The 45,062-nt window shown below is 61.3% G+C and carries 40 protein-coding genes and 1 pseudogene; 15 read left to right on the top strand and 26 right to left on the bottom strand.

Translation table 11 applies throughout. The features are described 5' to 3' along the window. Positions 1-102: 102 nt before the first annotated feature. Both DW180_RS08970 and DW180_RS08965 read right to left on the bottom strand, forming a co-directional pair. Positions 103-531 carry a hydrogenase maturation nickel metallochaperone HypA gene (locus DW180_RS08970; RefSeq protein ID WP_117583629.1) on the bottom strand — a complete coding sequence of 143 codons (429 nt, stop codon included), beginning with the start codon at positions 529-531 and terminating at the stop codon, positions 103-105. A 96-nt stretch (positions 532-627) separates the two neighbouring features. Beyond that, positions 628-3,405: an FAD-dependent oxidoreductase gene (locus tag DW180_RS08965; RefSeq protein ID WP_199569965.1), complete on the bottom strand. Its 2,778-nt coding sequence runs from the start codon at positions 3,403-3,405 to the stop codon at positions 628-630. Positions 3,406-3,595: 190 nt separating this feature from the next. Between DW180_RS08965 and DW180_RS08960 the strand changes: the two genes are divergently transcribed. The 3 genes from DW180_RS08960 (at position 3,596) to DW180_RS08950 (ending at position 7,069) form a co-directional block, all read left to right on the top strand. Continuing rightward, positions 3,596-4,258, top strand: a complete 663-nt coding sequence (locus DW180_RS08960; RefSeq protein WP_118238436.1) for a TetR/AcrR family transcriptional regulator — start codon at positions 3,596-3,598, stop codon at positions 4,256-4,258. A 63-nt stretch (positions 4,259-4,321) separates the two neighbouring features. Next, a complete protein-coding gene (locus DW180_RS08955) occupies positions 4,322-5,329 on the top strand; it encodes a DUF5692 family protein (RefSeq protein ID WP_117806530.1) in 1,008 nt (335 codons plus the stop codon). Between the two features lie 237 nt (positions 5,330-5,566). Then, on the top strand, positions 5,567-7,069 hold the full coding sequence (locus tag DW180_RS08950) for a hypothetical protein (protein ID WP_118238435.1): 1,503 nt from the start codon (positions 5,567-5,569) through the stop codon (positions 7,067-7,069). A gap of 44 nt (positions 7,070-7,113) precedes the next feature. Here the strand turns inward: DW180_RS08950 and DW180_RS08945 are convergent, their stop codons facing one another. From DW180_RS08945 to DW180_RS08930, 4 genes are all read right to left on the bottom strand, one after another. Beyond that, complete coding sequence (locus DW180_RS08945) at positions 7,114-8,466, bottom strand: ATP-binding protein (protein ID WP_118238434.1); 1,353 nt, start codon at positions 8,464-8,466, stop codon at positions 7,114-7,116. Between the two features lie 158 nt (positions 8,467-8,624). Next, entirely contained in the window at positions 8,625-8,810 is a 186-nt protein-coding gene (locus DW180_RS08940; RefSeq protein WP_233502909.1) for a hypothetical protein, read from the bottom strand. 131 nt (positions 8,811-8,941) lie between these two features. Beyond that, on the bottom strand, positions 8,942-11,569 hold the full coding sequence (clpB, locus tag DW180_RS08935) for an ATP-dependent chaperone ClpB (protein ID WP_118238433.1): 2,628 nt from the start codon (positions 11,567-11,569) through the stop codon (positions 8,942-8,944). 281 nt (positions 11,570-11,850) lie between these two features. After that, entirely contained in the window at positions 11,851-12,522 is a 672-nt protein-coding gene (locus DW180_RS08930) for a hypothetical protein (RefSeq protein WP_147357387.1), read from the bottom strand. A 234-nt stretch (positions 12,523-12,756) separates the two neighbouring features. Here DW180_RS08930 and DW180_RS08925 point away from each other — a divergent pair, with 234 nt between their 5' ends. After that, positions 12,757-13,425, top strand: a complete 669-nt coding sequence (locus tag DW180_RS08925; protein ID WP_118238431.1) for a hypothetical protein — start codon at positions 12,757-12,759, stop codon at positions 13,423-13,425. A 269-nt stretch (positions 13,426-13,694) separates the two neighbouring features. On the opposite strand, the gene DW180_RS08920 is transcribed toward DW180_RS08925, so the two are convergent. The 5 genes from DW180_RS08920 to dnaK all read right to left on the bottom strand — a co-directional run bounded on the left by DW180_RS08920 (position 13,695) and on the right by dnaK (position 20,581). Continuing rightward, complete coding sequence (locus DW180_RS08920; RefSeq protein ID WP_118238430.1) at positions 13,695-15,995, bottom strand: hydratase; 2,301 nt, start codon at positions 15,993-15,995, stop codon at positions 13,695-13,697. Positions 15,996-16,281: 286 nt separating this feature from the next. After that, complete coding sequence (locus DW180_RS08915; RefSeq protein WP_089573643.1) at positions 16,282-16,698, bottom strand: heat shock protein transcriptional repressor HspR; 417 nt, start codon at positions 16,696-16,698, stop codon at positions 16,282-16,284. A 72-nt stretch (positions 16,699-16,770) separates the two neighbouring features. Further along, positions 16,771-17,736, bottom strand: coding sequence for a DnaJ C-terminal domain-containing protein (locus DW180_RS08910; protein ID WP_117770265.1), 966 nt, complete (start codon positions 17,734-17,736; stop codon positions 16,771-16,773). 107 nt (positions 17,737-17,843) lie between these two features. Beyond that, positions 17,844-18,686, bottom strand: a complete 843-nt coding sequence (locus DW180_RS08905) for a nucleotide exchange factor GrpE (RefSeq protein WP_117770264.1) — start codon at positions 18,684-18,686, stop codon at positions 17,844-17,846. 2 nt (positions 18,687-18,688) lie between these two features. Further along, positions 18,689-20,581, bottom strand: a complete 1,893-nt coding sequence (dnaK, locus tag DW180_RS08900; protein ID WP_117770263.1) for a molecular chaperone DnaK — start codon at positions 20,579-20,581, stop codon at positions 18,689-18,691. Between the two features lie 658 nt (positions 20,582-21,239). On the opposite strand from dnaK, the gene DW180_RS08895 reads away from it, so the two are divergent. Next, positions 21,240-21,425 carry a DUF362 domain-containing protein gene (locus DW180_RS08895; RefSeq protein ID WP_006235216.1) on the top strand — a complete coding sequence of 62 codons (186 nt, stop codon included), beginning with the start codon at positions 21,240-21,242 and terminating at the stop codon, positions 21,423-21,425. A 237-nt stretch (positions 21,426-21,662) separates the two neighbouring features. On the opposite strand, the gene DW180_RS08890 is transcribed toward DW180_RS08895, so the two are convergent. The 8 genes and pseudogenes from DW180_RS08890 to DW180_RS08860 form a co-directional block, all read right to left on the bottom strand. Continuing rightward, positions 21,663-22,208 (bottom strand): transcription repressor NadR, encoded by a 546-nt coding sequence (locus DW180_RS08890; RefSeq protein WP_117759114.1) that lies wholly within the window; start codon positions 22,206-22,208, stop codon positions 21,663-21,665. Further along, positions 22,208-23,068: a carboxylating nicotinate-nucleotide diphosphorylase gene (gene nadC / locus DW180_RS08885; protein WP_117759116.1), complete on the bottom strand. Its 861-nt coding sequence runs from the start codon at positions 23,066-23,068 to the stop codon at positions 22,208-22,210. Before nadC ends, DW180_RS08890 begins: the two co-directional genes overlap by 1 nt. Positions 23,069-23,071: 3 nt before the next feature. Then, complete coding sequence (locus DW180_RS08880) at positions 23,072-24,448, bottom strand: L-aspartate oxidase (RefSeq protein WP_233508910.1); 1,377 nt, start codon at positions 24,446-24,448, stop codon at positions 23,072-23,074. A gap of 56 nt (positions 24,449-24,504) precedes the next feature. After that, positions 24,505-25,530: a quinolinate synthase NadA gene (nadA, locus tag DW180_RS08875; RefSeq protein WP_117759118.1), complete on the bottom strand. Its 1,026-nt coding sequence runs from the start codon at positions 25,528-25,530 to the stop codon at positions 24,505-24,507. A gap of 236 nt (positions 25,531-25,766) precedes the next feature. Beyond that, the gene (locus DW180_RS10545; protein WP_233545241.1) at positions 25,767-25,925 is read right to left on the bottom strand and encodes a hypothetical protein; all 159 of its coding nucleotides are present in this window, start codon (positions 25,923-25,925) and stop codon (positions 25,767-25,769) included. A gap of 599 nt (positions 25,926-26,524) precedes the next feature. Next, the gene (locus DW180_RS08865; protein ID WP_158570976.1) at positions 26,525-27,577 is read right to left on the bottom strand and encodes an IS3 family transposase; all 1,053 of its coding nucleotides are present in this window, start codon (positions 27,575-27,577) and stop codon (positions 26,525-26,527) included. Continuing rightward, a pseudogene (locus DW180_RS10540) lies at positions 27,478-27,705 on the bottom strand (transposase); the annotation flags it as partial. The gene DW180_RS08865 and the pseudogene DW180_RS10540, both read right to left, overlap by 100 nt. An 82-nt stretch (positions 27,706-27,787) precedes the next feature. Continuing rightward, on the bottom strand, positions 27,788-28,894 hold the full coding sequence (locus DW180_RS08860; RefSeq protein ID WP_233545240.1) for a hypothetical protein: 1,107 nt from the start codon (positions 28,892-28,894) through the stop codon (positions 27,788-27,790). A 187-nt stretch (positions 28,895-29,081) separates the two neighbouring features. Here DW180_RS08860 and DW180_RS08855 point away from each other — a divergent pair, with 187 nt between their 5' ends. Beyond that, positions 29,082-29,609, top strand: coding sequence for a sensor histidine kinase (locus tag DW180_RS08855; RefSeq protein WP_118238427.1), 528 nt, complete (start codon positions 29,082-29,084; stop codon positions 29,607-29,609). Between the two features lie 18 nt (positions 29,610-29,627). Here the strand turns inward: DW180_RS08855 and DW180_RS08850 are convergent, their stop codons facing one another. Next, positions 29,628-30,203: a hypothetical protein gene (locus tag DW180_RS08850; protein WP_118238426.1), complete on the bottom strand. Its 576-nt coding sequence runs from the start codon at positions 30,201-30,203 to the stop codon at positions 29,628-29,630. 136 nt (positions 30,204-30,339) lie between these two features. On the opposite strand from DW180_RS08850, the gene trxA reads away from it, so the two are divergent. From trxA to hypE, 7 genes are all read left to right on the top strand, one after another. Continuing rightward, positions 30,340-30,660 carry a thioredoxin gene (gene trxA, locus DW180_RS08845; RefSeq protein WP_117735375.1) on the top strand — a complete coding sequence of 107 codons (321 nt, stop codon included), beginning with the start codon at positions 30,340-30,342 and terminating at the stop codon, positions 30,658-30,660. A 221-nt stretch (positions 30,661-30,881) separates the two neighbouring features. Then, positions 30,882-31,130: a hypothetical protein gene (locus DW180_RS08840; RefSeq protein ID WP_006235225.1), complete on the top strand. Its 249-nt coding sequence runs from the start codon at positions 30,882-30,884 to the stop codon at positions 31,128-31,130. 1 nt (position 31,131) lies between these two features. Further along, positions 31,132-31,644, top strand: coding sequence for a nickel-responsive transcriptional regulator NikR (gene nikR / locus DW180_RS08835; protein ID WP_199408792.1), 513 nt, complete (start codon positions 31,132-31,134; stop codon positions 31,642-31,644). A 118-nt stretch (positions 31,645-31,762) separates the two neighbouring features. Beyond that, on the top strand, positions 31,763-34,216 hold the full coding sequence (gene hypF / locus DW180_RS08830) for a carbamoyltransferase HypF (RefSeq protein ID WP_118238425.1): 2,454 nt from the start codon (positions 31,763-31,765) through the stop codon (positions 34,214-34,216). A gap of 131 nt (positions 34,217-34,347) precedes the next feature. Then, positions 34,348-34,608, top strand: coding sequence for a HypC/HybG/HupF family hydrogenase formation chaperone (locus DW180_RS08825; RefSeq protein ID WP_055250830.1), 261 nt, complete (start codon positions 34,348-34,350; stop codon positions 34,606-34,608). Then, on the top strand, positions 34,608-35,723 hold the full coding sequence (gene hypD, locus DW180_RS08820) for a hydrogenase formation protein HypD (RefSeq protein ID WP_118238424.1): 1,116 nt from the start codon (positions 34,608-34,610) through the stop codon (positions 35,721-35,723). Before DW180_RS08825 ends, hypD begins: the two co-directional genes overlap by 1 nt. Positions 35,724-35,804: 81 nt before the next feature. Beyond that, complete coding sequence (hypE, locus tag DW180_RS08815) at positions 35,805-36,839, top strand: hydrogenase expression/formation protein HypE (protein WP_118238423.1); 1,035 nt, start codon at positions 35,805-35,807, stop codon at positions 36,837-36,839. A 235-nt stretch (positions 36,840-37,074) separates the two neighbouring features. Here the strand turns inward: hypE and DW180_RS08810 are convergent, their stop codons facing one another. The 6 genes from DW180_RS08810 to DW180_RS08785 all read right to left on the bottom strand — a co-directional run bounded on the left by DW180_RS08810 (position 37,075) and on the right by DW180_RS08785 (position 41,595). Continuing rightward, positions 37,075-37,515: a hypothetical protein gene (locus DW180_RS08810; RefSeq protein ID WP_117803553.1), complete on the bottom strand. Its 441-nt coding sequence runs from the start codon at positions 37,513-37,515 to the stop codon at positions 37,075-37,077. Positions 37,516-37,624: 109 nt separating this feature from the next. Further along, the gene (locus DW180_RS08805; RefSeq protein WP_118238422.1) at positions 37,625-37,891 is read right to left on the bottom strand and encodes an HPr family phosphocarrier protein; all 267 of its coding nucleotides are present in this window, start codon (positions 37,889-37,891) and stop codon (positions 37,625-37,627) included. Positions 37,892-37,900: 9 nt separating this feature from the next. Then, complete coding sequence (locus DW180_RS08800; RefSeq protein WP_117803551.1) at positions 37,901-39,439, bottom strand: glycoside hydrolase family 1 protein; 1,539 nt, start codon at positions 39,437-39,439, stop codon at positions 37,901-37,903. A 72-nt stretch (positions 39,440-39,511) separates the two neighbouring features. After that, entirely contained in the window at positions 39,512-39,838 is a 327-nt protein-coding gene (locus tag DW180_RS08795; protein ID WP_199569964.1) for a PTS lactose/cellobiose transporter subunit IIA, read from the bottom strand. Between the two features lie 96 nt (positions 39,839-39,934). Then, positions 39,935-41,254, bottom strand: a complete 1,320-nt coding sequence (locus DW180_RS08790) for a PTS sugar transporter subunit IIC (RefSeq protein WP_118238421.1) — start codon at positions 41,252-41,254, stop codon at positions 39,935-39,937. Between the two features lie 11 nt (positions 41,255-41,265). Further along, the gene (locus DW180_RS08785) at positions 41,266-41,595 is read right to left on the bottom strand and encodes a PTS sugar transporter subunit IIB (RefSeq protein ID WP_117803548.1); all 330 of its coding nucleotides are present in this window, start codon (positions 41,593-41,595) and stop codon (positions 41,266-41,268) included. Between the two features lie 302 nt (positions 41,596-41,897). Here DW180_RS08785 and DW180_RS08780 point away from each other — a divergent pair, with 302 nt between their 5' ends. Together DW180_RS08780 and DW180_RS08775 are read left to right on the top strand one after the other, a co-directional pair. Beyond that, positions 41,898-43,868: a PTS sugar transporter subunit IIA gene (locus DW180_RS08780; protein WP_118238420.1), complete on the top strand. Its 1,971-nt coding sequence runs from the start codon at positions 41,898-41,900 to the stop codon at positions 43,866-43,868. Positions 43,869-44,050: 182 nt separating this feature from the next. Continuing rightward, positions 44,051-44,719 carry an HAD family hydrolase gene (locus tag DW180_RS08775; RefSeq protein WP_233545239.1) on the top strand — a complete coding sequence of 223 codons (669 nt, stop codon included), beginning with the start codon at positions 44,051-44,053 and terminating at the stop codon, positions 44,717-44,719. The last annotated feature ends 343 nt before the right edge of the window (positions 44,720-45,062 follow it).

Raw genomic sequence — 45,062 nt, 5'->3', positions numbered from 1 at the left:
AGGAAGCGGCTCAGGGCGATATACGCCGTGATGCGCGACCGGGTGCCCTACCGGGAGTAGCCCCGACGGTTGACAAAACTATAGGAACACCCAACGACTAAGTTAGGCGATGTGGAGGGGGTTGGCGGCGTCGACGGCATCGGGGGCATCGGATAGGCCGTCGGGGGCAGCGTCTGTCGGGTCCTCGTCGGGGGTCTCGATCTGCTTGATCATGACCTCCTGGCCCTGCAGCAGATAGGTCTCGCCGCTACCGCAATGGGGGCAGGTCTTGCCGTGCTCGACCGTCGCGTAGTCGCAGCCGCACGCCTCGCAATGCGTCACGGCCTCGACAGGCTCCACAATAAGCTCCGCGCCCTGCGTGATAGGCTTTTTATCTGCCGCCCAGCGCCAAGCATCAAGCAGCAGATCGGGAACGACGCCCGAGACCTCGCCCAGGAGCAGCGTCACGCTCGAAACGCGACTCACGCCATTGGCGCGCGCCACGTTCTCAACATCGCGAATAATGTGATAAACGATTCCCAATTCATGCAAGGTAGAAACCTTTCAACAACGGTTGATGCGATGCAAACTCAAAGCAAGGGGACGGCGAAATCTAGTCTGCGCCGTCCCCTTACCCGCCATGGTTACCTATTTACGACCGAACTTGATTTTGATTGCACGCTTTAAAGCATACTTGCCAAGGCTCGGGAGCTTTTGCTCGTATTTGACCATCGTGGAGCACTCGGGGCGATCGCGATCCAGATGGATGGCATCGAACGCGCACTTGGTGGTGCACAGGCCGCAGCCGATGCACTTGTTGGGGTCGACGATTGAGGCACCGCAGCCAAGGCAACGGGCGGTCTCGGCGCGCACCTGCTCTTCGGTAAAGGTCTCGACGTACTCGCTGAAGGGCGCGGCCTTCTCGCGCTCGTGGTCCACGTGGGCAACCTCACGGCTCGCGTTGTCATAGCTCTCGATCACGACATCGTCGCGGTCGAGCGCGGCGTAGCGGCGCTGGTTGCGGCCGATGGTGAGCGTGGAGCCCGGCTGCACAAAGCGGTGGATGGACACCGCAGCCTCGTGACCGGCGGCGATAGCGTCGATGGCGAAGCTGGGACCGGTGTAGACGTCACCACCCACAAAGATGTCGGGTTCGGCGGTCTGGTAGGTCTGGGGATCGGCAAGGGCACCCTGACCACGGCCAAGCTCCACCTTGGAGCCAGCCAGCAGGTCGCCCCACACGATGGACTGGCCGATGGACATGACGACACGGTCAGCATCGACACGGCGTAGATCGTTCTCGTCGTACTCGGGCGCAAAACGGCCTTCGTCGTCAAAGACACGCGTGCAGCGCTTGAAGGTGATACCGCACACACGACCGGCCTCGTCCAGGTGGACCTCCTTGGGACCCCAACCGCAGCTGATGTGCGCGCCGTCCTCGATGGCCTCGCGACGCTCTTCCTCGCTGGCGGGCATCTGTGCCTCGCTCTCCAGGCAGAACATCTCAACGTGCTCGGAACCCAGACGGCAGGCGTTGCGGGCAACGTCGATGGCCACGTTGCCGCCGCCCACCACGATGGTGCGGCCGGGCAGCGCGTCAATCTTGCCGCTGTTGACCTCGCGCAAAAAGTCGACGGCCACGGTCACACCCTCGGCGTCCTCGCCCGGAATGTCGGCAAGGCGGCCGCCCTGGCAGCCAATAGCCACGTAGAAGGCCTTAAAACCCTGCGTGCGCAGCTCATCGAGCGTCACGTCACGGCCGACTTCCACGCCATAGCGGAACTCGGCACCCATCAGGCGAATGATCTCGACCTCGGCCTCGATAACATCCTTCTGCAGCTTAAAGCTGGGAATGCCGTAGGTGAGCATGCCACCCGGGCGCTCGTTTTTCTCGAACACGACGGGCTTGTAGCCCTTCTCGGCAAGATAGAAAGCGCAGGACAGACCGGCCGGGCCGGCACCGATGATGGCAATCTTCTGGTCGAAGCCGCCAGCGCGCGTCGGCGTCACCACGGGCGGGACGTAGCGGGTCGCAGCGTCCAGATCGCGCTGGGCGATAAACTTCTTGACTTCGTCGATAGCCACGGCGGCGTCCACACGACCGCGGGTGCAGGCATCCTCACAGCGGCGGTTGCACACACGGCCGCAGATAGCGGGCAGCGGGTTCTCGCGCTTGATGAGTGCCAGTGCCTCGTCATAGCGGCCCTGCGCCGCGAGCTTCAGATAGCCCTGAACGGCAACGTGCGCGGGGCAGGCCGTCTTGCAGGGCGCCGTGCCGGACTCATGCGTCTCGATGCGGTTGTCGTTGCGGTAGTTGGGCGACCACTTGGTGTGGTCCCACTTGGTGGCATCGGGCAGCTCCTGGCGCGGATACTCGGGCACCTTGCCGCCGGCCTTTTTGCTGCAGAGCTTCTGGCCGAGCTTGGCGGCACCGGCCGGGCACACCTCAACGCAGCGACCGCAGGCTACGCACTTGTCCTTCTCGACCTTGGCGACATAGGCCGAGCGCGACAGGTTGGGCGTGTTGAACAGCTGCGAGGTGCGCAGGGCGTAGCACACGTTGACGTTGCAGTTACAGATGGCGAAGATCTTGTTCTCGCCGTCGATGTTGGTGATCTGGTGCACAAAGCCGTTGTCCTCGGCCTGGCGCAAGATGTCGTAGACCTCCTCGCGCGTCACATAGTGGCCGCGGTCGGTCTCGACCACATAGTCGGCCATATCGCCCACGGCAATGCACCAGTCGGCGGGGTCGTCGGCGCAGCCCTCGCCCATCACACGACGGCTCGCGCGGCAGCTGCAGGTGCTGGCGGCATACTTACCCTCGTATTTGTCGAGCCAATGCTCGATATGCTCGATCGGCACCGACGTGCTCGCGGCATCGATGGCCTTCTCAACCGGAATGACATGCATGCCGATGCCGGCACCACCGGGCGGCACCATCGGCGTGGCCTTGGACAGCGGTCCCTTGGACGCCTGCTCAAAGAACTTGGCATAGACCGGGTGCTCCTCGAGCTGGCTCACGCGCATGTTGAGGAACTCGGCGGAACCCGGCACCAGCATGGGCAGCACCCACTGCTTGGCGCGCTCGGGATTTTCCCAGTTGTACTCGAGCAGACCCGTGTAGCTCATGTCGTCGAGCATCTTCTCGATATCGGCCTCGGGCATGCCGGTGAGCTTGACCATCTCGGGCAGCGTATAGGGACGGCGCATCTTCATCTTGCAGAGCACTTCGGCCTGCTCGTCGGTTGCGGCCTCGGCAAACGACCAGTACTCGTAGCCCAGCAGCTCGTCGCGATGCAGCAGGCGGTTGGTGCAGTGCTCACACAGCTTGACAATGGCCTCGCGCGGATGCTCCGGCAGCGGCGGCACGAACTCCGCGCCGATATCGGGCTCGGTGTAGCTAATCCCCGGTCCGTTGAGAATCATGGTTGTCCCTTCTCTTGCCGCAGCCCGACGAGGCCGCAGCGCCCCTCTTTTTTTGCAGGCCGGGCATGCCCCCCATGCCGTTCACCCGCCATTGTTGACATTGTGTCAAAAACAGTATTGACGAACCGTCAACAATATTCAAGACTGTTAGGTGAACGGTCGGGCTCAAACGGACGAAAGGCGGCAAAACATGGGCAACAACACAGCAGATACCTCTGTGGCCGACGCCGTCCCCGCGCCCGACAGCGCGGCAAAGCGCTTGACGGGCGACGAACGCCGTCGCGAGATCCTCGATGCCGTGCGCACCGTAAGCTCCGAGCTGGGCGTGTCCCACTTATCGGTATCGGCCGTGACCAAGCGAGCCGGCTGCACGCGCTCGCTGTTCTACCACTACTTTGCCGATATGGACGCCGCCGTCACCGCCGTCATGGACGAGGCAATCGACGGTTTTATCTCCGAGCTCGAGCAGTGGAATGCCAGCCGCATCGTCGGTGATATCGAGGGCGCACTCGACACCGTCGCCCCGCTCTTTAAGCGCCTGGTCGCCAGCGGCCACGAGCTGCCGAGTACGCTCACCTCGAGCAGCGGCGCGCTCTACGGCGGCTTTTTGCACAACGTGGTCCAGCGCGTGGCACAGTATATCTGCGACACCACCGTGGTGGATTTTGTCGCCCATCACGAGCTGCGCATCGACCATGTCTACGAGACGTTCTACACCCTCATCATGGGACTGTTGATGTATATCCGCACGCACCCCGATGTGCCCGACGAGACGGTCAAGGAAATCATCGCCTCGACACTCCACATCGAGGGCTATACCGCCAAGTATCCGGAGCGCAAGCCCCAGAACTGACGACATTTGTCCAAACTGCCCGCGATCGGAAGAGGGGCCGCGGGCGTGTGAAAGGAGAGCAGCATGCTGTTCGATGTTTGGGGTAGCGATACCCTTATCCACTGGGCCGGCTGGGCCATGGTCTTTATTGGCCTGATCGTGCTCAACGAGGTCGGCCGCCGCACCAAGCTGGGCGCGGCCATCATCTTTGGCGTGGCTCCGCTGGCCATGACCATCTACTGCGTCGCCATCGCCATCGGCGTTTCGCAGGGCGCCGAGTGGGCGCTCACCAACCCCACCCATGTGTACCAGAACAGCTGGTTCCACTACGCCAAGGTCTACGCGGCGTTGGCCGGTTGCTGGGGCTTCATCGCCATTAAGTATCAGTGGGGCAAGATCGGCAAGGCACACTGGTTCCGCGCGTGGCCGTTTGTGATCGTCGCCATCAACATCATGATCGCCGTCGTGTCCGACTTTGAGAGCGCCTATCACTTCTTTGTCCTGGGCCAGTCCACTTGGGTCACCTCCGAAGGTGCTACGCAGCTTGCCGGCTGGAACAACGTGTTCAACGGCATCGCCGGTATCATCAACATCTTCTGCATGACCGGTTGGTGGAGCGTCTACGCCTCCGAGGACAAGACCGACATGCTGTGGCCCGACATGACCTGGGTCTACATCATCGCCTACGATATCTGGAACTTCTGCTACACCTACAACTGCCTGCCCACCCACTCCTGGTTCTGCGGCTTTGCGCTGCTGCTGGCGCCCACCGTCGCCGCCTTTATCTGGAACAAGGGCGGCTGGATCCAGAATCGCGCCTTTACGCTTGCCATTTGGTGCATGTTTGCCCAGGTGTTCCCCTACTTCCAGGAGGAGTCCATCTTTGTGACCCACTCCACGCTCGACCCCGGCGCCGCTACCGCGGTCTCGATCGCCGCACTGGTCGCCAACGTCGCCGCGATCATCTACATCGCCTACCGCGCCAAGAAGCTCGGCCGCAATCCCTACAAGCAGGATGTCTTTGAGGGCACCAGCGATTGGGAGAAGGCCACCGCCCGCCGCGCCAAGGTGGATTACGCGCACGCCGAGTAACATGTTGGTCGCTGTTGGCGCTTGGGCATAGGCCCGCCCGCCAGGATTTTCAATCCAATGTCTCGCAGAGCCCCCGGAAAGCGTTTCGCTCGCTTTTCGGGGGCTTTTGTCGTTGCGTCCCTATTCATCTATTCAAAAACATGCGCATATATAAAATCGGATTTCAAATCATGCGGCGGCTCTATGGGGTCCCGTTTTTGGGTACAGTGTTGTCCCGATATTGAGCTTGGGGGATATATGAAAGATGAGACGACAGGCCAAGAGGACGCGGCCCAAGATGCAGAAGCGTGTGCCGAGGCCCTGGAGAGCCTAGACCAGATCGCGCTGGCCGAGATTGCATTTGACGATTCGAGCATTGATGTGCAGGATGAGCCGGAAATCGAGGCGCAGCCCGATGATCAGGATGCAAAAGACGATGGCGCCGCGCCCACCGAAGACGAGGCGGGGCACGAGGAATCCGAATGTGAGGCCGACGACCAGACCGAATCCGATACGAGCGAGGAAACCATCTTGCTCGACAGCTTACCGACCGAGGATTCGCTGACCCGCGAGCTCCCCGGCCTAGGTTCTGCTCCTGTCGTGGACGAGACCATCGCCATGGGCGATATTCCCCTACCGTCCGTTCCTTCGGCACGCGAAGCCGAGGTTCGTCATCGCAAGATGTCGCCCAAGCGCCGCAACCTGATGGTTGCCGGCGTTGTGGCCGTCGCGCTCGTCGCCGGCGGCGCAGGCTACGCAGCCTGGAACGGATACCGGCAAGAGCAGGCTGCCATCACCGCCGCCAATGCCCACACGATGATGTCGGTGCAGATTGGCATACATGCCGCGGGACTCGACTGTTCCGCCGGCTCCAAGATTCCCGTACAAGTGAGTGGCCAGGATTCTGACGGATCCTCCGTGAGCGAAACACTCTATGTTGACGAGCACGGCCGTGGCATCAAACTGCTACCCGGTGACTACACGCTCTCCATCGCCGCCTCCCCCATCACGTCCGACGGTACCGTCTATACCGTGCCGACCACCAAGGCGCAGGTCACGATCAAGAGCGATGGGCAGGATTTGAGTGCCCAGGCCACCTTTAAGCTCAAGGTGCCTTCGGCCGACACGGTGACTGACGACCAGATCGATGCCGCCGCCAAGTATGCCGAAGAAGGCGGCGCGAGCTCTGCCGCCGCGGCAAAGATACTCCAGCAGGCGGCAATTACGCGCCGCGATGCCGCCGCCAACGCCGTAAGCGCAAGCGAGGCACAGTCCGCCCGTGATGCCGACGCCCGTCACAAGGCAACCGACCTCTACCAGCTCGATATCCCCGTCGAATGGTACGGCAAGGTCGAGACTTGGCAAAATGGCAGCACGCTGTGCATCTATCTTGCCGGCGACACGAACACGCCGATTGTGACGCTCGTCGCGGTGCGCGAGGGCGAGAGCTTTACGCCCGATGAGGGCGATACGGTTTTGGGTGCGGCCAACCTAGGCAACGGTTATACCGTCTACGCCAGCGGCCCCGTCTATCCGTACGTGGTGCCCCAGACCATCAACGGACGGACGCAGAATCCCGTGTCAACCTACCCCATGGACACGGCCATTGAGCTTGTCGAGCTTACGACCGGCAACCGCTACACCTATAGCCAGATCAAGAACGTACTGGTCGGCAAAGAGGGCAAAGCCGACGCCGCGACCAAACTCGAGACCGCCTACCTCGCCCAGATTCTGATGCCGAGCATCAAAGCCCAGGACTAGCGGACCATGACACCTGAGTCCTGGCCTCGCAAATCCATAGACGATTAGGAAAGGAGCCACTTCCATGCGGGCACAGCATGTACCACGCCGTGTTTGCATGGAATATCGGCCTGCTCATCCATGGTAACGATTGCCGACTCGCCAAGATCAAACTGGGCCATCGCGGCATCGAGCGCGGCAATTTCGCGCTCGCGCGTTTTCTCGCTTGTCATATCCACACTTACCTGAATCAGGCCGTAAGCCTGCATGAGCAGTGCATCCCCAGCCACAAAGTCCACCTCATGGCTCTTGCTCTTCTCTTTGATCAGCAGGCGGCAGACCGATCCGATCCTCACCGCGGGAGTCCTTCTTCTTAGCGCGTTGAACACTGCGGTCTCGAGCCTCTGGCCCTGGTCCAATGCCGATGCGGGAGAGAATGCTCCAAACATCGCGGGATCGACAGCGTAGACCTTAGACGCAGACCGCATGTTATTTGCCAGTGAACGCGTGAACTCCGGCACGGAGAACAGCAGGTAGGCATCCTCATAATACTCAAGTAAGTCGCTGAGCGAATTACGACTGACGGGTATCTGCCTGCTCTTGAACTCGTTGTACACTTTGTTCACCGACAGCTCTCGTCCCGAAGATGCCATACACCGCGTTAGGAACAGCGATGCCAGGCGAGGGTTCTTGACGTCGTAACGCTCAACGACGTCCATAGCGACCGTTCGCGAAGCATATTCCTGTAGCAGCTGAATCGCGTCTGCGGGCGTCTGCTCAAGCGTCGCGATGAATCCCCCTCGTTCAAGATATCCGATCAGATGATGTCGAAGCAGCGCTGCATCGCTTGGGGAAAAGGTCGCATCTGGCTCGAAAACGCTCCCCGTCTTATATCGAACGTATTCCGAAAAACTCAACGGAAAAAGCTCTCGTATAAGAGAACGACCCCTGAACTCGCTCTTAAGTTCTGAGGACAGCATCTTAGAAGAAGATCCCGTCACGTAAACGGTCGCCTTCTCCGTATCGACCACGCGTCGCAGAAACGCACCCCATTCGGGTATTTCCTGGATCTCGTCAAAGAAAAGGTAGGCGCCCTCGCCTCGAGCAGCAGGATATAGTGCATAGAATGTATCGAGCACGTCCGCCAGCAGCGATGGCTCATACGGGCGCAAGCGCTCGTCCTCAAAATTAAAGTAAAGCATCCGGTCAAGCTCGACGCCCCGGCCCCGAAGCCGCTGCATCTCCTGATACAGGCGATACGTCTTTCCACAACGGCGGGCCCCCACAACCACATTTACGATGTTGTCGCGCTTTGGCTCCTGTGGGTTTCCCAGATCAAGGTCTCGCTCAAAGACCTGTGGAACCCCCTGCTGTTCAAAGTCCTTTATTTTCTGGGCGATCAAGTCGTTGAATGCCATGATTCTCCAATCTTGCTCTCTAGCTAATCAAAATTATACCGATTCTTGATTAGCTAGAGAGCAAGATTACGTGCAACTTGATTAATAGAAAATCAAGTTTTGCTGTTACCGAGCATCAAGGTCCAAGACTAGCAGCCCGCGACACCCAAATTAGCTACTTAACGCCAGGGGTCAGCTTCGAACATTGGCTCGCGCTCGGGGCGGCGATCGCTGTAGGGATCGTAGCCGTCGTCGTCCTCGTTCTCGGCGCGGATGTAGGGATCGCGCGGCTTGGGTGCCGGCTTAGGCGCAGGCTTGGGTGCGGCATCGGTCGCCGGCGCGCTTGTCTTGATCTCGTCTTTCATCTGCATAGCTCCTTGCATCGCATCCGTTCAGCATCATCGATTGTCGCACGAAAAAGGGCGGCGGACCCCATTGGATCCGCCGCCCTTGGCGTTTAGAGACGGCTGGTAGATTTTAAGGCATGCCCAAAAGCCTACTCGGCGTCGGGGACCTCGTAAGTGGCCGCCGGCGTGTTGTCGCACACGACGGTAAAAGCACCGTCCTTGTCGACATCGACCGTCACCTGATCTCCCTCGCGCACCGTGCCGTCGATGATGGCGGCGGCGATGGCGTCCACGACCTCGCGCTGGACCAGGCGCTTGAGCGGACGGGCACCGAACACGGGGTCCAAGCCACCCACGGCGAGCATCTGCTTGGCCGCCGGGGTGATGGCAAGCGTCATGCGCTCCTTGGCCAGACGCGCGCGGACGTCGGCGAGCTGGATGTCGACGATCTTCTCGATCTGCGCCATGCCGAGCGGATGGAACACCACGATATCGTCGATACGGTTGAGGAACTCGGGGCGGAAGGTCTGAGCCATGGCGGCGTCGACCTGATGGCGCATCTCCTCCTCGTCCTTACCGGACAGATCGGCGATGGCCTTGGAGCCCACGTTAGACGTCATGATGATGATCGTGTTCTTGAAGGACACCTGGCGACCCTGGCCATCGGTCAGACGGCCGTCATCAAGCACCTGCAGCAGCACGTTAAAGACATCCGGATGAGCCTTCTCCATCTCGTCGAGCAAAATCACGGAGTACGGACGACGGCGCACGGCCTCGGTAAGCTGGCCGCCCTCGTCGTAACCCACGTATCCCGGAGGCGCACCGATCAGACGTTGGACGCTGAACTTCTCCATGTACTCGGACATGTCGATACGCACGAGCGCACGCTCGTCATCGAACAGGCACTCGGCAAGCGCCTTGGCGAGCTCGGTCTTGCCCACGCCGGTGGGGCCCAGGAAGAAGAAGCTGCCGATGGGCTTGTCCGGATCGGAGAGGCCCGCACGGCTGCGACGCACGGCCGCGGCGACAGCGGAGACCGCCTCGTCCTGGCCGATGACGCGCTTATGCAGCTCGCCCTCCAAGCCCTTCAGCTTGTCGAGCTCGCCCTGCATCATCTTGGAGACGGGCACGCCGGTCCAAGCGCTCACGACCTCAGCGATCTCATCGGAGGTCACCTGCTCGTTGAGGCCCTCGCCGTCCTGCTGCTTTTGCGCCTCGAGCGCAGCCTCGGAATCCTGAATCTGCTGCTGCAGGCCCGGAATCACGGAGTAGCGCAGCTCGGACGCACGGCCCAGGTCGCCGTTGCGCGTCGCACGCTCCTCTTCGCTCTTGGCCTCGTCGAGCTGTCCCTTGAGCTCCTGCACGTGGTCGATGGCGTTCTTCTGGTTGAGCCAGCCGGCCTTTTGCACGTTGAGCTTTTCTTGGACCTCGGCAATCTCTTGGCGCAGGGCCTCCAGACGCTCCTTGGAGGCGTCGTCGGTCTCCTTCATGAGCGCCTGCTCCTCGATCTGCAGCTGGGTGAGCTGACGCGTGGTGGCATCGATCTCGACCGGCATGCTGTCGAGCTCCATGCGCAGGCGGCTTGCCGCCTCATCAACCAGGTCGATGGCCTTATCGGGCAGGAAGCGGTCGGCGATGTAGCGATCGGAGAGGTCGGCGGCCGCCACGAGCGCGCTATCGGTGATATGCACGCCGTGGAAGATCTCGTACTTCTCCTTGAGGCCACGCAGGATCGAGATGGTGTCCTCGACGGTGGGCTCGGAGACCATCACGGTCTGGAAACGACGGGCGAGTGCCGCGTCCTTCTCGATGTACTTGCGATACTCGTCGAGCGTAGTCGCGCCGATTGCGTGCAAGTCGCCACGGGCAAGCGCCGGCTTCAGGATGTTGCCGGCGTCCATGGAGCCCTCGGTGGCACCCGCGCCCACGATGGTGTGGAGCTCATCGATGAACAGGATGACCTTGCCTTCGGACTTTTGGACTTCCTTGAGCACGGCCTTCAAGCGGTCCTCGAACTCGCCGCGGTACTTGGCGCCGGCGACCAGCGCGCTCATGTCGAGCTCGATGAGGTCGCGGTCGCGCAGGGTGCTCGGTACGTCGCCGGCCACGATTCGCTGAGCAATGCCCTCGACGATGGCCGTCTTGCCGACGCCCGGCTCGCCGATAAGCACGGGGTTGTTCTTGGTGCGGCGGGACAGAACCTGAATAGTACGACGGATCTCGTCGGTACGGCCGATGACCGGGTCGAGCTTGCCGGCGCGAGCCAGATCGCAGATGTTGCGACCGTACTGCTCCAACGCCTCAAACTGCGTCTTGTCCTCGGCAGACGTCACGCGGTCATCGCCGCGCAGTTCCTCGTAGACTTGCTCGATGCGCTCCTTGGTCACGCCGGCGCCACGCAGCACGCGACCCGCCTCACCCTTGTCCTCGGCAAGTGCCATCAGCAGATGCTCGGTCACCACAAAGCTGTCGCCCATCTTGGTGGCCTTTTTCTCGGCCTTCTCGATCACGCGAACGAGCTCGTTGGACAGGCCCATCTGCTGACCCTCGCCCGACACCTTGGGCGCATGGTCGATGGCATCTTGTGTGGAGCGTGCGAGCTGAGCCGGGTCGGCACCGATGCGCTCGATGATCACGGAGATATTGCGCTCGCCGGCACCGAGCAGGGCAGACAGCAGGTGGATCGGCTCCACCGCGCCGGCCTGTGCATCGGCAGCCGTGCTCATGGCGGTCTGCAGCGCCTCGCGCGACGTCATTGCTAGCTTATCGATTCTCATGGAATCACCTCTCTTGGGGCGGCCGCCCTACGGGGCGGCTTCACGTTGTTCGAGAAGTATTGTTGCCAGCTTTACGCGATCTTATACACAAATCTAAGTCTCTATATATAAGATTTTCTGAGTGAATTACGGATAGGGTACTGAGATGTCAGCCCGCCGCTGCCCAGGCGCGCTACCGTCTCGATCTGTAACATCTAGCAGCCATTTTTGATCCTAGATGTTACAGATCGAGACAGACCGAAAACCACCACAAAGAGGCACCTTTGTGGTGGTCGCGGTCTCTACTCCTTCGCCGAACCCGTACTTCCCGATTCGACGGTCCAGGGCATCTCATCCTCGAACAGCCATGTACGGGCAGACCCACTATCGCGTGCAGTCTGCGGGTCAGGCAAGCAGGTCTGTTTATAGGCATCTTGGATACACTGACCCATAAAATCGTTGAGCTCGGTCTGGTTGCCCTCCATGACATAGGCGACATCGCCGTCCATGATGTAGATGCCCGGACCCTCATTGCCCTCGTAGCCCGGATCGTACGAGACATCACATAACTTTGCGCCGTTTGCAGTGTCCAGCTCGATGGACGAGTGGCATCCGCCAACCATGTCGTTCGCTTTTGCCCGATAGGACGCATATCCGTACCAACGCTTAAATGTTTTGCCCTTGAGTAGCTCGGACGCCCTATCGATCAGGCTTGTATCCGTGGTATAGCGCATGGCCCCAAGCTGAATACGCGGATAATTGCTAATACCCAGCACAGCCGGCTGCTCATCAAAATCAACGGTAATGGTCTCGGGCTTGTCGTCGCCGGTCAGAAGTTCGACAGATTGAGTCACAGGCTTGACCACCGGCTCCGTCACCGCAGCAGGTAGAAATGCCATACCGACAGCGCCCGCGCCAACCACAGCGATCGCAAGCGCCAAGACAATCAATCCAATACGGGCAGAACGGCTCACGGCAAAACACCCCACAATGCAAACCTTCGCCACCTGCACTAATGATACCGCCAGCTAACACTATTACCAAAAGGAGCTGCGCGCTCCTCACCACCACAAAGGGGACAGGCACCTTTGTGGTGGTTTTAGACGCTAACGGTCGACCATCTCGCGCCATGAGATTAAACTTGAATTGTTCTCTGAACATATCCATTTCTGCCTATCCTCAACAGATCTTTGTCTCGAGGAGCGCATATGAAGCCGTCTCATTCCACCGGTCGCAACGTCATTACCATTTTCGCCATACCCATCGCGATGTTCTTCTTTATCGTCGTCACGCCCTTTTCCCTTGGTATCACCTCGCCCTTCGATTTATGCGGAATGGTCGACGCCGGCTCGCGTGCCACCTCGCTCTCCTTTATCTGTCGCGGCGTGTTTTACGAAGATGGAATTCCCACCGGAATTTGGCAGTCAAAGTTGCCACTGCTCGGTCAGATCGACGGATGCTCCCCCTATTTCTGCCTTGGACCTCAGGCGCTAAACTATCTAATCGACGACCAGCCACTCGACTCCATCACCCTCGCCTACGACTACGCACCAAACACCGATGAGCGCCACATGAACCAAGTCCTCGACAAGATGCTTGGACAGTGCGGGCTCACCGAGGAGGCCGGTCGAACCATCTATAGCAACCAGAAATTAAAGCGAACAGAACTCCGCCGTGTCGGAAAAATCAAAGGGCGAAACGGGGCCGCCTACTGGGATGCCTGGGCAACACGCGACAAGGGCGAATTCGGACACAGCACCTATATGGTCACTGTCTGCACCAAAGACGGAATTAAGGACAATGTTGACGATTTCGCGTCATCCAAACTCGGCATCCCCAAAACAACCAAACCCGCCAACCCGGATGAAATCCTGTAGGGACATTTATTGAACTGTCCCTCAACGAGCGCGGCAATATCGAGCTCGCCCCACCACCACAAAGGCGCCTGTCCCCTTTGTGGCGGTTTTCGACAAAAAGAAGCCGCCCCATTAAGAGAAGCGGCTTCAAGCAAGTCTTTTTTAGCGTCCCTCAAGACCCAACGAGAACGCAGAAATGTAGCCCGGGGCTTACCCTTTCCCGAACGCGACCCTCGCGAAGCGCGTGAGCGAGCGGGAAAGGGTAAGCCCCGGGCGGACAATTAAGTGCGTTACTCGGCAGCGGCCTTGAACTTGTTGTAGTTGATCAGGCAGCCGGCCTTAACGATGGCACGCTCCTCCGCTGTCATATCGGCAATATAGAGCTCGATCTGCTCGACCGCACCGTCGGCGCGCACCACATAAGCGGCGATGTCCTTTAGGTCACCATCGAGCGCGGCACGGATACCCGGCACGAAAACGTAGTCGCCCACCTCAAAGTTGGGCTCCGTCTCCATCTGGAAGGGCACCATGCCCCAGTTCATCACGTTGGAGCGATAGCGCTTGGTGGCGTACTCGTGAACGATGTTGGCCAGGCCGCCGATCACGCGCTGGCAGCTCGCGGCCTGCTCACGGGCAGAACCGTCACCGGGCTTCTTGGCATAGAGCATGGAGCCGTACTCGGTCGCCTTGGCATCGGCCGCGACACCCGCGCCGGCCAACGCCTCAAACACGCCGGCAAGCTCGGCATCGAGTGCCGCCAGGTCGCCTGCGGCCTCGCCGGCCACGCGGCGCTTCTCCACGGCGTCGACCTCCTTGGAGCGGCCCACGTAGGCCGGGTCGCGACGGCTCAGCGTAAACTCGGCCAGGCCCAGCGGGTTGGAGCGGAAGGAGCTCGTCTCGCCCGAGGGAATGAGCTCGTCGGTCGTAGTGACCGGGTCCATGATCTTGGAGCACACCTTGAGCAAGATGTCGTCGCCGAGCGGCTCCATCGCGGGCCACGGCTTGATGTTGGGGCCTTCGACCAGCTCGTCGGCAGGCTCCGCCTTGCCAAAGCCCCAGTACACGCGCTTTTTGTACGGCGCATCGTCAAAGGTGTACTCGCAGGCCTCATCCCAAGTCTCCTCGGGCAGGTCGGTCGCCGGCGTCAGGACGCCGCCGTTGGCAGCCGTCGCCGCAATGGAGCGGGCGTCCATCAGGGCCACGGCGCTCAGCTGGCCGTTGCCCGGCTTGGAACCCTCGCGGTTGGGGAAGTTGCGCGTGGTGTGGCGGATCGAAAGGCCGTTGTTGGCGGGCGTGTCGCCGGCACCGAAGCACGGGCCGCAGAACGCCGTGCGCACGATCGCGCCGGCCTCCATAAGGTCGTAGATATAGCCGCGGCGTGTAAGCTCGAGTGCCACGGGCTGGCTCGTGGGATAGACCGACAGCGAGAACTCGCCGCAGCCGGTGTTGGCGCCCTTGAGCACGCGGGCAGCCTGGACTACGGAGTCGTAGTTGCCGCCCGAGCAGCCGGCGATAACGCCCTGCTGCACGTGCAGCTTGCCGTCGACGATCTTGTCGAGCAGACTAAAGTGTGTCTTGCCCTCGCCGATCTTGGCGGCCTCGAGCTCAACCTCGTGCAGGATGTCCTCGAGGTTCTCGTTGAGCTCGTCGATCTCAAAGCCGTTGGAAGGATGGAACGGCAGCGCGATCATAGGCTTGATGCTCGACAGGTCGACCTCGACGCAGCCGTCGTAGTAGGCGACATCGGCGGGCTTGAGCTCGCGGTAGTCGTCGCCACGGCCGTGCATGGTCAAAAACGCGTGCGTGTCGTCGTCGGTTGCCCAGATGGAGGAAAGGCAGGTGGTCTCGGTGGTCATGACGTCGACGCCGTTGCGGTAGTCGGTCGTCATGCTCGCGATGCCGGGGCCCACGAACTCCATGACCTTGTTCTTGACATAGCCCTTGGCAAAGACGGCGCGGATAATGGCGAGCGCCACATCGTGCGGGCCGACGCCGGGGCGCGGGGCGCCCGTGAGGTAGATGGCCACGACGCCGGGATAGGCGACATCGTAGGTGTCGCGCAGCAGCTGCTTTGCCAACTCGCCGCCGCCCTCGCCCACGGCCATGGTACCCAGGGCACCATAGCGGGTGTGCGAGTCGGAACCTAGGATCATCTTGCCGCAGCCGGCGAAGTTCTCACGCATAAAGGAGTGGATGACGGCGATGTGCGGCGGAACGAAGATGCCGCCGTACTTCTTGGCAGCCGAGAGGCCAAAGACGTGGTCGTCCTCGTTGATGGTGCCGCCCACGGCGCACAGCGAGTTATGGCAGTTGGTGAGCACGTAAGGCAGCGGAAACTGCTCCATGCCCGAGGCGCGCGCCGTCTGGATGATGCCGACAAAGGTGATGTCGTGGCTCGCCATGGCATCGAAGCGAATCTTGAGCGCCTCGGGGTCGCCGGACGTATTGTGTGCCTGGAGGATCGAATACGCGATGGTTCCGCGTTTGGCATCCTCGGGCGCCTGCGTAATGCCACGCTCAGCAGCCTCGGCCACAGGCACAACCTCGCTACCGCCGCGCAGGTAGATGCCGTCCTCGTACAGCTTGACCATACTGTCTCCCACTCTGCCCAAAAGATTTGGGCGCATAGCATACATTCGTTCAATATCGTGCCATAGAACGGTTGCCAGCGGGTTACGAATCTGTACGTTCACTTTATCTCAGTAAAGCAAAGAACGAGTTGGGTGCCGGGGGCAGACTTAGACGCCGAAATGACGAGAGTGGATAATCTCCCACTTTGAGCCTGCAAACAGGCCAAAAACGGGAGATTATCCACTCTCATTCTGCGGGCACTCATTTAAGTCTGTCCCCAATGAGTGCCCGGCAGCGTCGGCGGAGCTATAGGTCGCTACCCGTACCTAGCAGCTTGCGCATGACTTGCTCGGGGTTGACCGAGCCGTCGCGCGGGGCCAGGGCGGTGATCTTCTTCTGCATCTTGTACTCGTGCAGCTCGTCCTCGAGCTGGCGCACGCGTGCGCGGAGTTTTTCGTTCTCGCGCTCGCGCTCCTCGGCACGCTCCTTCATATCGAGGATGCGCACCACGCCGGCAAGGTTGATGCCCTCGTCAGTCAGCTGGTTGATGAGCTCCAGGCGCTCGATATCGGCACGCGAATACAGACGCGTGTTGCCGCCCGAGCGCTGGGGGTTCACCAGGCCCTTGGACTCGTAGACGCGCAGAGTCTGCGGATGCATGCCGGTCAACTCGGCCGCCACGCTGATCATGTACAGCGGTTTATTCCTATTGTCCTCGGCCATGCTACCTGACCCCTTTCCGTCTCGTTATCGTCCATCATAAGCCCGCGGGCGCGGGTGTGCGCCACGACCGCCCTAGTACGTCGCCTTGTAACGATTGACCTTCTCGCGATAGTCGCGCGTGTCGGCCTCGCGCAGCTTGGTCATGGCATCGCGCTCATCGTCGGACAGGTTCGTGGGAACCTGCACCTTGATCTCGACGAGCAGCGCGCCCGTGCGGCCACGGTGCTTAACATCGGGCGCGCCCATCTCCTTAAAGCGGAACTTCTTGCCCGTCTGGGTACCCGCGGGCACTTTCAAACGGACCGTCGCACCGCCGGGCGTGGGCACGTCCACCGTGCAGCCGAGCGCCGCCTCGTAGACCGAGACCGGTACCTCCATGGTCACGTCGGCGCCTTTGCGCCTAAACAGCGGATGCTCCTCCACATGCGTGGTCACGACCAGGTCGCCGCGCTCGCCGCCGGCAACGCCATACTCGCCGCGACGTTTGTAACGCAGCTTGCCGCCGTCGACCGCGCCTGCAGGCACCGAGACCGTAATGGTCTGCTGCTCGCCTGTCGAGGGAATGCGGTAGGTGACCTTGTGCGTCACACCGCGAAACGCGTCCTCGGCCGTCACATCGACGGTCAGCGACAGGTCGCCGCCCTTGCGAGCGCGGCTGCGGCCAGCGCCGGCACCGGCAGCGCCCGCAGCCCCGGCAAAGCCCGAGCCCCAATCGCTGCCCCAGGCGCCGTTGCCGCTAAAGATGCTGTCGAAGATGTCGCCCCAGCCGCTGGCACCAGCGCCGGCACCGTAGCCGCCGCCATACGCGCCGCCCGCGCCCGGCATGCCGCCAAACATGAGCATCTGGTCGTACTCTTTGCGCTTCTTCTCGTCCGAAAGCGTCTCGTAGGCCTCGCTAATCTCCTTGAACTTGGCCTCGTCGCCTCCGGCATCGGGGTGATATTTTTGCGCGAGCTTGCGAAACGCGCTCTTGATCTCTTTGTCGGAGGCGCTCTTGGATACGCCCAGGATGTCATAGAAGGTTTTGCCTGCAGCCATCGTAGCTCCTCTCCTGTTTCATCCGCCGCCCAGCGGGCGGCGGCTCATGCTTTCATATGGCACTAGGCCAGAAAGGGCCCCGGGTGTTGCCCCGGGGCCCTTCTCAATTACTCCTCGGTGCTCTCGGCCGTATCGGCCGTAGCATCCTCGGGCGCCGCTTCGGGCTCCGGTGCGGGGCGCTTCTCGCCACCGTAGGTCACCGTCACCATCGCGGAACGCAGGATGCGATCCGCCATGCGGTAGCCCTTCTGGTACACGTCGTTGACAGTCTCGTCGTACTGCGATGCGTCCTCGACACGCCCCACGGCCTGGTGCTCGAGCGGATCGAACGCCTCGCCCTTGGGGTCGATGGGCTCAACGCCCTCGTGCGCAAACACATCGAGCAGCTTGGCATGCACCGCATCGACGCCATCGACGAACTGCTTAAAGTCGTCGGAAAGCTCCTGGCTACGGGCATGGTCGATCGCGCGCTCGATATCGTCAATCACCGGCAACAGCGCGGTAACAAGCTTCTCGGTCGCGCGCTCGCGCTCGGCGATACGCTCATTGGCGGTGCGGCGACGGAAGTTCTCCCAGTCGGCCTGCAGACGGGCGGTACGCTCGGTGGCGTCCTTTGCCTTGTCCTCGGCGGCCTTCTGAGCCTCTGCCGCAGCATCGAGCTCATTGCGCACGTCGGCAAGCTCTTTCTGAGCCTGCTCGAACTTGAGCTTAAAGTCGTTGTCGGCGGCTTCCTCACCGGCGCGGATAGCGGCTTCCACCATCTCGTCCTCGGTCATCGTCGCCTCCTTGTTGGAATCCTCTACCTGGTTCTCGGCAGCCTCGGCGGCCGGGGCCTCGTTGGCCACGGTATCGTCAACGGCCTCTACGGGAATCTTCACGTCCTTCTCCTCAGAGTCAACGGGGGCGGCGCCAGCGGCGGCCGCCTCCGTGCGAGCTTTACGGGCGGACATGATTATTTGTCCTCGTCGTCCACAACCTCGTAGTCGGCGTCGACAACGTCATCGTCGGCAGGCTGGGCGCCAGCGGCACCGTCGGTCTGCTGCTGAGCGTCGGCGTAGACAACCTGGGCCAGCTCGTAGGCCACGGACTGCAGGGACTCGCCGGCGGCCTTGATAGCCTCGACGTCAGAACCCTCGAGCGCCTTCTTGGCGTCGGCGATAGCGGCCTCGGCCTTGGACTTCACGTCGGCGGAAACCTTGTCGCCCAGCTCGTTGAGGGTCTGCTCGGTGGAGTAGCACAGGCTATCGGTCTGGTTACGGACCTCGACCTCTTCCTTCTGCTTCTTGTCCTCCTCGGCATGAGCCTCGGCGTCCTTGACCATACGATCGACTTCGTCGTCGGACAGGGCGGTGGAGCCGGAGATGGTGATCTGCTGCTCCTTGCCGGTGCCCTTGTCCTTAGCGGAGACCTTGACGATGCCGTTGGCGTCGATGTCGAAGGTGACCTCGATCTGCGGCACGCCGCGACGGGCAGCCGGGATACCGGTCAGCTGGAACTTACCGAGCGACTTGTTGTCGCGGGCAAGCTCGCGCTCGCCCTGGAGCACGTTGATCTCGACGCTGGTCTGGTTGTCGGCAGCGGTGGAGTAGACCTCGGTCTTGGAGGTCGGGATCGTGGTGTTGCGGTCGATCATCTTGGTCATGATGCCGCCCATGGTCTCGACACCCAGCGACAGCGGGGTAACGTCGAGCAGCAGGATGCCCTCGACGTCGCCGGTGAGCACGCCGCCCTGGACGGCAGCGCCGTCGGCAACGACCTCGTCGGGGTTCACGGACATGTTGGGCTGCTTGCCGGTCATGGTCTTGACGAGCTCCTGGACGGCGGGCATACGAGTGGAGCCGCCGACGAGGATGACCTCGGTCAGATCGGAGAGCTTGAGCTTAGCATCGCGCAGGGCGTTGGTGACAGGCTGCTTGCAGCGCTCGAGCAGGTCACGGGTGATCTTCTCGAACTCGGCGCGGGTCAGCGTGTAGTTGAGGTGCAGCGGGCCAGACTGGTTCATGGTGATGAACGGCAGGTTGATGGTGGACTGCTGGGCTGCGGAGAGCTCCTTCTTGGCGTTCTCGGCGGCCTCCTTCAGACGCTGCAGGGCCATGGGGTCCTGACGCAGGTCGACACCGTTCTCCTGCTGGAACTTATCGGCCATCCAATCGATGACGCGCTGATCCCAGTCGTCGCCGCCCAGGTGGTTGTCGCCCGAGGTGGACAGAACCTCAAACACGCCGTCGGCGAGGTCGAGGATGGAGACGTCGAAGGTACCGCCGCCCAGGTCGAAGACCAGGATGCGCTGGTCGGTGCCCTGCTTGTCCAGGCCATAGGCAAGAGCAGCAGCAGTCGGCTCGTTGACGATACGCTTGACGTTGAGGCCGGCGATCTTACCGGCGTCCTTGGTGGCCTGACGCTGGGCGTCGTTGAAGTAGGCCGGGACGGTGATGACGGCGTCGGTGACGGTCTCGCCCAGATACTTCTCGGCGTCAGCCTTCATCTTGGCGAGCGTCATGGCGCTCACCTGCTCGGCGGTGTAGTCCTTGCCCTCGATATCGACGACGGCACGGCCACCCTGGCCCTCCTTGACCTCATACGGCACGGTCTTGATCTCGGAGGTGCACTCGGAGTACTTGCGGCCCATGAAGCGCTTGATGGAGAACACGGTGTTCTTGGGGTTGGTGACGGCCTGGTTCTTAGCGGCCTTACCCACAACGCGGTCGCCGTCGGCGCGGAAGCCCACGACGGACGGGGTGGTGCGGTCGCCCTCGGCGTTCACGATAATGGTCGGAGAACCGCCCTCGAGAACGGCCATTGCGGAGTTAGTAGTACCAAGGTCGATACCAAGAATCTTACTCATTAGAAATTCCCTCTCTCTTTTGCGTTCGCGCCGCCTCGACGATCTGTCGCGCGGCGCTTCGGCTTGTCTTTCAGGATGTAGTGTATCCCCTTATGGGCCGGAATATACAAAATCTAAGTCAATTCATATAAGATTTCTTATTGTTGAGAGTTTAGGTTCTTAAATGCGCAGGTAGATGCGCTGAATGAGTTCTCGGCAAATCTATTGAGATCTATGTAGAGATGGCTGAGGTTTGCGTCCGGGGGTGCCTGGGGGCCGTCTTGCGGCAAGCGCATCCCGGTTTGAGCGTAGATTCCGGGTCGCAGTTTCCGTCTGAAGGCTCAACCGGAAACCGTATCCCGTTTTGAGAGCTGATACCGGGTCGCAGTTTCCGCTAGCGGGCCCAACCGGAAACTGCGACCCGGTTTTCGGCCAAATAACGGGATGCCCTTTCCGCAGGCGCGCTCAATAGGTCAATATTACAAGTCACCTATAGCTAACATTTGCGCAGCTCAACGGCCCCACCTGCGCGTTTTTTAGTAAACCTTGGCATACTCGGCGAACGGTATGAAGATGCCGGCCAGAGGGTATTGCAAACGGTCGCTCCCGTGGTATGTTTTTGCCCGAATCAAACCGGCGCGCATCGCCTGTAGCGTCGGTCAACAGAGAGGAAACTACCATGGCTCATCCCGTAATTGATGCCGACGAGTGCATCGCTTGTGGCGTTTGCGTCGACTCCTGCCCCGCTGGCGTTCTGGAGCTCCAGGACGTCGCTACCGTCGCCGACGAGGACTCCTGCGTCGCCTGTGGCGCTTGCCAGGACGCTTGCCCCGCTGGCGCGATCACCGAGATCGTCGAGGAGTAACAACTCCCCCACTTGCACACTCAAAAGTACACCGTGCACAAAAAGGAGGCTTCCGCATCGCCGCGGAGGCCTCCTTTTTTGTGCGGATAATTAATTTGGCACCGTCACAGGTTGAGCTCACGTCAGCGAAAACGCCCCTAAGCGAGCAAGGTGACGTGAAAGAGGAGGGAAGCGTACTTTTGTACGCGACCGACGATTGAACGTCAGATTGCCGCTTAGGGGCGTTTGCAGCGTCGGCTACGATAGATCGTCCTCGTAGGGCATGAGGTCTGCCAAGTAACCCTTCTCCTTGAGCATGGCCTCGATCTCGTCGAGGGTTTGCTCGTCCTCCGCCGCGATGCGATGGAAGTGATAGCCGCTCGTCACCGTTAGTAGCGGAAAGCTCTTGCCGCTCTCGATATCGTGCAGGTAGCGCTCAACATCGCGACGATTGCGGATGTCCAGGTCGGCCGTGATCTTACCGTACACGCGGTGATTGACGATCACGTTGAGCACGGCGCCTCCGGCGTCGACGATACTCGTAAGCTCATCGCCTGTCTGCTCCACGCCGTGGCGAACCTTGACCAAGCGCGTGGGCACGGCGGGGCTACTCGCGGCTTCCTGCAGCACGTAACCGCGGTTGGTTGCCACGACATCGTGCCCATCGGCACGCAACAGGGCAATATCCTGAACCACGACCTGACGGCTCACGCCAACCTCGCGGGCAAGTGCGCTGCCCGAAACGGGCTCCTTGGCTCCTTCGAGCACGCCCATGATGGCACGGCGACGCTCGCGGGCGTTCATTATTTACCGTCCAGCAGACGCAGGTGCTTAAGCGAGAGGTCGAGGATCGGCGCAGAGTGCGTCAGGGCGCCCGAGCTAATAAAGTCAACGCCCAGGTCGGCCAGGGCGCGAATGTTGTCGGCGTCCACATTGCCCGAACACTCGGTCTTGGCGCGACCGGCGATAAGCTCGATGGCGGCGGCCATGTCGTCATGGGTCATGTTGTCGAACATGATAATGTCGGCACCGGCCTCCACGGCTTCGCGTACCATGCCCAGGTTCTCGCACTCAATCTCGACCGTCGTGGTAAACGACGCATGGGCGCGCGCCATCTCGATCGCGCGCGTCACGCCACCGGCTGCATCGATGTGGTTGTCCTTGAGCATGACGGCCGTCGACAGGTTATAGCGGTGGTTGCTGCCACCGCCGATCTCGACTGCTGCCTTCTCGAAGACGCGCATGCCCGGCGTGGTCTTGCGCGTGTCGACAAGCACGGTCTTGGTGCCCTCGAGCGCGGCCGCCATCCGATGCGTGTAAGTAGCGATGCCGCTCATGCGCTGCAGGTAGTTGAGCGCCACGCGCTCGCCCGAAAGCAATACGCGCGCGTCGCCGCGCACCTGGCCCACGTGGTCGCCGGCGTGCACCTCGTCGCCGTCCGCGACATCAAACAGCACCGAGCTCTGCGGATCCAGCAGCTCAAAAGTGCGAGCGAACACATCCAAGCCGGCGATGATGCCATCGGCCTTGGCGATGAGCTCAACGGTAGCGGGGCGCGCCGTAGGGCACACGCTCGCCGTACTCACGTCCTCAAACGTGATGTCCTCGCGCAGAGCCTGCAAAATCAGATCATCGACGACGAGCTTCATGGTAATGGGATTCATGGTCTACTCCTCCACGGCCTGCGTGCCGGCGGCACGGGCCAAATCATCGATTGCAAGGGTCTCGGCGCTCAGGGCGCGGTGACGTCCGTCAAGCGCGGGCTCACCGGCCTGCTCCACGGTCAGCGACTCGCCGGTGCGCATACGCCAAGCAGCGCGGCGGCCCCAAACTAGGGACTCGAGCAGGCTGTTAGAAGCCAGGCGGTTCTTGCCGTGCACGCCATTGCAGGCCGTCTCGCCGGCGGCGTAGAGCTCGGGCATCGAGGTGCGGCCGTCCTTGTCGACCCATACGCCGCCCATAAAATAGTGCTGCGTGGGTGTGACAGGGATGGGCTCGTCCAGGATGTCGCGTCCGTCCTCCAGGCAGCGCGCACGGATATTGGCAAAATGCCCGGTCACCACGTCGCGCTCGACGGGGGCAAAGCTCAGCCACTCGTGCTCGGTGCCGTCCTGCTTCATCTGCTCGCGAATAGCGGCGGCGACCACGTCGCGCGGCTGCAGTTCGTCGGTAAAGCGCTCGCCGGCGGCATTGAGCAGAATCGCGCCTTCGCCGCGGCAGCTCTCGCTAATCAGGAAGGTGCGGCCCGGCTGCGGAGAGAACAGTCCCGTGGGATGGATCTGCACGTAGTCCAGGTGCTCCATCGTGATGCCGTGCTCCTGCGCGATGTAGCAAGCGTCACCGGTGAGCTGCGGGTAGTTGGTGGAGTGATCGTACACGCCGCCGATGCCGCCCGTTGCCCACAGCGTATGGCAGGCATGAATCTTAAACGGCTTACCGGCATGCACGTCCTCAGCGGCATTTGCCAGCTCGTCTGCGGGGCGAGCTGAATCGTCCTCGTCCACGGCTACGGCGACGACGCCGGTGCACACCGTGGCGCCGTCACGCTCGGCCGTTAGGATGTCGGTCATGGCCACGCGCTCCAAAATCTGCACGTTGCCCAGCTTGCGAACGGCCTGGAGCAGCTTGGTCGTGATCTCCTTGCCCGTAATGTCGGCATGGAAGGCAATGCGCGGGCGGCTGTGCGCGCCCTCGCGAGTAAAGTCGAGGCTGCCGTCGGCCTTGCGCTCAAAGTCCACGCCCATGGCCAACAGGTCGTTGATGACCGAACGGCTCGAGCGGATCATGATGTCGACGCTCTCGCGGCGGTTCTCGTAATGGCCGGCGTGCATGGTGTCCTCAAAGAAGGCATCGTAGTCAGAGCCTTCGGGCAGCACGCAGATACCGCCCTGCGCGAGCATCGAATCGCACTCGTCGACGGCGCCCTTGGAGAGCATGATTACGCGCGTGCTCGTCGGCAGATTGAGAGCCGCATACAGGCCCGCCACGCCGCAACCGGCAATGACGACGTCGCACTCCATGTCGGAGTATTGTTTGGTTTCCACAGGAATCCTCTCCCTTGTAATGTGGCATAAGGGATGGCCCCTCATGTCACATTGGCTTAGCGCGCCGCGTACTCGAGCATGCGGTCGAGCGTGAGCTTGGCCTGATCGGCGACCTCGTCCGACACGCCAATCTGCACCTCGCCCTCGCCCGTCTCCAGGCAGCGCACGAGCTTTTCGAGCGTGATGAGGTCCATGTTGACGCAGGTGGGCTGCACCGCGGGGAAGTAGAACTTCTTGCCGGTGCCCTGGCAGCGGCGCTCGAGCTCATAGAGCACGCCGCGGACCGTCACGATAATGAACTCGCTCGCGTCGGACTCCTCGGCATACTTGATGATGCCGGCGGTGGAGCCGATGTAGTCGGCCTCGGCCAGCACGTCGGCCTTGCACTCGGGGTGCGCCAGCACGAGCGCGTCGGGGTGGGCCTCCTGCGCATCGACGATCTGCTCGACGGTAATGATGTGGTGGCGCGGGCAGTAGCCGTTGTTGAGGATGACGTGCTTTTGCGGCACCTGCTCGGCCACAAAGCGGCCCAGGTTCTGGTCGGGAATGAACAAGATGTGCTGCTGTGGCAGCTCGGAGACGATCTTGACGGCGTTAGAACTGGTAACGCACACGTCACTCCAGCTCTTGATCTCAACCGTCGAGTTGACGTAGCAGACGACAGCCAGGTCGTCGCCGTACTCGGCGCGCGCCGCATCGACCGTCTCGCGCTTGACCATGTGCGCCATGGGGCAGTCCGCACCCGGCTCGGGCAGCAGCACGGTCTTGGTGGGGTTGAGCAGCTTGGCACTCTCGCCCATAAACTCCACGCCGCACAGCACGATGGTCTGCTGCGGCAGGCTCTTGGCGAGCTTTGCCAGGTAAAAGCTGTCGCCGACGTAATCGGCAACGGCCTGGACCTCGGGCGCCACATAGTAGTGCGCCAGGATCACCGCGTCACGTTGGGTTTTTAGTTGCTGAATGGCCTCGACGAGCTCTGCGGGCACCAGTGCCGCGCGCTCCGTTGCCGTCGTTGCCGATGCTAGGCCGGCCGCGATATCGCGTGCAAGCTCCGATGCATCCATGTTCGCGCTCTGTGCCATCAAGGCCCCTCTCTTTTGGCGAATCTTGGGGCTTTAGTATGACACCTGGCTTTACAGCTGACAAGACAGCTGTAAAGCCAGGTGTAAAGTTGGAATAAAGATTCAATCTTGGGGCGGGTCCATTTTCGAACTGGCAAGCTGAGGACAGCCGAAAATGGACCCGCCCCATGATTCGGGCAGCCCGTTTTGTCCTGGACCAAGGGGCAGTGGTCAAAAAGGGCCAAATATGAGTACTGTCACCAAATTAGTAGCATCGATTTTCCGGTCCAGAGCAGCAAAATCGCCTTGTTTGGAGCCCGATCGCGACTCTGAAGAACGAAAATCGATGCACTTTTGGCCTCTGGCACCGATTTTTGAGGCCATTTGGCTGCCACCAAACTGGTAACAGTACTCATATTTGGCCCTTTTTGACCACCGGGTTTCCGGCAGGCCCCAAAAGCGGGCCCGAATCGCTCGATCCGGGCCCGCTGGGGGTAGCGAGCACAATCGAGGTGTAAGAAGCAAGAGAGGGCCATCGCCTAGAATCGTCAGCGCCTAGATATTCAACGAGAGGAAAGACAATGGTCCGCAGCGACATGCTACCCCAGCCGGACCGGGGGCTCGGCCTCGACCGGCCCCAGACCGAGGCATTTCACCGACGAGTTCAAGAGGAAGATAGTCGATCTCCACAACGCCGGAAAGCCCAGGCGCGAGGCCATGGACGAGTGCGACCTCGACAAGAGCACCGTGGAGAGGCGGGTCAAGTCGATAAACGAGACCGGCTCGCCGCGCGCCGCCGACAACCGCACGCCCGAGTAGAACCGGATCCTGGAGCCCGAGCGCGAGAACCGCAGGCTCCGGATGGAGGTCAACGTCTTAAGACGAGCGGCGCCAGCATACGCTCGGAAGTCAGGGCCATGGCGGCCAACGGGGGGCCGCTGCCCCATATCGGCGCAGCGCTGGCATCGAGGCCTTCTGACCTGTGTCAAGATTTCGGACACGCATGCTCGAGAAATCAAGCGGCCATAGGCATGGCCTCGAGCTTGGGCTCGGTTCTCTCGAAGAAGGCCGCCATGGCCTCGGCCGGCACCTTGTAGCCGATCGTCGAGCGGGGCCTTCGGCGGTTGTAGTACGCCTCGATGAACTCGACCACCGCGTGCTTGGCGGAATCCCTGGTCGGGAAGCTGCGCCTGTAGTACATCTCGTTCTTCAGCGTGGCGAGGAACGACTCGGCCACCGCGTTGTCGTGGCAGTTGCCGGCGCGGCTGCAGGACAGCCGCACGTCGTTGTCGCGCGCCCATTCGGCCAGAAGCCTGCTGGTGTACTGGGCGCCGCGGTCGGCGTGGAATATCGCGTTGCCGGCCACGTAGCCGCGCGATTTGGCCGACGCCAGCGCCGAAACCACGATGTCGGCGGTCATGCGCTCGGAGAGCGACCAGCCCACCACCATGCGGGTGTTGAGGTCGATGACCGTCGACAGGTACAGCCATCCCTCGCCGGTGCGCAGGTAGGTGATGTCGCCCACGAGCTTGCAGGTTGGAACGGGACTGGTGAAGTCGCGGCGCACCAGGTCGGGCCGGGGCCTGGCCTTCGGGTCGGGGATGGTGGTGCGCTTCCTGGCGTTGGGCGTGCAGCCGCGTATTCCCAGCTCGCGCATCAGCTTGCGCACCCTGTACAGGGTCAATCCGGAGAACTCGCCGGGCAGGAAGCATTTCACGAACCGGAAGCCGAACCTGCGGTCCGACTCCAGCCACACGCGCCGGACCGCCTCGCACTCGGCCGACCAGTCTTCTCGCGGGCAGCCGTTGGAGAGCCACGAGTAGAAGCCCGATCGGCTCACGCCGAGCACGCGGGCCATCATTTTCACCGGGAATTCGGCCTTCTCCGCCAACATCATCCGGTAGCACGCGGCTACGCCTGGCTTTTGGCGAAGAAGGCCGCGGCTTTTTTCAAGAAGGCGTTCTCCATCTCGAGCTCGCGTATGCGCCTTTTCGCCTCGCGAAGCTCGCGGTCCTCGGCCTTGGGGTCGGGCCCGCCGGCAAGCTCGCGCCGGCGATTCTGCACCCACTTGTTCACGGTCTTGGAATTCAGGCCCAGTTCTGCGCAGCATTCCGTTATCGGCCTGCCCGTCGAGATGATGTAGTCGGCGGTCTCGCGCCTGAACTCGTCGGTGTACTTGGCGGCTGGGTTGGACATAGCATACCGTCCTCTCGGTCGTCGATGAATGCATTCTAAAGGATTGGGCCTCTAGCATGCGTGTCCGAAAAGACGATACAGGTCAGACAACCCAATCAGACGTCGTCTCGAGCGCGTCCTCTGCACGGTCGAGCGTGCTTCTGGCCTTGGCACCCTGTTTGAACCACGAGCGCAGGTCCTCGAGCGTGCTGCCCGCTGCATACACCTTGATTTTGCGACCGCCTTTCGTGGTCACCGTGCAACGGTCGCCGCTCTCGCTGTTCTCGTGCGCCGTGACCTTCTTGAGGTAATCGCGACGGAACGCCACGACGCGGGCATTGCTGATCTCGATGAACCAATCATCGTCGACAAGCGAAGTGCCCGTGGTACCTCGACTTGCCATCTCCTCGGCGAAGGAGAAGCCGAGTTCGCGCTCCTGCCTGCCGATCTCGAGGATGCCGCGGGCGGGCATGCTGAGCATGAGCAGGGGCAGGAGTCCCCCTATGAACAGGAAGAGGAACGGGACGAGCAAGAGCAAGCGGGCTCCGGCATCGGTGAAAACAGCCATGAAGGCGATCACGAGCGAGAAGACGAGCGCCATGCCGTTGAAAACAATCGTCAACGGCTTGATGGCAGACCAACACAGGCCCGCCTTGGTCATGGGACCGTCGACGGCGTCCGAGACTTCGATGCCCTCTTCCTCCAGACGGGCGAGGAGGTTGAGCGAGCACACCCCCTCGAGGCTTATCGAGCAGAACTTCCAGTCGCCCTCGAACAGGTCGATCCTCATCATCTGCGTGTGAAGCGTTGCACGGGTGATGTTGCCAAACGTCGTCTCCTTGCGGATGCCGAAGGCGTTACGCGAGAGAATTCGCTCACCGTCCACGTCGATGCGCGGGATGCTCAGCAGGGCCCAGATGGCCATGCCCGCGAGCGCCATGGCGTGACCGAACCACACAAGTTCGTGGTCCCACTCGCCCAACGAGACGCCCTGCCAGACGTAGACACCCAGCATGAGCAGTTCGAACGCGACGGCGCAGCAGGCGATGATCGTGCGGATGGCAGCGGGCATGCGCACCGTGAAGCGATCGAGGCTGTCCGCCGCCTCACTGCGCTCGCGCGCGCCGCGACGGGCGACCCATGCAGTGAGCGGACCGACGGTGAACACCACCATCGCCACGCGCAGGAACGATTCGAGTATGTCGCCCATATTAACCACCATCCCAATAGAAAACGTGAATTTGGGAGACTATAGCAGAGCGAAGCGATCTGCACGGCATCGTCCGGGTGTTTTCGGCATACGGTGGAAACCAGCGGCAGCGGACGTTGAGAACTCACCCAAAAGACGCGATTCGACCGAAGCGATTCTTCTTGACTTGGTCTCAATGTGATACGACATGCGCCACTACCTGCGCGGTCTAGCGGCCCTGATCGAAGAGGGTCACACCGATGAGGCGCTCGAGCGCATCGACGCGCTCTGCGAGACCAACGACCGCACCGCCGTGCGCCGCTACTGCGCCAACGAAACGGTCAACATTGCGCTCTCGTCGCTTTCCGCGGACATCAACGCGCACGGCATCACCGCCGACCTGCGCGCCGCCGTGCCCGAAACCGTCCACGTGAGCGATGTCGATCTGTTCAGTGTGGTATCGAACGCCCTGGACAATGCCATCGCCGCAGCGAGCGCCACCCCCGAAGGCAAGCGGTTTGTCGACCTGGACCTTCGCTACGAAGACGGCCAGCTTCTATTGCTGGTTTCCAACACGTTTGGCCGTGCGCCGCACATGGTCGACGGCATGCCCGTGGCTCAGCACACTGGGCACGGCTTTGGCACCAAGAGCATTAAGCTTGCCGTCGAGCGTATGAACGGCAACTGCCAGTTCCGCATTAACGGCGACCGGTTTGAGCTGCGCGCCGTAATGTAGGGGCTGCCGTCAGCCTCGCTACAGCGGTGCAGCCGCCGGGGTCAGCTGCTTAATGTAGGCCCACATGCGCTGCTTGGCGGCCTTGTCGGTGAGCGCCGCCTCAAAACCGTCGAGCGCAAGCACGCGGCGCCCCTGCACATGGGCGACCAGGCCGGGCTTGAGCATGGCGGTGTCAAAATCATCAATTGCCACAAGCATATCGGCATAGGTCTCGCGCATGACATCGGCCGCACTGTTGTCCAGCAGCAGCACCGCCTCGGGGTCCAAGGTCTCCAGCGCCTCGCGGAACAGGTCGCACGTCAGGGCCTCGCCCGCCGCGACCGTCCCATCGCCCGCGCCGGCGACGCTTGCCAGCACGCAAAAATCCTCGGGCGCGTAGCCGATGGCCCCAAGCGCCTTGCGCAACGCCGCGCCATCCGGGCCGGCGGCAAGCTCGCCACCCGAACGCTCGGCCTCGTCCAAATCGCCTTTGACCAGCACGATCGGCGAGCACGCGTTGCCCGCGATACGCACGCCACGGACCGCAAGCGATGTGAGCTCCTGCTCGGCCGCCTGGGCGATGGCTTCTTTTTTCTGGCTTTGTGACGTGGACATGCGCTCTCCAATCGTTTGCGTGCCCACCATTATATAAAAGAGCTGCCCGCGAGTGGTTGCTTTGCGGGCAGCTGGGTATAAGCACGGTCGTACTGAGTTTTACGCGGCCAAGCCGCGTCGCATTATGGAGGTCACCATGGCTGACATTAAGCAGATTACCCCCGAGAATTTCGATTCCGTCGTTAACGACAGCCTGCCCGTGCTGGTCGATTTTTGGGCACCGTGGTGCGGGCCCTGTCGATCCCTCTCGCCCATCGTTGACGAGGTTGCCGATGAGCTGGCGGGCAAGCTTGCCGTTGCCAAATGCAACGTCGACGACAACCAGGACCTGGCCATGAAGTATGGCGTCATGAGCATCCCCACGCTGATTGTGTTTAAGAACGGCGAAGAGATTGACCGCTCGGTTGGCGCTCTGCCCAAGGCGAGGCTGCAGGCGCTGCTGGAGAAGCATCTGTAATACGCTTGTTACTTACCCGCCGTCCATGAGCGGTTTTGCACCGCTCGCCGGACTGCCGGGTGCGGCGCGTGCGACCACGGATAGTATGGTAGTTACAAACAGCCCCCAGTGAACGGGTGCGAGTCGCACAGACTCGCACCCGTTTTCTTATGCAGCTGCGCACAGAGTGGGCGTAGTAAAATCTGAACCACTGAACTGCCCCATACAAAAGGAGATTTCCCATGCATGATGTTGGAATGAACATGAGCCAGCTTGCCATGAGCGTCAAGCAGGTCGACGACACCATCGAGCTCGCTCACGAATGGAGCCATCAGTTGCTGCATGCGACCGAAAATTTTGACATGGAGCGCATCGGCGCCAAGCTCGAGGCAGCCATGGCCGCGTTGCACGAGGCGCATGACGCGCTCGAGGGCTACGAGGAAGCCATCGAGGCCGACCACAACTCCGTCGGCTCCGTGAAGCTGGTGTAAGGTGGCCGAACACGAGCACGGCTGCGGGTACGAGCACGAGCATCCGCACGGGGCGGACGGCGACGCGGGCTGCCACTGTAGTGGCTCCGGCTCCGAGCTGGTCCGTTTTTCGGTTACCGCACCGGACGACCTGCTGCGCCGTTTCGACGAACAGATCGCGCGCCGCGGCGACGTGGCCAACCGCTCCGAGGCCGTGCGCGACCTGATTCGCGCCTCGATCGCCAAGGAGCAGATGCGCACGCCCAATGAGCATGTTATCGGGTCGCTCACCATGATCTACGACCACCATACCGGCGATCTGACGCGCCGTCTGGACGAAGTGCAGCACGACTACACCGACGAGATCGTATCGACCATGCACGTGCATCTGGATCACCACAACTGCTTGGAGATTCTGGCGCTCAAGGGTCGCGGCGAGCGCGTCTACGAACTAGCCGACCGCCTGCTGGGCCTGCGCGGCGTTAAGCACGGCGAGCTCACCTGCGCCGCCACCAAGCAAAGCCTGGGGCTGTAACGGGATTTCCCACAGCGCACCTGCCAAAAAGGGACAGGTTTATTTTGGTAGGTTTAGAAGTTTTACCGACCAAAATAAACCTGTCCCTTTTTGGTCGGTTTTGACGAGGGGGAGCCACATGCGGCATGTGCATATTCATGTGACGGGCATTGTGCAGGGCGTTGGCATGCGGCCATTTGTGTATCGCGAGGCTATGGCGCATGGCATTTGCGGCTGGGTGCTCAACGCGGGCGATGGCGTGCACATCGAGGCGCATGCTTTGGGCGAGGCGCTCGACGAATTTGTCACCGCGCTGTCGGAGCACGCGCCGGCCGCAGCCCGCGTTGAGCATGTCGCTGTTGCAGACCTGGAGCCCGACGCTTGGGATGCCGACGATGAGCAGGTCTTTCGTATTGTAGCGTCGCAAGATCAGACCGTGCACACGACGCTCATCTCCCCCGATATCGCCACCTGTGACGACTGCCTGCGCGAACTGTTCGACCCCGCCGACCGTCGCTATCACTACCCCTTTATCAACTGCACCAACTGCGGGCCGCGCTTTACCATCATCCGGTCGCTGCCTTATGACCGAGCGGCCACGTCGATGGATTGCTTTCCTATGTGCCCCGAGTGCGCTGCAGAGTATGGCGACCCGCTTGACCGGCGCTTTCATGCGCAGCCCGATGCCTGCTTTGACTGCGGGCCACATATTACCTGGCGCGAGGCGGACCACGGTGTTGTTCCAACGGCGGTCGACGCAACACCAGCCGTCGGCTCCACGCGCGAGGCCAGCGATGCCATCATCGAACGCTGCATCGAGCTGCTGGCAGGCGGCGGTATTGTCGCCATCAAGGGCCTGGGGGGATTCCATCTGGCCTGCAACGCTGCCAATGAGCAGGCGGTGGTCGAGCTGCGCCGTCGCAAGCGCCGCAGCAACAAGCCGCTTGCCGTTATGGTGCGCAGCCTTGCCGATACTGAACGCCTGTGCCATGTCGATGATGCCGAGCGCGACTTGCTGGCCGGCAGCATCCGCCCCATTGTGCTGCTGCGCCGCCGTGTTGTTGGCGAGGGAGATTCCCCCGACGGCCTTACACTCGCGCCATCCGTCGCGCACGATCTACCCGAGCTCGGCGTCATGCTCCCCTATACACCGCTTCAGCATCTGCTGCTTGCAGCTGCCTCGTCGCATGGCATGCACGCGCTGGTCATGACCAGCGGAAACCTGAGCGAGGAACCTATCGAGACCGACGATGCCCTTGCATGGGAACATCTTGTTGCCGCCGGCATCGCCGACGCGCTACTTGGCAACGACCGTGCGATTCTCTCACGCTACGACGACTCCGTGGTACGTGTGGTCGACGGCACCGTCATGCCTGTGCGTCGTGCACGCGGATATGCGCCGCAACCGTTGTCGCTGCCGGCGCTCGACGGCACTGCACCCTGCGTGCTCGCCTGCGGGCCGCAGCAAAAAGCCACGATCGCGCTCACGCGCGAGGACGCCGACGGCCATGTGGCCTGTTTTGTGTCGCAGCATATCGGCGATGTCGAAAACGGCGCGACCTTCGATGCTTGGAGCGCCGCCCGCGCACGTCTAGAAAACCTCTTTGACCTGACGCCTGTCGCCCTGGCATGCGACATGCACCCCAGCTATCTGTCGAGCCAGTGGGCGCGTGAGCGGGCACGGGAGCATAGTCTGCCGCTTATCGAAATCCAGCATCATCATGCGCACATCGCGAGCGTAATGGCAGAGGCGATTGTCGCTGGCCGGCTTGCGCCCGACGCACGCGTCCTCGGTATTGCCTTCGATGGTACGGGTGCCGGCACCGACGGCACCATATGGGGCGGTGAGCTTCTTATCGCCGGCCTTGCCGATTTTGCCCGCGCCGCGCACCTGCGCACCTGGGCGCTGCCAGGCGGTGCCGCATCCGTGCGCGATGCCCGGCGCAACGCCTTTGCCCTGCTGAGCGAGCTCGGCCTGCTCGAGCATCCGGGTGCCGCGGGGCTTTTGGGCACCCTCGACGAGCAAACGCGCAGCGTGACAGCCACCATGATCGAGCGCGGCATCAACAGCCCGCGTACCAGCAGCATGGGGCGTCTCTTTGATGCCGCGGCAGCGATTCTGGGCATCTGCGGCAAGGCAACCTACGAGGGCGAACCCGCCATAGAACTCGAAGCCGCCGCCTGGCGCGCGCTCGGCGGTAAGACCGTTCGTCTCGACGACAATCACACAGGCGTATTCACGTCTGCCGACGACTCCCCCATCTTGGACCCCCAACCGCTCATCGAAGCTCTTCTGAATGGAATCGAGGCAGGCGCGCCGACCGACCGGCTCGCGCTCGGGTTCCACATCGCCATCGCGCGCTCTTCAGCACGAATCGCACGCGAAATCTGCGCGCGCGAAGGCCTCGATACCGTCGCGCTCTCGGGCGGTGTGTTCATGAACCGGCTTTTGTTTCAGCTCCTCACCCGCAAGCTTAAAGACGCAGGCCTTACGGTCTTGGTTCCCCAAACCGTGCCCGTCAACGACGGCTGCATCGCCTACGGTCAGGCCGCCATCGCTCGCGCTCGCCTCGCGCAGACAGCATCGCGATAGGCTGTTTTGCCAGCCTGCGCGCCGCCGTCTCACAGGTGTAACGCGTTTGCTCGTGACTCCCGCGAGCGCTACCATCAACTGATGGGTAATTAGGCGCCTATCCAGCGCAAAACGTATAAAAGGGGAACATTATGTGCCTTGCCGTTCCCGGTAAAGTGGTCAAACGCGACGACGACCTTAAGGCGACCGTCGACATGATGGGCATCGAGCGCCCCGTTTCGCTGCGCCTCGTGCCGACGGCACAGGTAGGCGACTACATTCTCGTGCACGCCGGCTTTGGCATCCAGATTGTCGACGAGCAGGAAGCCCAAGAGACACTCGAGCTCGTTAATACCATGACCGAGCTGGCCGAAGAGGACCAGCTCGCCACCAACCCGGCCGAGGCATACTAGTGGCGGCGGCGCAGCCGGTTCGCTCCGGTATCGACTTTTCGGCATTTCGCGACCCCAAGCTGGCTCGCGAGCTCATCGATCGTATTCATGAGCTTGTCGGCGACCGCAGCATCAACCTTATGGAAGTCTGCGGTACGCATACCGTGAGCATTGGCCGCTATGGCTTTCGCTCCATTATGCCGACGGGACTCAAACTGCTAAGCGGCCCGGGGTGCCCCGTTTGCGTCACCGCCAACCGCGACATCGATCACGCAATCGCGCTTTCCAACATGGACGGTGCCATCATCACCACCTTTGGCGACATGATGCGCGTGCCCGGATCGTCCACCTCGCTTGCCGCGCAAAAGGCGGCGGGGCGCGACATCCGCATCGTCTACTCTCCGCTCGACGCACTCGACATTGCCGAGCAAAATCCCGAACGCCCGGTCATCTTTATGGGTGTCGGCTTTGAGACCACAACGCCCACCATTGCCGCCGCTATCCTGGAGGCCGACGCGCGCGGGCTCCAGAACTTCTCGGTCTACTGTGCTCACAAGACCACGCCGCCGGCTCTGCGTGCGATCTCCAACGACCCCGAGACGACCATCGACGGCTTTATCCTGCCTGGTCACGTCGCTACCATCACAGGCCTGGCACCCTTTGGGTTTTTGGTCGATGAGTTCGAGACCCCCGGCGTAGTCACCGGGTTTGAGCCGGTCGATATCTTGCAGGGCATCTGCATGCTGGTCCAGATGATTGTCGAGCACAGGCCCGCAATCGACAACGCCTACCGCCGTGGCGTCAATGCAGACGGCAATCCCGTGGCGCGCCAGCTGGTCGAGCAGGTATTTGAACCGTGCGACACCACGTGGCGCGGGCTGGGACCGATTGCCAACTCGGGTCTTTCCATCCGACCAGAATTCGCGCGTTTTGATGCCGGCGCCCGCTTTGACGTGCCCATTGAACCGGCGGTCGAGCCACGCGGATGCCGCTGCGGCGACGTGCTGCGCGGTGCCATCACGCCGAGCGACTGCCCGTTGTTTGGCCGCACCTGCACGCCCGAACACCCCGTCGGCCCCTGCATGGTGAGCTCCGAAGGCAGCTGCGCGGCGTACTTTAGATACCGCGACTATTAGGTTCCGCCGTTCTAACGAACGGCGGACCGGTCGACGCTGCGCCTCACCCATATAATTCCACCCACGATTGGAGTTTTCGATATGTCCCGTACTGCCACCGATAGCACTGTCCTGCTGGGCCACGGCTCCGGCGGCCAGATGATGAAGCGCATTATCGATGAGGTCTTTCTGGATGCCTTTGGGTCGCCCGAGCTGCTTGCGGGCAACGATGCTGGTGTCGCCGCGCTGCCCGCAAGCGGGCGAATCGCCATGTCGACCGACAGCTTTGTGGTAACGCCGCAGTTCTTCCCCGGCGGCAATATCGGCCGCCTCGCCGTATGCGGAACCGTCAACGACGTCGCGACCTCGGGCGCTAACGTGCGCTACCTCTCGTGCGGCTTTATCCTCGAAGAGGGCTATCCCATGGACAAGCTGCGCCAGATTGTGCAGACCATGGCCGAAACAGCACGCGAGGCGGGCGTGTCCATAATCACCGGCGACACCAAGGTGGTCGAGCGTGGAGGTGCCGACGGCGTCTACATCAATACCGCCGGCGTGGGCGAGGTGCCCGCAGGCGTGACGCTCAGCGGTGCCAACTGCCGGCCCGGCGACGCCATCCTGGTATCGGGTACGCTAGGCGACCACGGCATCGCCATCATGAGCCAGCGCGAGGGCCTGGCGTTTTCGAGCACCATCGAAAGCGACGCCGCACCGCTCAATCATCTGATTGCCGACGTGCTCGCCGCCGCCCCCGACACCCGCTGCTTCCGCGACCCCACGCGCGGCGGTCTGGCATCCACGCTCAACGAGTTTGCCCAGGCCAGCGGCGTTGCCATGGAGATCGACGAGGATGCTGTGCCCGTGCGCCCCGACGTGCAGGCGGCATGTGCGATGCTCGGCTACGATGTGCTGCAGGTAGCAAACGAGGGCAAGATGGTTGCCGTGGTGCCGGCCGAGCAGGCCGATGCCGCACTGACGGCCATGCGCGCCGCGCGCTACGGCGAAAACGCCGCGATTATCGGTCGCGTGCTGCCGCTTGCCGAGGGCGCCCGTCCCGCCGTGCGCGTGCGCACCGGCTGGGGCTCGACCCGTATCCTCGACATGCTCGTAGGAGAGCAGCTGCCGAGGATTTGCTAGCGGGCGAGCGCCGGCCGGCGCGGCTTCGCTCCGCCACCAGGCCGTCGTCCCGCCCTGCCCGATCCGCTGCCACCCCAAGATTGAGCGAGCCAAATGTTCACCCTGGAAATGAGCGGGGCACACGTGCGGCAGAGAGCATGTAAATCGACGAATGCATTTCCCCCAAATATCAAATAGCCCCGCGACCGGGCTGAAATCGGTCGCGGGGCTTTGCATTTTCAAGCTTTGCTGTTGTCTACGCTCTGAACTTTGGATACGTCAGCAGCATGAGCGCGACGCTCACGCCCAGCTGCATGAGAATCTGGCGCACGTCGCCGGCACCTCCTAACGCCGCGGCGCGAACCAGATTGGCGACGCCGAGTGGCATGCCGCCGCCAAACCAGAGCGAAAGACCTAGCAGCACCTTGTCACCCATATCAGGCTCAAAGGGCACCGAGGCCACCACCGCCCGATACGCTCGCACCTCAAGGAAGATCAACGCCACGATGAGCAGCAAGGTAACGAGCATCGACGCGATCGATGCAGAGGACGCCGCAGAGCCCGTAAGCTCGCCCACAGTCGCATCCATAAGTAGAACGCCCACCGCATAAATCAGTGACATGACCCCCAGGGTCGTAAGCGCCGAACGCGCCCCAACGCGCCCCGCGCCCCTAGCGCCAACGTTTCTTGCCGTCATCGTTAACCTCCCTAAGCAAAGGGCCCGCCGGCGCGCACCGGCGGGCCAATCTTTCTGGAGCCAGCCCACCTTGGGTGGCCCAAAGCGCATCGGCGCGGCTTTTGCCCGCCTACTCCCCGCAGCCACTCTCGACAAGCGCCACGAGGGCATCGACGGCGGCCGCCTCGTCGGCGCCGTCGGCCGCAATCACAATCTCGCAACCGCAGATCATCCCCAGGCTCATGACCATCAAGATAGACTTGGCGTCCTTGGCGTCTCCGCCCACCTTGCCAACGGTGATCGAGCTCTCGTACTTGCTTGCCTCCTGCACAAACAGCGACGCAGGACGCGCGTGGATACCGCTCGGATTCTTGACGACCGTCGTCTTGGAAACCATCTCTGCTCCTTACTCCACCACGATGTTGTCGGTTGCGGTATCGGCACCATTGCTAGCGATAAGTTTCTTATAGTAGAAGAAGCTCTTCTTCTTACCGCGTTTGCCGGTGCCGTTGCCGTGGTCGTCCTGGTCGACCGAGATCTGGCCGTAGCGCTTGGTCATCTCGGAGGTGCCGGAGCTGATCAGGTCGATAGGGCCCCACCAGGCGTAACCAAAGACGTCGACACCGTCGAGAATCGCCTGGTGCATCTGCTCGACGTGCTCCTTCATATACTCGATGTGCGCGTCGTCGTCGCAGAAGCCGTTCTCATCGCGGTTCTCGGTCATGCCGTTACCATTCTCGGCGATGAAGATCGGTAGGTGGTAGCGATCGTAGATGTGGTTGAGCGTGATGCGGAATCCCACGGGATCGATCGGCCAGCCCCACTCGGTCATCTCGAGGTATTGGTTCTTGATCTCAGTAACCAGCTTGCCGCTCGGCTCGGGGGAAATTTTGCCCTTGTAGCGCATGATGTAGGTCATGTAGTAGCTGATGGAGATGTAGTCAACCACGCCGGCCTTGAGGGTTTCGAGGTCGCCGTCCTCCATCTTGATATCGACGCCGTAGTCGCGTAAGAAACGCTTCACGTAGTAGGGGTACTCGCCCTTGGCCTGGATATCGGTGAAGAACCAGTTGAAGTGGTCCTCAAAAAGCACCTGGAGCTGATCCTCGGGCTTGGAGGTCTCAGCGTAGTTCTCAAGACGGCAGAGCATGTTGCCGATGTGAGCCTCGGGGTCAATCTCGCGCAGTTTGATAACCGCCTTGGCGGAAGCCACGAGCTGGTTGTGAGCGACCTGGAACTTCTCGGGCCAACGGCCGGCATAGGGGTTGGAGCCGTCTTCTTTCTCGTCCCAAATCACGCCGCAGCAGGTGCAGGGGTTGGCGTAGACGTGGTTGATTTCGTTGAAGGTCATCCAATACTTGACCTTGCCCTTGTAGCGGCGGAAAAGCGTCTCAGCATAGTGCTCAAAGGCGTCGACCACGTGACGGCTCGCAAAGCCGTTGTACTCCTCGGCCAGGTGAAGCGGCATATCAAAGTGGTTGAGGGTGACCATGGGCTCGATCCCGTGCTTATGGCACTCGTCAAAGACTTTATCGTAGAAGGCCAGACCCTCCTCGTTGGGCAGGGCGTCGTCGCCGTTGGGGAAGATACGGCTCCAGGAAATGCTCATGCGAAAGACGCCGAAGCCCATCTCGCCCAAAAGCGCAATGTCCTCCTTGTAGGTGTGGTAGAAGTCGATGCCGCGTCGTTTGGGAAAATCATAGGCCATCTCGTCTGCCTTGCGAGCTGCGAGTGACTGTCGCGTAACGGAGTTGAGCGGGCCGCCCTCGACGATGCCCTCGCGGGCGCAGGTCTCGCGGTCGAGCAGAATCACATAGTCGGAGACCGCAGGGCCGCGACCGCCCTCGTCCCATGCGCCCTCGATCTGGTTGGCAGCGGTAGCGCCGCCCCATAGAAAACCCTCGGGAAAAGTCTCACCAAAGTCATAGGTAGAAAGGTCGATCATGGTATGTCCTCATCTCTCTTGGTTGGGTTGGGGATGCGAGCCGCAGGGCGCGACCCGCAATCGGGAGACGCGTTAGCGGGCGGTCAGCGCGCGCACTACGGGCATCATCTTCTTGGCCATGTGCAGCTCGGCGCTGATGGTCATAAGCGTATCCTGGGCGTGCACGAACAGCAGGGAGTACTCGACCTCCTCGCCGCCCGCCTGGCGCTGGATCATCTCGGTCTGCGCTTTGTGCGCCTCAAGGATCTTGGCATCAGCCTCGGCAAGATGCGCGTCTGCCGCATCGAAATCGAACTCCGCCAGGGCATCCATCGCCTTGTCGATGCAGGCGCGGCCGTCGCCAGCGTTGATGATGACGTTCATCGCGACCGCAGGAACGTTGATTGTCTCATCAGCCATCATGGCCTCCTATTCTTGGGTACCGGCCGCCTCCACGGCCGGTACTGAAACATCTGGTAGCAACTAGGCGACGAACTCTGAGTCGCCCGTAGAGGTTTACTCGACAGCAGCTGCGGCAGCGGCCTTGGCGGCTTCCTTGGCAGCCTTCTTGGCCGCTTTCTTTGCAGCCTTCTCGGCAGCCTGCTCTTCCTCGATCTTGCACTGGTAGTTATCGGCAGCCTTAAAGAACGGGAACCACAGAATCGCGGCGATCAGCAGGTTGACGCAGACAAGTGCGATATTGCGCACGTCTCCGCCCGACATAAAGAACGCCGAGACCGCATTGGGCAGGAAGTTCATATCGAAATTCTCGACGTGCAGGCTCGCCCAGCCCATGCTCATCCAGAGGTAGGCGTTGGCAGACAGCAGGATAGACTGCAGCACCATGGGGATGAACATAAAGGGGTTGGCGACGATCGTGGAGAAGACCAGCGGCTCGTTAATGTTGAACAGCGACGGGATAATCGTTGCACGGCCGAGCGTCTTGTTCTTCTTGGACTTGGCAAAGAGCATGTAGAAGGCCAACGGAAGCGTTGCGCCCTCGCCGCCGATCATGATGTAGCGAGTAATGCCGTACGCGTTAATGTTAGTGGGAGCGAGGCCTGCGGCATAGGCGGCCATGTTCTCGGCAAGAGCAGACTTTTGGATGGACTGCTGGATCGGCGAGAACACCCAGCCGGAGATGCCAAAGAAGTAGAAGGTGTCCATGACAAGCGGGATGGCGATGGTGCCGGGCAGCGTCTGGGCAAAGCCGGTAACGGGCGAAAGGATGATCGCGACCGCGCTAAAAACGTCGACCTGGAGCATGTTGGTAAAGAGCCAAGCCACAAAAAGCGACAGCAGCACCGCAATGATGTTATCGAACCAGTTCTTGACGAAGTCGGGCACGAGGCTGTCCTCGGAAAAGAACGTCATGCGCGCCATGCGCTTGTAGATAAAGCCAACGACAAATCCCACGACCATCGCGGTGAACATGCCACCCGCGCCAAACTTGGCCATCTGGAAGACATAGCCCTGATCGGTGATGGTGGGGTTCATGCACAGCATAAAAGCGCCTATACCGGTAAAACCGGCAATCATGCTGCGGTCTTTGCGATCTTCCTTGACCGCAACGTTATGCGGGATGATAAACGCCATGAACATGCCCACGAGGCCAAACGAGAACGTAGTGAGCGGCGACAGGTCGGGCAGGGCCGGGACAAAGCGACGGATAATGTTCCACAGGCTCGGGATGGCCGAGACCATGGAGAAGGGGACGATGTAGAGAACTGCGTCGGAGATAACGCCAAACCAGTAGGTTGAGGTAAGCTTGTTCATCACGGGGACGACATGCTCGGTGATCCACGCCTGGATCGCTTCCATGAACTTTTGCAGCATGTTGTCCCCTCCTAGTCTTCGTCAAGCAGGTCGTAGGCATCCTCGAGGATGCTCTCGCCGTCGAGCGCCGCGTAATAGTCGGGGTCGATGGCCATGACCTTCACGCCGTGAGATGCCACTTGAGACTGGATCTCGGGCACCTCGGAGGCGAAGTGCGGACCGAGCAGGAGGACGTCGATCTTGTCGGCGTAGTCCATAATCTCAGACTTACTGACTGCCTTGATGGTGCAGTCAAGACCCTTGGACTTTGCGACCTTGCGCATGCCTGCCGCCATAAAGCCGGTCGAGGCACCGATGCCGCAAGCGAGGAGAATGCGAACGGTGCCGTTCTCATCTGCCATGGGGTACTCCTTTCCCAATAAGCGGGCTCGAGGCAGCTCCGATGCCGCTGCGATCCCCGCTGTGTTCTTGGGCGCCCGTGTCGACCCGGCCGCCCTTGACCGTGACTGCACTATACGCGGCGGAGGGCTCTTGCCGCCAACCGACTTTTTGCCGCATAGCGGCAAGGCAGCAGATTTTCCGCCCGCACGGCAAGCCGGGCGATTTTCCGCTTGGGCGGCAAATTAGAAAAGACACCCTTTCTTAACCTGAGATACCATGGGGCGGTACACCCTGTCTGCCGTTCATCTCTTGGAGGAAAGCCATGGCGAGCGCCAAGCAGAACCGCATCAACCGCATGATCGACGTGCTCGAAAACAGCAGCTCATGGGTGTCTTCCTCGATGCTTGCCGGCCTTTTGGGCGCGAGTGAGCGAAGCATCCGCAACTATGTTGCAGAGGTCAACGAGACCGGTACGCGACATATCGAATCGTCTAAAGAGGGCTATCGCCTTGCCACGGCGGCGCCGGCTGCCGCCAGCGCTTCCGCTAGTCCTTGCGAAGGTGTCAATACCCTCCCCGCGAACGCGGACTCCAGGCGCGACTTTACTATCTCCCGCCTTGTCAACGCATGCGATGGACTCTCCGTCTTTGATATCGCCGATGAGCTCTTTATCAGCGAGAGCACGTTTCAGAGCTCCGTGATGCCGCAGGTGCGCGCGCTCGTTCGGCAGTTCGACCTCAATGTCGAGACACACGACTACCGCATGAAACTCACGGGGCGAGAGGCCGACAAGCGCAAGCTTCTCGGCCACATAGCCACCCACAACTCCTATGGCTATTTCACCTCAACCAAAACGCTCGAAAACATGTTTCCCGACTTTGACGTGCAGGCAACCCTCTCGAGCTTGGTCGCGATCTGCCAGCGCTCGGATCTATTTATCAACGGCTACGCGCTCTCCAACCTGCTCGTGCACCTGTTAGTGATCATCATCAGGCTCACCTCGAACAACGAGCTCAGCGAGGTGGACGGCCCCATCGACGCAGACGGCCTAGTGACACAACTCGGGCAGCGCGAACAGATCGTACGCTGCGCCCAGCGCATTGCCGCCTACTTTGAGAAGGAGTTTGGTTGTGCCATCCCACGCGACGATTTTCAGCAGATTCTGCTGCTTTTGGCGCTTTCCGTCGAGCGTTGCGATTTTGACGAGCTCAGCCGCGAGAAGCTCTCAAGCATCATTGACCGCGAATTTGTAGACATGGTTCTGGGGATCCTCGACGAGTGCGGAAAGCGCTACGACCTGCCACGCTTTATCGACGAGCCCATGCGCCTACAACTCGTCCTGCATATGTTTAACGCCTACCAGCGCGCCGTCTACCGCGTAAGCTACCCCAACCCGCTCGCCGCGCAGATCAAAAGCGAGTACGCACCGGTCTACGACATGGCGGTCTATATCGCCCACCGCTTCTCCACCGCCATGGATATTGAGGTGGGCGAAAACGAAATCGCGTTTATCGCCTTTCATATCGGCGCTTACTTTGAGAAGTTCTCCGCACCCGACGGCGCCGTCACCTGCACAGTGATTATCGAGGAGTACCACGACTTTGCACGAAGGCTCGTCGACGACCTCAAGACCGAGTTTGGCGATGACATAAGCGTTGTCGCCGTGATGAGCTGCGATAGTTACCTGGCCAATCCGCCCGAAAGCGATGCGGTAATCACCACAATCGACGTGCCGGTTTGTGGAGGCACCACCAAAGTCTTGATCGGACCCATCCTCACTAAGCAAAACGTGCGAAAGATCCGCGACCGGCTTTGCGCCATCCAGGAGCGGCGGCGGCGCCTCTATGCCCAGGGCCTTTTGGGGCGTCTGCTGCAGCCGGGGCTGTTTATACGCAACATAGACGTAGTCGACGCCACAAGCTGCATCGACCAAATGGGGAAGCTTTTGGCTGTTCAGGGGCTCGCAACGCCTGAGTTTATCGCTGACGTGCATCTGCGTGAGAGCGTCTCGTCGACGGCGTTTACTGACAGCCTCGCCATACCCCACGCGATCTCGGTATATCCCAAGCGCTCGTTTATCGCTGTGGCCCACAATGACACCCCGATTCCCTGGGGACGCCACGACGTGCGGTTTGTGCTGCTCATAGGCATCGCACAGGAAGATATGGGGCTCTTTAGAGATGTGCTCGACCTGATTATCGAAGTGTTCTCCTCGGTAGAGACCACGATGAGGCTCATGCAGACCGACACGTTCGAAGAGTTTCTGGCTGCGTTTACGCACGATATCGGATAAAGGGCTCAACCCGCATCCTCGACATGATCGTGGGAGAGCAGCTGCCGAGGATCTGCTAGCGGGCGAGCGCTGGCTGGTGCGACGTGGCTCACTATCCCTGAAGATGTTTTGATTCCAAACGTGCCCGACGCGCAAGCCCAGTATTATGGGGTGCGTTTTGGAACCCAATGACGGGAGCTTTCATGGCAGCAGCTTTTTCCCATGTGATCTTTGACCTGGACGGCACCATCCTCAACACGATCGAGGACCTGGCGGCCGCCGGCAACCACACCTGCGAGATGCACGGCTGGCCCACGTTTGCCGTGGACGAGTACCGCTACAAGGTGGGAAACGGCATGCTTAAGCTGGTTGAGCGCTTTATGCCCGCCGAATACGCGGGCGACGGCCGTATGTTTGAGCAGACGCTTGCCGAGTTTAGGGCCTATTACGGCGAGCACAAGGAGGACCATACCTCACCCTACGCCGGCACGATTGAGATGCTCGACCGTCTGCGCGCAGCGGGCGTTCAGCTTGCCGTGCTCACCAACAAGGATCATATTTCGGCAGCCCCGCTTATCGAGAAATACTTTGGCCGCGATCGCTTTGCGTTGGTACAGGGCCGCGTGGACGCATTTCCGCCCAAGCCCGAGGCACCCGTCACGTTGCATGTGATGAAAGAGCTGGGCGCCGATCCGGCAACCACGCTCTATGTGGGCGATTCGAATGTCGATGTTCTGACCGGCCACAACGCCGGCCTTAAGAGCGCGGGCGTCAGCTGGGGCTTCCGCGGCCGCGCAGAGCTTGAGGCCGCCGGCGCCGACTACGTGGTGGACACCCAGGACGAGCTCGCGGCGCTGATTCTGGGCGAGTAACGAGCGACACTGCTTAACGCAGCTGCGACAATTCTTCCGTGCGGAAAGCGCATCCCGTTTTGAAGCTCCGGAATGGGATGCGCTTTCCGTTTGAGGCGCATCAGGGAAACCGCATCCCGTTTCAGAGCAATATTCCGGGTCGCACTTTCCGCAACCCACCCCATCCGGAAACCGCGACCCGCTATTCGGCCAAAAACCGGGCCGCATTTTCCCGACCACCCGATGCAACGTCAATGCACCAACCGCGCCCAAGGAGTGTCCCCAACTGCCGGCAGAGACGATATGAGCAGGACATAAAAACATTGAGAGCCCCTGCTGCATGAAAGACCGCGGATTAGGCCGA

Source organism: Collinsella sp. AM16-21 (assembly GCF_003471905.1).
Taxonomy (GTDB): domain Bacteria; phylum Actinomycetota; class Coriobacteriia; order Coriobacteriales; family Coriobacteriaceae; genus Collinsella.
The sequence above is the reverse complement of the archived record's forward strand: the minus strand, read 5'-3'. Positions and strand labels throughout refer to the sequence as shown.

Bases quoted from the DNA above. Each gene is read 5' to 3' on its own strand.
- DW180_RS08795 (WP_199569964.1), bottom strand. From the start codon at position 39,838: ATGGCTGATGAGACAATCAACGTTCCTGCGGTCGCGATGAACGTCATC.
- DW180_RS08920 (WP_118238430.1), bottom strand. From the start codon at position 15,995: ATGGTCAAGCTGTACGAGGACGGCATCTACCTGCGCGGCGGTAGCGAG.
- trxA (WP_117735375.1), top strand. From the start codon at position 30,340: ATGGCTGACATTAAGCAGATTACCCCCGAGAATTTCGATTCCGTCGTT.
- DW180_RS08775 (WP_233545239.1), top strand. From the start codon at position 44,051: ATGGCAGCAGCTTTTTCCCATGTGATCTTTGACCTGGACGGCACCATC.
- DW180_RS08855 (WP_118238427.1), top strand. From the start codon at position 29,082: ATGCGCCACTACCTGCGCGGTCTAGCGGCCCTGATCGAAGAGGGTCAC.
- DW180_RS08965 (WP_199569965.1), bottom strand. From the start codon at position 3,405: ATGATTCTCAACGGACCGGGGATTAGCTACACCGAGCCCGATATCGGC.
- DW180_RS08910 (WP_117770265.1), bottom strand. From the start codon at position 17,736: ATGGCTGCAGGCAAAACCTTCTATGACATCCTGGGCGTATCCAAGAGC.
- DW180_RS08890 (WP_117759114.1), bottom strand. From the start codon at position 22,208: ATGAACGCCCGCGAGCGTCGCCGTGCCATCATGGGCGTGCTCGAAGGA.
- nadC (WP_117759116.1), bottom strand. From the start codon at position 23,068: ATGAATCCCATTACCATGAAGCTCGTCGTCGATGATCTGATTTTGCAG.
- DW180_RS08945 (WP_118238434.1), bottom strand. From the start codon at position 8,466: ATGGCATTCAACGACTTGATCGCCCAGAAAATAAAGGACTTTGAACAG.
- DW180_RS08955 (WP_117806530.1), top strand. From the start codon at position 4,322: ATGCTGTTCGATGTTTGGGGTAGCGATACCCTTATCCACTGGGCCGGC.
- dnaK (WP_117770263.1), bottom strand. From the start codon at position 20,581: ATGAGTAAGATTCTTGGTATCGACCTTGGTACTACTAACTCCGCAATG.
- DW180_RS08905 (WP_117770264.1), bottom strand. From the start codon at position 18,686: ATGTCCGCCCGTAAAGCTCGCACGGAGGCGGCCGCCGCTGGCGCCGCC.
- DW180_RS08895 (WP_006235216.1), top strand. From the start codon at position 21,240: ATGGCTCATCCCGTAATTGATGCCGACGAGTGCATCGCTTGTGGCGTT.
- DW180_RS08960 (WP_118238436.1), top strand. From the start codon at position 3,596: ATGGGCAACAACACAGCAGATACCTCTGTGGCCGACGCCGTCCCCGCG.
- DW180_RS08785 (WP_117803548.1), bottom strand. From the start codon at position 41,595: ATGGCAGATGAGAACGGCACCGTTCGCATTCTCCTCGCTTGCGGCATC.
- DW180_RS08790 (WP_118238421.1), bottom strand. From the start codon at position 41,254: ATGCTGCAAAAGTTCATGGAAGCGATCCAGGCGTGGATCACCGAGCAT.
- DW180_RS08850 (WP_118238426.1), bottom strand. From the start codon at position 30,203: ATGTCCACGTCACAAAGCCAGAAAAAAGAAGCCATCGCCCAGGCGGCC.
- DW180_RS08860 (WP_233545240.1), bottom strand. From the start codon at position 28,894: ATGGGCGACATACTCGAATCGTTCCTGCGCGTGGCGATGGTGGTGTTC.
- DW180_RS08940 (WP_233502909.1), bottom strand. From the start codon at position 8,810: ATGAAAGACGAGATCAAGACAAGCGCGCCGGCGACCGATGCCGCACCC.
- DW180_RS08810 (WP_117803553.1), bottom strand. From the start codon at position 37,515: ATGACGGCAAGAAACGTTGGCGCTAGGGGCGCGGGGCGCGTTGGGGCG.
- hypE (WP_118238423.1), top strand. From the start codon at position 35,805: ATGTCCCGTACTGCCACCGATAGCACTGTCCTGCTGGGCCACGGCTCC.
- DW180_RS08805 (WP_118238422.1), bottom strand. From the start codon at position 37,891: ATGGTTTCCAAGACGACGGTCGTCAAGAATCCGAGCGGTATCCACGCG.
- DW180_RS08915 (WP_089573643.1), bottom strand. From the start codon at position 16,698: ATGGCCGAGGACAATAGGAATAAACCGCTGTACATGATCAGCGTGGCG.
- DW180_RS08925 (WP_118238431.1), top strand. From the start codon at position 12,757: ATGAAGCCGTCTCATTCCACCGGTCGCAACGTCATTACCATTTTCGCC.
- DW180_RS08840 (WP_006235225.1), top strand. From the start codon at position 30,882: ATGCATGATGTTGGAATGAACATGAGCCAGCTTGCCATGAGCGTCAAG.
- DW180_RS10545 (WP_233545241.1), bottom strand. From the start codon at position 25,925: ATGAGTACTGTTACCAGTTTGGTGGCAGCCAAATGGCCTCAAAAATCG.
- hypF (WP_118238425.1), top strand. From the start codon at position 31,763: ATGCGGCATGTGCATATTCATGTGACGGGCATTGTGCAGGGCGTTGGC.
- DW180_RS08780 (WP_118238420.1), top strand. From the start codon at position 41,898: ATGGCGAGCGCCAAGCAGAACCGCATCAACCGCATGATCGACGTGCTC.
- DW180_RS08800 (WP_117803551.1), bottom strand. From the start codon at position 39,439: ATGATCGACCTTTCTACCTATGACTTTGGTGAGACTTTTCCCGAGGGT.
- DW180_RS08950 (WP_118238435.1), top strand. From the start codon at position 5,567: ATGAAAGATGAGACGACAGGCCAAGAGGACGCGGCCCAAGATGCAGAA.
- clpB (WP_118238433.1), bottom strand. From the start codon at position 11,569: ATGAGAATCGATAAGCTAGCAATGACGTCGCGCGAGGCGCTGCAGACC.
- DW180_RS08825 (WP_055250830.1), top strand. From the start codon at position 34,348: ATGTGCCTTGCCGTTCCCGGTAAAGTGGTCAAACGCGACGACGACCTT.
- nadA (WP_117759118.1), bottom strand. From the start codon at position 25,530: ATGGCACAGAGCGCGAACATGGATGCATCGGAGCTTGCACGCGATATC.